The sequence below is a fragment of the Paenisporosarcina macmurdoensis genome, from assembly GCF_042658845.1.
GTDB lineage: Bacteria > Bacillota > Bacilli > Bacillales_A > Planococcaceae > Paenisporosarcina > Paenisporosarcina macmurdoensis.
Genome location: NZ_JBHSRI010000002.1, coordinates 749,731 through 803,377 on the forward strand (window position 1 = coordinate 749,731; position 53,647 = coordinate 803,377).

The window sequence follows — 53,647 nt, forward strand, 5'->3', positions numbered from 1 at the left end:
CGTATATCATTTCGGGAGAACGTGGCAGCGGGGTTATTTGTGTAAACGGTGCAGCAGCTCGTCTCGTTCAAAAAGGCGATGTTGTCATCATTTTATCGTATGCATATGTAATGAACGATGAAGCGAAAGATCATAAACCAACAGTAGCGATCATGAATGAAAATAATTCAATCCGCGAAATTATCAGCTACGAACCAGAAGCAACGGTTATGTAGTTAGCAATATGTTCTAATCCGAGTTCTCTGATACAAAACTTAAATTAAACATCAAAAAGACCGTTAATTCGAATTTGAATTAGCGGTCTTTTTTGACGTTGTTATTTCATGTTTAGAGTTTGTTGGTTTTGAAATTCACTATACTAATTCAACAATTATTTTCGTTAATTCAACCCGTGTAGCTATTAATTTGTTTTTAAGATCCTCGTTGTTCCAAGGTTCTTCTGTGTAAAAACTAGCAAAAGATTGATTCTCATATCTTGGCACAACATGCATATGGTAATGAGACAATTCATCAATTTTTCCACCGTTTTGGCATATCGTGATACCATCTGGATTATATAGCTTTTTAATAGCCTTTGAAAGTAGTTGAGATGCTTTCATTATTGCAATGGCTGTTTGTGGATCAAATTCTTCGACATAACGAAAATGTTTCTTAGGTAATATTAAAGTGTGTCCCTCATTAAAAGGATCGTGGTCTAGAAAACAACAGACAAACTCATCTTCATAAACCACATGAACGAATAAATCTTGATTCGCCAATGCACATCCTAAACATTCCTTATTCTCTTGTGTAGTATCAACATTCACATCGTTCACCTCTACTTTTCTTAACATCTAGAACTATTTAAATAGCTCTGTTAAATTAAACTGTTGTTTATCGTTCATTTGCGCTGGCCGCACGTTCCGTATTAGCCAACAAGAATGAAAACCAACCATATACTTGTGGGTTGCGGCTTGTTAGGAGCAAATGTACTCGTTTGTTTTTTATGCAATAGTTAATATCCTTCTTTAACATTGCATGTTTTAAAATAGGACTTTAAATAATATTAACAATTTTTAACAATAATTAAAATGTTTTTTTCTTTTCGTTTTTAGAAGATAAAATAACACCTCCTTCGCTGTTCCTAAGTGCGAATTGAGGTGTTATTTTGTTTTTTATTTGAATTACCAGTTTCAGTTTTCATATTTATAATTGATTAAAAATTTCGTTAAAGATTAATTGGATATTTATGTTAAAATAAAAAGGCGATTGTGAACTTAAATTAAGAGAAGAAAAGATGAATAATGGGTTCGATATTTTTATAAGTGTTTTAAAGAAGTTAGTTGGTTTGGTATAAGATCAAATATGGAAAAGGAGATTGAGTAATGACACCCAAACATATTGTTTCAGCAGCAACGATTGTACTAAATAATCAAAAAGAAATTTTGTTAATTAAAGGACCAAGAAGAGGATGGGAAATGCCTGGTGGGCAGGTGGAAGAAGGCGAATCCTTGGAAGAAGCTGCAATCAGGGAAACAAAAGAAGAATCGGGAATAGATATTGAAATAACAAAATTTTGTGGAGTATTTCAAAATGTAAGTGGTTCAATTTGTAATACATTATTTTTAGGTACACCGATTGGAGGAGAACTTACAACTAGTACTGAAAGTCTAGAAGTAGGTTATTTCCCTATTGATGAAGCATTGGAATTGGTCACGTGGAAAAATTTTAGGCAAAGAATTGAATATTGTATAGATGACAAACTTCAGCCTTTTTATATTGCATTTTAATTAGACTCCTTTAGCTAAAGGATATTTTCAATAGGGTTTAAGCAATTTAGGAGGATAAATGTGAGAGATAGAGGTTCAGTTGTACTAATAGAAAATAACAAAGTTGGGCTGATTAAAAGAATTCGGGACGGTACTGTTTACTATGTTTTTCCCGGAGGTGGTATTGAAGTAGGTGAAAATCCTGAAATAGCGGCTAAAAGAGAAGCATTCGAAGAATTAGGTGTAAAGGTCAACGTTGTTGAGTGTTTTCAAAAAATTGAGTTTAACGGTACACAATACTTTTTCCTAGCTGAAATTATCGAGGGAACATTTGGAACTGGACAAGGAGAAGAATACACCGGTGAAAAACGGGGTAGAGGTTCATATTTGCCGATATGGGTTGATATTGAAAAACTATCATTCCTTGATGTTAAACCGAAAGAAGTGGTTTTAAAAGTACAAAACCTCATCAACTAGCGAGATGCTTTAGTTGAAGATCAGTGTTGTGCCTATGATAACGCTATTATTTAACATATGGAATAGATGTTGGTCAGGTTAGTTACATACAAATGATACAATCTGTAAAAAAAGAGTATAGAGGTGAATTTATGGGAATCCTTATAGTTGCAATCTTATTAGTGTATTTGTTTGATTTCACAAAATTTAGAAAGCAAAATCAAACAATAATTGATCAGAATGAAAAGGTTATTTCTCTGCTGGAAGACATAAAAAATAAATAACTTTAATTCAAGTGAAAGGCAGGTTGATTTAACAGTATATAAGAATCCAGTTCAAAGTATTGATATACTCATATTTAATGAGGTGATATGTATGAAACTTACTATAAATATATGGTCTTTTATACTTACATTATCTTGTATTCCTATATTTTTCATTGCAATATCATCTGCAAACCTTATTAGCGATTTTACCCAAGTCCTTGGTACTCATCCATTAAATATTGTCTTAGGTATTACATTGACAGCATTCGTTCTTGGACTCATCGGATTAAAGGATGTAAGGGAATGGAAAGCAATGGCTAGAAGTATATTTACGATTATTTTTACAATGGGTTTTTCGGTGCTATTAATTTTCATACTATTCTTTGGTAGTTTGCTTACATAACCTTATTGAACTTATGGAGTGATCGTAGTAAGGGGTCAGGATAGTTCAAGAAGGAGTAGATATAGTTAGGGGAGTGACATTAATTGCAATTTTTCATTGGAATTGTGCCTTTGGATGAATACAAAAAGAAATTAATAGATTTTCAGCATAAATGGAAAACTAATCGGATTACAGATGTTGTCGAACCACATATAACGCTAAAGGCACAAGGTGGATTAACCCCAGATGAGATGTGGATTAGTAAAGTTAAAGAAGTATGTACTAATTTTAATTCCTTTCAACTAACACTTGGTAAACCAATGTTTTTTGGTGAAGATATTCTTTATTTAAGTGCTACTTCAAATGAACTATGTAAACTACATAAAAGTATTGTTCGAGAAATTTCTCTTTCCAATGATTTAATTAAAAAGTATTTTGAACTTGACGACTTTGTACCGCATATGACTTTTGGAAAAACAAATTATGGATTATCACAAAAAGAACTTAGAGAAATGGGGGAATTAGCAGAAAAAGAACTTAGTCCATTTCCCACTTTTGAAGTTAGATTTGTAAGGGTGTATCAAGAAATTGAACCAAATGTATATAGAAAGTATGTCGATATTCCTTTAAATAGCTGTAGTGAACTGGTGTGATGAAAGACATCGTCGAATTGTGTTTGATTAACGAAGCAGATTTTGTGCTTAAAGTATCAGGGGTGCTCTACTTGAAGATCGTTAAGCTGCTTTTCTTTCGTAATTAGATTTATCTTAGAATCATAGATAGGAGATTTATATGGGGTTATTTTTCGAAAAAAGTAAAAGCACAAAACCGTTTAATATTATAAAAAATGTGATTGGGATAATAACGCTGCTTCTTGTCTTAATAGCATTAATATCCAGTGTAATGACCAGTTTTGATTTCATCTATATTAGATTTTTATGCATCTTAGCAGGACTTAGCTCAATTACAACTGGAATTGAACATTATGTAAATAGAGAGAGTAAGTGGCTCTATCTGTCTGATATTGGCTTTGGCGTTTTTTGGTTAATACTCGCGTTTATATTGTAGAAAAAAGTCTTTTTTAGTTAGTAAAAGCTCAAGACGAACTGAATATTTATTCATGGATAAAAAAATGAAAGTGGTCGAAGGTTTACGGTGGATAATTTAGGTTCTTGTTCAACTCCCATGAAAATTCAAATCCTAGCGGCATATATTTTCATAAACTGTGGTGAAGTGCTGATTTTGTGCTGCATGGGTGGCTAACGGGTCATTAGTTGAATAAGGAATTCCCTCGAACTTACTTGAAAAATTAGTATTCAGTTGTTGGATATTGGTGTAATTTGGAACAATATAAGAGGAAGGGGTTGATAGTATGCTCTATTATTTAGTCTTGCAATGGGTTGGTTTTATCATCTTTACCTTCAATTACCTTCAATTTGACGGTTATCTACACGAACAATTCGATTTAAAACGTTTATTACTATTTTATGGATTTTGGACTTCAGTTTTCAGTTTGATTGTTTTTTCGGTTTGGCCAAATAAAAAAACAGTCTACCAGTCATTACAGAAGACAATGCCAAACCTCTTTTACTCTTTCATTTTAGGGACAATCATTTTGATATTACCAGCCGAATTGTATTTTTTCATATTCGTGGGATTAGCGATTTGGATGATTCACATGGCTAATGCTGAACACGCTGAACATACTGATAAGAAAAGAATCGCTTTTATTCTGGTTAACATCATGTGTTTTTATCTCGTCATAACGGGTATAACGCTCACTTATATAAGTGATATCCCCACTTATGTTATTACGTTCTTCGTTCTTGTGTTTTATTTGTTTTCAACTTATAAAATGTATCCGAACAACACGATAGCAAAGTACAACATAAGTGCGGTTGTCTTGTCTTTTTTAATCCAATTATTGCCTTATACATACCATGAGATATTTAACCAATTCCTAGGAATAGACCCCGCAGATACGATGGACGCATTCAGCATACTCCTAATTATACCGACGCTGATTTTAACATATGGTTACTTTAGAAAGACACCTGTTGACAATACAGTCATTCTAACAAAGAAAGATTCAGTTTTACTATGGTTGCTAACTTTTGGTATACCAATCATCGGTTTCATCATCTTTTTCGTCATGGAAGGGCTTTCAGGGTTAGGCTCTTGACAACACATTTATGGCCTCTCATCGGCTATATTTGAATACAAACGAACTTTAATCCTGCCATTATACAATGAACCTAGTTGAATACTATCCAATCGTGAGGTTATGTCAACCTAGGGTGTATGCGAGAATGTATGACAGTTGAGCAATTGAATAGAGGTTTTGTGTACGGATCAGGTAAGTTGAAAGAATCAATAATTGAAACATTAATTGATTTGGAACGTAAACCTATTATGTATATTGGTTAAGGAGTTGAGGAAATGACTCAAATTGATGAAAATTTCAAATGTGAAAAATGTGGTCATACTAAAAGTAAGACTGGAAAAATTGGAACCACAGGATACGATAAGGTAAAAAAGATTGGCAGCATTATGTCATTGGGAACTGGAATGTTTATTTCGTGTTGTGCGTCTTGTGGTGATGTATATTCTCTAAAAATAGAGAATCCAGATAAGCTCTAAACCCCTTATTTGTTCTTCAAGTTATTAGTGCAATTGTTCAATAAGTGCCATCGGCTATTGTGATAACGTTTAATATAAAAACGGCTGCCTTTACCTTGTGTTTATTTATTTTGATTCCTTCAGTAGGTGATTGGAGTGAAAGGCGGCGACTCCAGCGGGAAAAGCGTGTCCAGGTGAGACCCCACAGGAGCTTGCGACGAGGAGGCTCACGGACCGCCCGCGGAAAGCGTCCGCGTGTAACGAAAATCACTCAGTCGTTTTAACAGTGCGATAAAAGAAAAGCCACTCAAACTCGATAAACTGAGTTTGAGTGGCTTTTTCTTTGAACTTCTATTTCCTCAACCGAGTGTCATGTCAAACCTGTTATCCAGGTTTCACAATACTACTTTATGTTTGATCCATGAGTTTACCTGTTCATTCTTAACGACTAACTTCATCCTTAATTTAAACGCAATGTTTCAATCATTTCTTTTCCATCTATCATTTTTGTAGAGAACGCGATGTTGTCATTTTCTTTAATGATATCAAAATCTCCTGAGGCATCTTCAGCAACTTCGTAGGTTTTTACTTCACCTTCATAATCAATGATGACCTTGTTTTGGTCATCTCCTTCAAATCCTTTAAAGACTCCATTTACTTGTGTCGTTAGTTCAATTCCTGCTGCGTCACCATCTTTCACTTCATTATCGACGCTAACTTCGGGTTCAGCATTGCAAGCAGTTAGTGAAAATACTAAAAAACCAATGGCGGTATATCGAATCCATGATTTCATTTCAGAAAACCTCCTTTTTTGGTTAGACGTATTTGTATCCTCTCAGTTACACGTGTTCAGCTGATTTGTGATACAATTTTTTTATTAGAAGTCTAAATTGTGAGTTGATATTTATGCAAAATGTAAATTATGCAATCGTTGATATTGAAACAACTGGTCATTCCCCTGCAAAAGGAGATCGAATGATTCAATTTGCTGTTGTTTTCGTTCGTGATTGGAAAATACAAACAACTTATTCAACCTTTATTCAGCCAGGAAAGAAAATTCCTTTTTTCATACAGGACTTAACGAATATCTCTGATGAAGATGTCAAAGATGCTCCCATTTTTGAAGCAGTGGCTGGTGATATTTTTGACATGCTGCAGGACTGTGTATTCGTTGCGCATAATACGAATTTTGATTTGTCTTTTGTTCAAGCAGAATTTAAGCGAATCGGCTTTCCTTTGTGGAAGGGTAAGAAAATGGACACAGTTGAGTTATCTCGTCTGCTATTCCCGACCTCCTTTAGTTATAAACTTCAGGATATTACTTTAGAACGCGGTATCCAGCTAGCAAACGCTCATCGTGCAGACGATGATGCCTACGCTACAGCAGAGTTGTTTATTGAGTGTATGAAAGAAATTGAAAAACTCCCAATTCAAACAATCGAACATATTCATAAACGGTCATTCCAATTAAAACATGACATTTCATCGTTGTTCTTTGAAGCACTTCAGAAGAAAAGAGTCATGTCAAAAGTAGAAGATTTGGATATTTATAAAGGAATTGCTTTGCTTAAAAAACAACTCCAACCAGATCCTGTCGAGTCATTTACGTACTATCCAGAAACAAAAAATCAAAAACGATTGATGTTCTCGGAAGGTTTACAAGACTTTAAAGAACGACAAGGTCAATTTCAAATGATGGATGCCATTTGGCAAACTTTTCAAGGGAAAAATGAAATAGCGATAGAAGCATCAACAGGCATAGGAAAGACACTTAGTTATTTAATTCCTAGTTATTTTCATGCAAAACAACAGGGCAAGAAGGTATTAATTAGTACATATACGTCACACTTAATGGAGCAGTTGCATGAGGTGGAAGTTCCTAAATTAGAAGCAATCGTCAACAGCAAAGTAAATGTGGCGATCTTAAAAGGTGCACGACATTATCTTGATTTACATCGTTTTGAAGAATTGCTGCGAGCGGAAGATGAGTCTTACGATGATACATTCGCTATTTGTCAAATACTGGTGTGGCTCGCAAGGACACAAACAGGTGATGTGGGAGAATTAAATGTTTCAAGTGGTGGTCAATTTTTCTTAGACAAAGTAAGAAAAAATGCATTCTCTATAAAGTCATCTGAAATAAACGTTCATGATTTTCATTCGTATGCGTTAGCTCAAAGTCAAAAGGCCGATATATTAATTACCAATCATGCGATGTTGTTCACAGATAAACATCGATTAGAGCCTTTGTTAACCAATCAAATCACTTCATTCGTTATCGATGAAGCCCATCAGTTTGTGCAAGCGGCAAATGCTCGTGATGAACGGATTTTTTCATATACACAGTGGAAGTATGTATTTGGGCAACTCGGTACACGTGACCAAGACCAATTAACGTCTTCCTTTGCACGTGTATTAGGACGTCAAGGTGTGGAAGTAACTAGCACCTTTGAAGAACTCGATCGGATGTATACACATTGTAGTGACAAGTTTGATGAGGCAGTCCTATCGCTTGTACAAAATGTCAGTCGTAAGAAGACAGCTAAATCTCACTCTAAACAAACCATTCTACTCGAAGAATTAGATTTAGATTTTGATGTATTAAACGAGGTCTACCATTATTTACAAAGATGGCTCACCATAGCTGAAAACTTGCTAGATCGAATTTCAACGAGTCAATTAGAATCTAGTCATAGTGAGAAATTAATCGTAGCAGAGTGGCAATACTGGCTAAATGAAATGAAAATAAAAACAGGAGAATGGGTTGATATTTTTCTATCTTCCCTTTCAGAGCATTCTGTATGGATTGAGCTTGATCGCAGAAGTGTTCCTGGCAGTTTACATGTCTATAAAAAACCTATTGATTCGACACGTGCTGTCAATGAAATATTTGATGAATGGCGTGGAAAAGCAGGTATCATCTGGACGTCCGGCACTTTATCTGTACCAGGAAATAGCCGATTTATTGTCAATCAATTAGGACTTCCTGAAGAGGTTCAAATCAAGACGTATTCGGCATCAAGAGATTTTTACCAAGGCGCAAATTTATTTATTGTAGATGACATGCCGGATATTCAACATGTTTCACAATCTGATTTTATTGAAGCGGTTGCTGACGCGGTCATTCAAACTGTGTTAGTAACGGAAGGTCGATGTTTTGTGTTGTTTACATCACAAGAGATGTTGAGAAGAACAGTAGATTTAATTCAAGATACCAATTTACTTGAAGGTTATATGTTATTTGCACAAGGCATGACATCAGGTAGTCGAATGAAGCTGTTAAAATCCTTCCAACGATTCCGTAAATCTGTGTTGTTTGGAACGAATAGTTTTTGGGAAGGTGTCGATGTACCGGGAGATGCACTATCTGCAGTTATCATGGTGCGATTGCCATTCTCTTCACCTGAAGAACCTGTTTTTAAAACCCAGGCAGAGCGTTTAACGAAACAAGGCATCAACTCCTTTACATCATTCGCGTTGCCTGAAGCTATTCTTAGATTCCGTCAAGGATTTGGGCGTTTAATTCGATCGTCTACGGACAGAGGTGTTTTTATTGTGCTTGACCGCCGAATCGAATCGAAGTCTTACGGAAAAGAATTTATTCGTGCATTACCTGATATCCCGATGAAGAAAGTCTCCTTAGAAGATATGGTCTTAGACCTGGAACATTGGTATAATGAGAATGTATGAGTAAACAGAGAAGGGGTTTCGAATGGAAAGCAAAATTGAAATATTATCAACGGTTACGGTTGACTATCAATCAGACTTGTATAAAATTGTGGACGCCTTGAATCGTACTTTAAAACATCGAGATTTAATGTTCGGACTTGCACTAGAGAAAGATAATCAAGAGAAAGCCGTTTTCACAATTTATAAAACGTAAGGTGCATACATGAAACGATGGATTATTTTTATAAGTGTTTTTATTCTTTCGCTAAGCCTGGTTATTAGCTTGTTTGTTATTTGGAAAGCAGGGCAACCTTTTTCAGATGAACGAGATAAAGCTGAACTACTCGTGTTAAAGGAAGAAAAATTAAAAGAAGTATCAGTTTCAGAAGTCTATAATGGATCAAATACATATGTTACCGTCAGTGGTAATGATGTAGACGGGAAAGGGAAAGTTGTATTTGTCCCAATTACCGGTAAAGATTTAGCCATTGAAGAAGTGATGCTGAAAGATGGAATTTCAAAAAAACAGGCGATAGATGCCGTACAAACCGAATTTAAAGTAAAAGAAGTGTTACATACTAAACTCGGTTGGGAACAAGACAATGCGGTTTGGGAAATCACTTTTTTGAATGAAAATGATAAATTAAATTACGTTTACTTATTGTTCGAAGACGGAAAATGGTGGAAACGTATTTTGAATTTGTAAAAGGGGACGACTGTTTATGAAACCGCAATTAGCTAATCGTGTTCACACATTAACACCATCAACAACACTGGCCATTACGGCAAAAGCGAAAGAGTTAAAACAACAAGGCATTGATGTGATTGGTCTAGGTGCAGGAGAACCAGATTATAATACGCCTCAAAACATATTAGATGCAGCTCTTAAGTCAATGAATGAAGGCCATACAAAATATACACCTGCTGGTGGTTTACCTGCCTTAAAAAAGGCGATTATTGACAAGTTACAACGAGATCAAGGATTGACTTATGAACCATCTGAAATTTTAGTAGGAATAGGTGCAAAACATGTACTCTATACGTTGTTCCAAGTTTTATTAAATGAACAAGATGAAGTCATCATCCCAATTCCATATTGGGTGAGTTATCCTGAACAAGTTAAATTAGCTGGTGGTGTTCCTGTATATATTGAAGGAACAGCGGATCAACAATACAAAGTGTCAACACAACAGATTCAAGCTGCAATAACTGAAAAAACACGTGCCATTATCTTAAATTCTCCTAGTAATCCATCTGGTATGATTTATTCGGAAGAAGAATTAACAGAAATCGCGAAAGTGTGCAAAGATGCAAATATATGGATTATCTCAGATGAGATTTATGAAAAATTGATTTATGGGGACGCAAAACATGTATCAATTGCTGAAACGTCGGATGATGCCAAAGAACGTACAATAGTCATAAACGGGGTGTCAAAATCTCATTCAATGACTGGATGGCGTATCGGTTATGCGGCTGGAAACAAAGAAGTAATTAAAGCAATGACGGATTTAGCAAGCCACTCTACATCTAATCCTGTGACCACTTCTCAATATGCTGCAATAGAAGCGTATAATGGACCACAAGATACGGTTGAAGAGATGCGAGCAGCATTTGAATCGCGTTTAGAAATCATTTATCCAAAAGTGCAAGCTATCCCTGGCTTTAACGTATTAAAACCACAGGGTGCATTTTATTTACTACCGGAAGTCTCAGAAGCTGCACGCATGACTGGATACGCATCTGTGGATGCATTTGTAGATGCATTACTGACTGAAGCAAATGTTGCAGTAATTCCAGGTTCTGGGTTTGGTGCACCATCGACAATTCGCTTATCATATGCAACATCGCTTGATTTACTTGAAGCGGCTGTAGCTCGTATAGACACATTTGTACAATCAAAATGGCAAGAAGATTTGCTGTAATCTCTGGAGGAACTTATGAAAAAAATTATGATACACGATATGCCAAAACACTTAGGTGAAACTGTTAAATTAGGCGCTTGGTTAGCTAACAAGCGTTCTAGCGGAAAGATTGCTTTTTTACAACTACGCGATGGAACAGGATTTGTGCAAGGAGTAGTTGTTAAAGCGGAAGTACCTGAAGAATTGTTTGCAATAGCAAAATCAATGACTCAAGAAACTTCAATGTATATCATTGGTGAAGTTACGAAAGACGAACGTTCTTCGTTCGGTTACGAACTTCAAGTTAAAGAAATCGAAGTTATTCACGAAGCAGTTGATTTCCCAATTACGCCAAAAGAACATGGTACAGAATTTTTAATGGACAATCGCCATTTATGGTTACGTTCACGCAAACAACATGCCATTATGAAAATCCGTAATGAAGTAATTCGTGCAACATATGAATTTTTCAATGATAATGGGTTTGCAAAAGTAGATCCACCAATTTTGACTGGCTCTGCTCCTGAAGGAACGTCAGAATTATTCCAAACTAAATATTTTGATGAAGATGCTTATCTATCTCAATCAGGTCAACTTTATATGGAAGCTGCTGCAATGGCGCTTGGGAAAGTATTTTCATTTGGCCCAACATTCCGTGCAGAAAAATCTAAAACACGTCGACACTTAATTGAATTTTGGATGATCGAACCCGAGATGGCTTTTGTAGAATTTGAAGAAAACTTGGAAGTCCAAGAACAATTCGTATCGTATGTTGTTCAGTCGGTATTAAAGAACTGTAAATTAGAATTAGAGCGTTTAGAGCGTGATGTGACGAAACTTGAACATATTCAAGCACCTTTCCCACGTATTTCTTATGATGATGCCATTATTTTCTTAAATGAAAATGGATTTGATGACATTAAGTGGGGAGATGACTTCGGTTCTCCACATGAAACGGCTATCGCTGAACATTATGAGAAGCCTGTATTTATCACACATTATCCAATTGGTATTAAACCGTTCTACATGCAACCACATCCAGACCGTGAAGATGTAGTTTTGTGTGCGGATTTAATCGCACCAGAAGGATACGGCGAAATTATTGGTGGCTCAGAACGTGTTCATGATTACGATTTATTAAAACAACGTTTAGATGAACATGGTCTAGATCAAAAAGCATACGCTTGGTACTTAGAACTTCGTAAACAAGGTTCTGTACCTCACTCAGGATTTGGATTAGGTCTAGAGCGAACTGTAGCATGGATTAGTGGTGCAGAACACGTTCGTGAAGCAATTCCATTCCCACGTTTATTAAACCGATTGTATCCATAAATAGCACTGTAATAATATAAGTACAAAGGAGAGTTCAGGTATGCAACAGCAAAATCCGGATCGGCTCCGTATGTGGACAGAGCAGGGAAATGTAACTATTTCCCAGCTCTTTTTTCAACATTATAAAAAGTGTGATATACAAGATGACGAAGCCTTTCTCATTCTTCATATGTTAGCGTTTATCGACAAAGGGAATCATTTTCCGACGCCTGACGATTTAGTGGGGCGTTCCCATTTTACACACGAACAAGTTAGCCGACATATGCAAAGATTATTTCAAAAAGGATACCTATCCATACAGCAAAGATATGATGAAAAAGGTGTGCTATTTGAAGCTTTTTCATTCCATTCATTATGGAATCGGATAATAGATCTTTTGCTGACGGAACAAACGACAGAAAAAGAAATGACTCAAAAAGAGCAAGAAGGCGATATTTTTCGTCTATTTGAGCAGGAATTTGGACGTTTGTTGTCACCGATGGAAAGTGAGACCATTGGAATGTGGATTGATCAAGATCAACAATCTCCTGAGCTCATCCGTGCAGCATTAAAAGAAGCCGTACTAGCTCAAAAGATGAGTTTACGTTATATCGACCGCATCTTGTTCGAATGGAAGAAGAAAAATGTTAAGACGATGAAAGATGTCGAAAAACAAGCTAGTCAATTTAGAACGGTACCAGAACGAACAGCGTCACCAACACCAACACAGAAGACCAATAAAGTGCCTTTCTACAATTGGTTAGAAGAGCGAGAGTAGGGAAGTGAGTAAATGTTAACAAAAGGGCAATGGGAGTATTGTTTATCAGAAATGGATAGGATGTTTCCGGATGCTCATTGTGAGCTTGTTCACAGCAATCCATTTGAGCTGACGATTGCAACATTACTTTCCGCACAATGTACAGATGTTCTCGTAAATAAAGTAACGCCTGGTTTATTTGCCAAATATCAAACACCTCAAGATTATTTGAACGTTTCAATAGAAGAGCTTCAAAATGATATTAGGTCCATTGGATTATTTCGCAACAAAGCTAAAAATATTCAAGCGTTAAGTCGACTCGTAATCGAGCAATTTAATGGAGAAATACCAGCAAACCGCGATTTGTTAACAACACTTCCAGGAGTGGGTAGGAAGACGGCTAATGTCGTCGTATCCGTGGCTTTTGATATTCCAGCTCTAGCGGTAGATACACATGTAGAACGCGTGTCAAAACGCTTAGGTCTTTGCCGATGGAAAGATTCCGTGTTACAAGTTGAAGAGACAATCATGAAAAAGACACCGATGGACAAGTGGTCGCGAACACATCATCAACTCATTTTCTTCGGTCGTTATCATTGCAAGGCACAAAACCCACAATGCCCAGTTTGTCCTCTATTGCCGTTATGTCGAGAAGGTAAGAAACGTGTGAACAAAGGGTTGGTTAAAATTGATTCGATTTGACAAGTTCTCACAAAAAGATCACCTAAATGGCATCTTACAGCAATGGTTTGCCGTGAAAGATCGTATTCAAAATGCTTATGAGCAGAAGGATCAAAATGTTCATAAGCACATGCTAGTAGCTATTGAGCTTTATCAAAAACTACTGGTAGAAGCTTCTGAAACGGTTGTTTTTGATTCGGTTGAGTTGAAAAATTATGAAGTTCTTCCGCTAAACGGAGAAGAACGCTTTGAGTTTATCGTTACTCAACCTAGTCATTATGCAGCATATCGGCAACTAAATGAATTGTTTGAAGAAACCACAAAGAAAATGGCACGACTTCGAATTCAGTATAAATAAAAAGAAGCAAATCCTTTTAAGGATTTGCTTCTTTTTTATTTATGGAGATTACTCTCCTATTACATCACTGATTACTTTTTCGGTAGAAGCGGCTCTCGCTTCATCAGTAGTAGTGTTTGTTGCTTCGTCAGACCCATCTTCACCTTCAACAGGAGGTACCGGCTCTTCAACAGGAGGTTCTACAGGCTCAACAGGAGGTTCTACAGGTTCCTCAACAGGCGGCGTTGGCTCTTCTTCAGGTGGTGTTGTTCCTTCACCTTCACCATCGTCATTGCCGTTTCCGTTTCCATTACCATTACCGTTCCCATTACCGTTCCCTTCGCCTTCATCTTTATCTTTGTCTTTATCTTCATCTTCATCTTCTGGAGGTGGTTCTTCCTCCACAGGTTCTTCGACTTCAACAGCTTCGATTTCAAGGGTAGTGCTGGCAGGAGAGCTAATTACTTCATCCGCTATTGCCACTACGGTAAATGTATACGTACTTCCTGGTGTGATACCAGTTACTATTAATCCTTTTTGATCTGTTGTTTGAAGGACAGTAGGACTACCTCCATCAATAGCGTATGATACTTCAAATGCGACATCCATTTCTTTTCCGCCAGCTTTAGGAGCTTTGTGCTTCCAAGTCAGTGTTGCAGTTTGATCACCTTCACTATATTCAGCCTTTAATTTTGTTGGAGCGTCTACTTCAGTTTGTTCATATTCTTCTGATACTTGCTTAGGCTCAGAACCACGAACAAATAATTCTGTTTGTTTTAAATTGCTTGGTGTAAATTCACTAGCAAGTCGAAGAGGGGAAGTACCGACTTCAACAGTTGCTTCGATTACAGAATTTGGACGTTTGAAACGTGCTGTTTCTTTGCCTTCTGATATGTTGGTCATAACATTTTTAAAGATACGTTGAGCAAATGTACGTTCTTCTTGGTTATCTGCGTTAATTGGATTGTTAAGATCTTTGTAGCCAGTCCATACTGCGACAGAATAATTTGTCGTGTACCCAGCAAACCAAATGTCAGGTACTGATCCATCTTTTAAATCCCATTTTTTATAGTCATCAGCACTATAATTTGTCGTACCAGTTTTTCCAGCTACATCTAATCCAGGGATGATGGCAGCTTTACCACTAGCGCCACGTCGATCACTTACTACGTCACGTAGCATATCGGTCACCATGAATGCAGTAGAATCTTTCATAGCAGGAGTAGATTTGGGTTTATAGGTTTTTTTCGTCTTTCCATCACGGAATACGATTTCTTGAATCGTATAAGGCTCTGAATACATACCGTCATTACCAAATGCGGCATAAGAAGCTGCTAAATCAATTGTGTTGATACCCGTTGTAGCTCCGATTGCAGCAGACTCATTTTCAAAATATTTTCCATTTATCCCTAATTTATTAGCAAAACTTGTGCGATCGTCTAAATTTACTTCTTTAAACGCTTTGACTGCCGGAATATTTCGGGAGCGATATAAAGCTTCACGCATCGTCATAGCACCTAAATATTCGTTATCGAAGTTTCTAATTTGTTGGTCTCTACCTGTATATTTCATTTCTTCATCGACTAAAGTATGACCGGTAGACCAATCTAGATATTCGATAGCAGGACCATAATCAAGCAGTGGTTTAACCGTCGAGCCAATTCCTCGGTCAGAGCGATCTTGTGCATAGTTGGTTGGAAGGTCATTACCATAGTCTCTGCCTCCGCCAATAGCAACAATTGCACCTGTTTGCGTATCCAATACTGTCAAACCAGCTTGCATGTTTTCAGTAGGGAAGTTCTCACTCTTTAATGTGTCTTCTACAGACGCTTGTGCTTGAGGATCTAGAGTTGTGTAAATTTCAAGTCCATCAGCAATAGAATAACCCTTTGCTTCAAGCTCATTTTTCATAACATCGTAGAAGGCAGGATATTTAAGCGAATTCGAAACTTTTCGTTTCTCTTCTGCTAATAATCCGTCAGCTACAGGAACTGCTTGTGCTTCTTCTTTTTCAGCTGTCGTGATTTTTCCATGTTGTTCCATAAGGCGCAACACGATATTTCTTCTTTTTTCAGCAGCTTCAGGGTGTTTGAAAGGATTATAGTTATTAGGACTTTGTGGAATTCCTGCTAACACAGCCATTTCGTGCAACTCTAGGTCTTTTAATTCTTTACCATAAAAATGAGTTGATGCCGTTCCAAATCCATACGTAGTACCAGACATCAATATTTTATTGAAATACATTTCGAAAATCTCTTCTTTTTCGTATTTCTGTTCTAACTGGTATGCCAGATAAGCTTCTTGCGCTTTTCTTTTTAATGTTTTTTCGTTTTGTAAAAATGAATTTTTTATTACTTGTTGCGTTAATGTACTAGCACCTTGTGAACCAAATCCACTTGTAATATTGGCAAGAACGGCACCGCCTAAACGATAAAAATCTATTCCGTTATGCTTGTAGAATCGTACATCTTCTGTTGCTAAAATCGCATTTTCCATTTCTTTTGGAATGTCTTCGTAATTAATGTATTCGCGATTTTCGGGTCCTAAGGTCATGATTAAATCTTTATTTGTATCAAACACTTTAGAGGGCAATGGATCTTTTAATGATTCTTCATCAAGTTTTGGTGCAGAGCTTGCATAAAACGCGAACAATCCTCCACCAAATAATAATCCTGCTAAACCTATAAGAAGACAGGCAACCACAATTCGTTTTAGCCATCCTGTTTTAGAAGTCTTTTTGGATTTCTTTTGTCTTTCAAGTTCTTTTCTTCGTTGTCCACGAGAATTCACTTTTTCGCTCACGAACGTCTCCTCACTTTCACTGCTTTGCAGATTCCTCTGAAAGCATCTTTGTAACTCCTCGCAAATAGTCGATCGGAGGATATGCTCCAGGAACTATTTCAAAGGCGTTTTGTTCAAAAAATTCGAACGGAATTGATTTACGACCACCTTTACACATTTCATCCCAAGCATCTTGCAGGGGGGAATATGGCAAAACGAAATATCGATTGATCAATGAAAACCGAACAATTAAAAAGGTAAGTCCTTTTTGTTGGGTGACTAATCGCATGTGGTCTATTTGATGGGCATGTATGTTTTTTAAAGGAAAAGAAGTTTTGTTTTTAGTTTCTTTTGCTTCAAAATCTACATGTAGCCCTTGCCAAACCCCATTAAAATCTGTCGTTGAAGCAGTTCGATAGTAAGCTTCTTTTATGACAGCTGCGCTTCGAGACGGATACTCTACTTTGACTACTTGAATCGGTACTGGTTTTTTGTGGATGACGGCCGTACCTTGCTGCATGTAGTAGTCATTCGTTTCATTAATCTCATCCTCTAACGTCTTTCCCCTATTACTGAAGGAATAATCCTTTTTAGGACGTTTTTCAGTAGTATTTTTTGTAGGGGTGTATATTTTGCCATTCGGGTAGTTAATCACCATGCTCGTCACCTCGAATATCAGTGTATCATAACCTTCCCTAATACTAGACGTGAAAGTTCTGTGAAGGGTTTCATTGGAAGATGTCGAATTAGCATACGTTTTAGCTTAATGCTTCTAGTTTTGTCGTTAGCAAAGGATATCCGCTCACAGTGTAGAACTTCACTACTATTGGAGGGATGAACGGTGAAAAGAATTGAAGAATTGATTGAACAACTGTCGTTACTAGAACATATTTTAGAAGCGCGTTTTATACAGGAAAGATCGACTCAAACACAAACCGTTATTGATAGAGGCCACCAAGTGGGAAGAGCAATAAAAGAGACAGAACAAATGATAGAATGGAATATCTGTTCCCGTAAAAGTGGTTAAAACCACTTTTTTTTGTTACTATTAATTGTAAAGCTATGTTAGATATAGCTGTTAATATTCCGCAAAACAGCTACGCTTTCTTAGGACGTGCGCCAAGACTCCTCAGGTCTACAGGGTATTGGTTACGAAGTGTTGCCACACGACGTGGTGTTCTTAGCCTTCGTTCCTTTCCTACGAGTAACCTCAGGAGCAATCTTTTTTGCTCCATATCACTTCAAAGCGAGCTATGTTATTTAATACTGTTCATTTATGTGATTGTAGTGGAAGGCGGCGACTCCAGCGGGAAAAGCGTGTCCAGGTGAGACCCCGCAGAAGCGCAGCTCACGAGGAGGCTCACGGACCGCCCGCGGAAAGCGTCCGCCTGTAACGAAAATCAACAGTAGAGTGTAACAGAGCCATTAGTAATAAAGGAGCTGAGACCATGACATTAATTGAGCAAACAAAATTGGTTTTAGAAGAAAGTAACAAATGTTTAAGTCGTCACCAAGAAATGCGTGACACGGACTCAACTCCAGATTTTTTTTCGCAAGTCAAACCTCACGCCGACCACTGGCACGCTTTCTTAATAGAGTGGAGAGAACAGTCGAGAAAATGGCTAGATGATAATCGTCCAAAACATATGAGAATCCAACAAATTGACGCGGCAATCGAAGCGTTCAACCAATATGTCGTCCAATCATTTTATAAAGACACAGGAAAAAAGAGATTTGCTCAGTCCATCCAATCAACGTGTTACACGTTGCAAACATATTTAAATGCCTTAGAGCAAGAAGGTGCCAAGCTTGAGACCGAAACAAACAATCAATGACATTCTGATTGAATGGAAACAAGATCCTGTTATGCGTGAACGAATTGTTCATTGGCACACTATAGATGAAAAAGAAGCTACTTTATCCGACTTTCCAACTGATTTGCATCCTTCCATTCAACAAGCTTTGAAAGAAAGAGGGATTAACCAATTATATAGTCATCAGCGACAAGCTTATGATACGGCAAGAAGCGGACAGTCATTTACAGCGATTACGCCAACAGCATCAGGCAAATCGCTATGTTATCATTTACCTGTTTTGCAGTCAATAGTTGAAGATTCTTCTTCACGTGCACTTTATTTATTTCCAACGAAAGCTCTCGCACAAGATCAAAAATCTGATTTAAATTTATTGATTGAACAAATGAATCAAGATATTTTATCTTACACATATGATGGAGACACTTCGCCAGCCATTCGCACGAAAGTACGTAAAGCAGGGCATATTGTGTTAACGAATCCAGACATGCTACATTCTGGGATTTTACCTCATCATACGAAGTGGGTTTCTTTATTTGAGAACTTGAAATATATCGTCGTAGATGAACTTCATACATATAAAGGTGTTTTTGGTAGTCATGTTGCACATGTGTTACGTCGCTTGAAACGCATTTGTCATTATTATGGAAGTAATCCCGTTTTTATATGCACTTCGGCAACTATTGCTAACCCAAAAGAATTGGCAGAATCGCTTACAAATGAGACGCATCAGCTCATTGACCAAAATGGAGCACCATCAGGTAAAAAGAATTTTATTTTTTATAATCCACCAATTGTTCACCCTACGTTTGGTGTAAGACGAAGTGCCATTTTAGAGGTGCGGGACTTATCCAAACGTCTGTACAATGAAGGTATTCAAACCATCGTCTTTGCGAAAAGTAGAGTAAGAGTTGAGATGCTTGTTACGTACTTGAAAGAGCTGACGAAAAAGAAAATTCATGATGAATCGATTAGAGGCTATCGCGGTGGCTATTTACCATCTGAGAGAAGACTAATTGAAAAAGGGTTGCGTGATGGAACCATTCGGACAGTCGTTAGTACCAATGCTCTAGAACTGGGCGTTGATATTGGCCAATTGCAAGCCTGTATTATGACTGGATATCCAGGTAATATCGCCAGTGCGTGGCAACAAGCTGGGCGAGCAGGACGTCGACAAGACGAAGCACTCATTGTCTATGTTGCACAATCTACCGCACTGGATCAGTATATCGTTAATAACCCAGCGTTTTTACTTGGACAGTCCCCTGAAGAAGCACGTATTTATCCGGATAATTTAATTATTTTAATGGACCATTTAAAATGTGCTTCATTTGAATTGCCTTTTAAAACGACTGAACAATATGGAGAGTTTGAGATTCAAGAACTTTTAGCTTATTTAGAAGCAGAAGGCATATTAGTGAGAACTTCAGACAAATGGCACTGGATGAGTGATCGTTTTCCGGCACATGAAATCAGTTTACGCTCGGCATCGCAAGAAAATGTCATTATTATTGATCAAACCATTCCAGCTGCAACTAAAGTAATCGGGGAAATGGATCGCTATAGTGCGATGACCTTACTCCATGAAGAAGCCATTTATCTCCATCAAGGCATTCAGTTCCAAGTCGAGAAATTAGACTGGGAAGAAAAGAAAGCATTTGTTAGAGAAGTAGACGTCGATTATTTTACAGACGCTAATTTAGCTGTTGAACTAAAAGTAATGAGCGAAGACCAAACGAAAACGTTTGAAAATGGTTCTGTGTTTTATGGAGATGTTTCTATTTTAGCGATGGCCACCATGTTTAAGAAAATCCGATTCGATACACATGACAATATTGGTTCTGGTCCAATTCAATTACCTCCTGAAGAATTACATACGTCTTCTAGTTGGTTAAGCTTTGATAGACCAAATGGCTGGACGGATGCCATGTTAACCGATGCAATGACGGGTACAGCAACGTCGATTGCTTCGTTTATTCCATTATTTGTTCAATGTGATCGTCGTGATATTCATGTGGTGCCTCAAGTGAAATCTATTCATGCAGAACAACCAACGTTTTTTGTGTATGATAGTTATCCTGGTGGAATAGGTATTAGTGAACGTGTTTTTGAAGTGTGGCCAGAATTACTTGCTTACGTGGAAAGACATGTTAAAAGTTGTCCATGTGACCAAGGATGCCCCGCGTGCATTGGCCCACAAGAAGCGACGATTGGTTTGAAAGATGAAGTGTTAAAGCTTCTGGTGTATTTGCAAATCGAAACAAAAGGTGAGTCATATGTCATTTGAAAAAAATCTCTTACAAATGAAAAAGTTGATTAAGAAAAAGCCAGCGACAAAACAATCGCTGGCTCCTTTTGTCGTTCCTCAAAAACCACATTATACGAAAGCTTGGGAAAATGAAGGGTTAACGGTAATTGAAAATAAGTTTGGAATTGTTTTCGAAAAAAGAATCGTCTATAGTCCTGAATTTAAGCACGGGGATTTTAAACTAAATGAAATCTTTGAGGCTTTCACTTTATGGAATTCCTTTCAAGGCGAACATCCAATTTCGACGGACGGCAAAAAAATCGTCTTTTTTGATACGGAAACAACAGGGTTAAAAGGAACAGGAACTTATATATTTTTAATCGGACAACTCATTTGGAATGAAGACCATTTTGAAATGACTCAACATGTCTTAGCAGACCCGAGTCATGAAGCTGCTTTATTATATGAATGCGGATTGTGGAAACCAGGACAAACGGTCATCACCTATAACGGGAAAAGTTTTGATTGGCCTCAGTTACAGACGCGCTGGACATTAAATCGAGACCATTTACCAAAGTTAGCGGATCCGATTCACATCGATTTACTTCATGGGTCTAGACGAGTTTGGCGAAATGAGCTCGATCAATTCAAACTTGTTCATATCGAAGTAGAAAAACTCGGATTTAGACGAGTTGGAGATATTCCAGGTCACTTAGCACCGATAATTTATCTGGATGCAGTGAAAAGTGGGGTACCCACCACACTCCTAAAAGTGCTTCATCATAACGAATGGGATATCTTATCGTTACTTACGTTGTTTATTCACAGCACCAAGTTGATCTTACAAGAGCAATATAACGACTCTAGTGTATCCTCAACGAATATAGGAAAATGGTTTTCGGATTTAAAAGACTTTGATAAAGGCCAAAGTGTATTTGAACAAATTATTAAAGAGTACAGTAAAAATGATGCCGCTCAAGCATTCTACTTTTTAGGCTATGAATATAAAAGACGTAAACAAATGATATTGGCATATGAAGCCTTTGAGCAATCGCTGATTAATTTACCTGACGTGTGGCAAATAAAAGCGTATGAAGAACTTGCGAAGATAGCAGAGCATGTTCAAAAAGATTTTGATTCCGCTAAAAGTCATGTGGAAAAAGCTGTTTTACTAATAAAACAGTCTCAGTATTTAAAACCTGAACAGAAGGAACGCAAGAATATGGCATTTGAGAAACGCTTAAAACGTATAGTAAATAAACAGACTATTTCCCGGGCAAGCGCAGATTTCGACAGAAACTGAATAGAGTAATGACCGCCAGCAGGGACTTTATGATATAATAAACCCCATGCATGTTACAACGGAAGGACGATGTATATGGACACGAAATTAACTCCTGAAATCATTTTAGAAAAAGATTTTAAAACTGGTATTCGAGGATATAATCAAGATGAAGTAGATCAATTTTTAGATGATGTTATTCAAGATTACAATTCATTTATGCAAACAATTGACACATTACAGTCAGAAAATAGACGGTTAATCGGCGAATTAGAAGATGCTCCAAGACGTCAAGTTGCACCTGCATCAACTGGTACTACTAATTTTGATATACTAAAAAGACTTTCAAATCTTGAGAAACATGTGTTTGGAAGTAAGTTGTACGAATAATTCAACATCTAGTAGTGGATTGATTTTGGGACAAAAAGCTAGTATAATAAAGGAACCAATTAGATAATCCAGGTAATCGCTGCAACGCTTGACGTTGTAGAGGAAAGTCCATGCTCGCACGGTTCTGAGATGACCGTAGTGTTCGTGCTTAGCGAAAAAATAAGCTAAGGCAGTGTTACAGCTGACGGCGGGAACAACACCTAAGTCTTCGGATATGGTCTAGGTTCTCTGAAAGTGCCACAGTGACGGAGCTGACTCGGAAACGTTTCAGGTGGAACGAGGTAAACCCCACGAGCGAGAAACCCAAATTATGGTAGGGGCACTCTCATGCAGGAATTTAACGAATTGAGAGACAGACTTAGTCTGTAGATAGATGATTACTACTCACTTGTACGAGGCGTAAGCCGTTTGAGTACGTGATAACAAAACATGGCTTATTGGGTTTTCTAATGGGTATACTGTGACTAAACAAGCTCTCCACTAACTTCGGAGAGCTTTTCTTAATAAATAAGCAAATTTATGAATGAATGTTAAAAAGGAAGGATGAGATGATGACGACTCATCGATTAGTAGCAACATCGGCAATGGGTTTAGAAGGCATTGTGGCTGATGAAGTAAAAAAATTAGGGTATGAAACGAAAACAGAAAACGGTAAAGTTTATTTTGATGGTGATGAGCGAGCAATTGCACGTGCCAATATGTGGTTACGAGTTGCTGACCGCGTTAAAATTATCGCTGGAGACTTTAGAGCGACCACTTTCGATCAATTATTTGAACAAACTAAAGCGATTCCTTGGGAGAAGTATTTATCCGTGGATGCTGCGTTTCCTGTTCAAGGTAAGTCTGTAAAATCAATCTTATTTAGTGTGCCAGATTGCCAAGCGATTGTTAAAAAGGCAATTGCCGAACGCTTAAAATTAGCGCATAAAAGAATTGGTTTTTTAGATGAATCGGGTGCAACATTTAAGATTGAAGTGAGTATACTTAAAGATGTGGTGAAATTAAGCATTGATACAAGTGGTGTTGGTTTACATAAACGTGGGTACCGCTTAAGTCAAGGTGAGGCTCCATTAAAAGAAACACTTGCTGCAGCACTTGTCTATGTTTCAAAATGGAATCCAAATCGTCCGTTTGTAGACCCATTCTGTGGGTCAGGAACGATCGCTATTGAAGCTGCGATGATTGGTCAAAACTTAGCTCCTGGGTATAACCGAAGTTTTATTAGTGAAGACTGGCCATGGATGCCAAAAAAAATCTGGGAAGAAGTGCGCTTAGAAGCTGAAGAAGCAGCAAACTATGACCAACATTTAGACATCACAGGTTCTGATTTAGATCCTCGAATGATTGAAATTGCAAAAAATAATGCAATTGAAGCTGGTTTTGCTGATTTAATTCAGTTTAAACAGCGTCAATTAAAAGATTTCACAACAACTTCAACCGACGGTGTGATGATTGGAAATCCACCTTATGGGGAACGTATCGGGGAAGTAGAAGTCATCGAAGAGATGATTGATGATATGGGACGCATTATGGATACTCATCCAACGTGGTCTGTGTATATGCTGTCTTCGATGCCAGAGTTCGAAACATTATACGGACGAAGAGCTACGAAGAAACGCAAACTATTTAACGGATTTATTGAAACTAATTATTATCAATATTGGGGTAGAAAATTACCTCGTGAATAGAACTTGAAACGGATAGGTCCACCTATCCGTTTTCTTATCGTTTGAAGGGAGAACACTATGAAACAAACTTTACCATTTGCACTTTCTAAAGACCGATCATTTTTCGAATCACTTGGTGATTGGATGGGTGATGTTTTATATGATGAATTGCCTGAAAAAGGATTTGAATGTCGCGATGAGCAAATTTTCATGGCCTATCAAATTGAAAAAGCGTTAAAAGATAAAAGCGGTCTTTTTGCAGAAGCTGGTGTAGGAACAGGGAAAACCATCGCTTATTTACTACCAGCTATTTCATATGCACGATATACTGGCAAGCCCGCATTAATTTCATGTGCAGATGAAACATTGATTGATCAGCTCGTAAAAAAAGAGGGCGATATTCAAAAGCTGCAAGATACACTTGGCTGGAATATTGATGTTCGACTTGCAAAATCTCGTGATCAATATTTATGTTTAAAGAGACTTGAGCATGAGCAAAAAACAAATGATGAGGACTTCATTGAGCAAATTGAAGATGGAATTCCTGATTTTGTGTATGGGCACCAATCGTTGCAGGCTGTTTACCCTTACGGCGAACGCAGTGCTTTCCCAGACGTAAGTGACGAAGATTGGCAAAAAGTGAATTATCATCCGATACAACAATGTGCGGTTTGTGATATTCGCAATCGTTGTGGTCAAACGATTCATCGCCAAAATTACCGTGAAGCAGGAGATTTAATCATTTGTTCTCATGACTTTTTAATGGAACATATTTGGACGAAAGAATCGCGTGTGCGTGAAGGGCAAATGCCTTTATTGCCAGATGTTTCGATGATTGTTTTAGATGAAGGACATTTATTAGAGTTTGCAGCACAACGTGCATTGACGTATGAAGTGCAAAGCCAAACACTTGTGTCATTAATTGATCGTGTCGCTACAGATGGAGTGCGTGAAAGAACCTTACGTTTGCTTGAAAAATTACAAGATACGCATGATGATTTCTTTAAAGAACTACTTGTTCACGCCTATGGTGAGGGTGAGCGTCTTCATATTAATAAAACGGATCTTGTATTGCAAATAGGTAAAGAACTTGTCAAATTAGTAGAACAACTTCTAGAAGAGTTTGTTTTTGAATCTGAACTTTATACAATAGATGAATACGATCTTCGTATGGTTGAAGAGTATTTAGAACAATATGTATTTTCAATGCAATTATTTGTGCAAAACGGAGATGCAGTCGACTGGGTAGAAGAAAAAGATGGTCTTGAAACACTAGTTATTATGCCACGTCTTGTAACAGACATCTTAAATGAAAAACTATTTACAAGTAAACTACCAGTCGTTTTCTCTTCTGCTACATTGTCTATTAATAAAGATTTTACGTATATTTCGGATGCACTCGGCATTGATAAATATCATTCATTCAGTGTATCTTCACCATTTGATTACGCAGAAGTTATGAAAATTTATGGGTATTCTGTCGAAACTGCGACTAAATCTCAAAAAGCGAGAGAGCTTCTTGCTCAGTCAGATGAGCCAACTTTAATATTGTTCAAGTCGAAGCAGGATATGGTGAGTTTCGAAAACTCTCTTACTGTTGAAGAACGACTTAACATGGCTTGTGAAGGGGAACGAGAATTATCATCCATTGTTCGTGATTTCCAAGCAGGCGAAATCTCTACATTATGTTCTTACCATTTATGGGAAGGTCTCGATTTACCTGCAGAAGCATTAACACGTGTGATTATTTTTGATTTACCATTCCCACCACATGATCCATTGTTTGATGCAAAACGAAAATTCTCGAATGATCCATTTAATGAAGTCGATTTACCATTCATGTTACTTCGTCTTCAACAAGGGATTGGACGTCTGATTCGTACGTCAGCAGATCATGGTTCTATTCATTTACTGCTATCGGATGAGGAAAAACAATTAAGTGATACATTTACACATGTGCTTCCAGTGGAAGTTATTTGGAGTTAATCAAAAAGGACTGTCCTAAAAGTCATGACATATGACTAAGGGCAGTTCTCTTTTTTTATTTAGAGAGTCAATGTCATAATTTATAAAACCGGATGTAAACATGAAGATTCTAAAAACAGAGATTCTGTTGATTTCCGTTACGGGCGGACGCTTTCCGCGGGCATGGCCTCAGCCTCCTCGACGAGCAAAAAACATCTGCTCCTGCATCGCTACGCTAGCTTCGTCGCAAACAAGTTGTGCAAACCACAACTTGTTGTCTGCGGGGTCTTCAGCTCATGCTATTCCCGCTGGAGTCGCCGACCTTCACTTCAATCAACCATAAGTACCATCATGTTCAGAACAGATAACTATTACTGGTTACAATGATCAAATGTAGGTTAAGAAAAAGACTCGTTTTTCTAAGGGGTTCTATTTTGAAGTACAAAACTTCAAATCGCACTTAAAAAAGAAACACAAACGGCATCACGATTAGAACAAAAAAAGCACTCTTATTCATGAGGAATTCTGGAAATTCAGAGTTTCTTTGATTGGAGTGCTTTTTCTAATTGTAAAGTATTGGATTTTGGATGAAGAAAGTATATATTGAAGATAACGAATAGTTCTGAATTTTTAATAGAGAGGAGGAAAAGAGATGCCGAAATGTCAAAACTGCGAATATGAATGGGCCTGGTGGGATACAGTTAAAATAGGATTTAAAAATAACAAGAAGTGTCTTAATTGCCATAAAAGGCAATATGTAACTCCTGATGTAAAACGGAGTCATTTCCTCTATTACTTCGTTCCTGGAATGGTACTTCTAATCTGCAAACCACTTTTAAATTTAAGCGGTACGGCTTTCCTATCTATGGCATTTTTATTTGTACTTATTATGATTGTTACAATACCCTACACAATCAAGCTAACGAATGAACACGAGCCACTTTGGTGAAATAGATAATATGGAATCAGCACCATGATGCGTTCGGGATCTGGAAATTCAGAGTTTCTTCGGTTGGTAGGTGTTTTTACATTAAAAAACTACCACGGACTTCATAAAAAGTATCTCTTTCATCCAGTTCCATTGGTGTAATGGGAACCTCAATGTCAATGATCTTATCGGTGGATTGAGCAAACCGTTTCATCTTACTCATCGAAGATATCCAATTCACACTTGAAGCAAACATTGTTACGAAACTCCTCACCCATACACACTTAGTGTTTCCTCTAATACCTGACTTTCCGTGAGTCCTGTGTATTCCGTATAATGGCAAATTAGTTTTTGTGTTTTCTCCGACAATTTGATTCTTTGGATTCGACATTCCGATACATCGGCTTGATAAATTTCATCGCTTGTTAGCAATTAGCGAAACAATAAACTATTTTAACACCTTACATTTTTGCGTTTAAAACCAATTGGACCTCTATTTAAATGTTTTTGAATACTTTCGGAGGCAAGAAGGATATTGTTTTTTTTATTGTCCCGCCTAATTTCGACTGGTCCTACTGCTTTTGCGGTTTCAACCGCCTTATCATGGAGGGGCAAATATGAAATACCGACTGTGTAGATAAAATTATTCATAGCGGATTTCGTTCGATCTGGAGAATTGTGAATCGTCTTTTCTACCTGATCAAGCATACTGGCAAGCTTGCTTGTGGTAAATTCAACATCCGGGCGACTACCCAAAAGCCAACAATAACAGCTCCAGCCTGCCGACATTCTAAGTTCTTCACCGCTTGCGATCCATTTATCGGCAACGCCTTGCGCGAAATCGGTTTCTGCCAAGGTAACTGAAACCACAAAATCCGAAAGCATATAAAAATACGCTGCATCCATCCAACGCTCAAAGTCTGACTCTGTCATTGTCGTTGTGTCCGCAATGATGCCGGCAAAATACATAGCATCATAGTTACCCGTTGCGTAAAGTTGCTCGGCTAAAGGCTGATTAATCTTGATTTTCTTTGCGAGCGGCTTCATTTTACCTGTAGCCACGCCAAAAAGCGGCTCATGCGCACCATTACTCATACTACTCTTTTTAAGCCTCTCATTACTAAGCGCTTCCAATTCCTTCATAACCATTTCGACATTCATCGTTTAGGATCACCCTCCTTATTAAGCTACATTTAACGTCTTTTCTTATTAAACTAAACTACTGAATTACTGCACAATCTTATCAATATATTAACATAAATATCCAACATTAATCGTTTTTAGGGCAATCTAAATAATTGATTTGCACCAGTATTTATACTAAATTCCTCCACTAAGTTGCACTGCTATTAATCGTACATTTTCGCTACACCCTAACGATGATAGCTGTAAAGTTTGTTCATAAAAGACAACAATTATAGCCTTTATATTTATCATAGTTTTCTGTCTTTATGTTAAAATGAAGTAGATGTTTGATTAGTATTGGGGGAATTGACATGGAAACGACAGAGAAATTTTTAGATTATGTTAAAAAGATGCAAGCTTATACGGAAGCAATTGGCTTGATGTATTGGGATTTACGTACAGGAGCTCCGAAAAAAGGAGTCGATCAACGTTCACAAGTAATAGGTACGTTGTCATCTGAAGTATTTGGTATGCAAACTTCAGACGAGTTGGCGACAATGCTAGACGAGCTTGGCAGCAATTTAGATTCACTGGATTCAATTACAAGAAAAACAGTTGAAAAAGTTAAAAAAGAATACGATATGAGCAAGAAGATTCCTGCTGACGAGTATAAAGCTTACGTGATTTTGACTTCAAAAGGAGAATCTGTTTGGGAAGAAGCTAAAGAGAAGTCGGATTTCTCATTGTTTTACCCATACTTAAAAGAAATCGTTGAAACGAACAAACGATTTGTTTCTTACTGGGGAGTAAAAGACGACAACCCTTATAACACACTTCTTGATGAATATGAACCAGGAATGACGACTGAAATTCTGGATGAGGTATTCGGTGAATTGAGAAAGAAAATTGTACCTTTAGCGAAGAAAATTGCAGATTCTCCAAATCAACCGAAAACCGATTTCTTATTTAAACATTTTCCGAAAGACAAACAACAACAATTTAGCTACGATATTTTAAAACAGCTCGGCTATGATTTTGATGCGGGTCGTTTAGACGCTACTGTTCATCCATTCGCGACTGGATTAAATCGTGGGGATGTTCGAATTACAACGAAATATGATGAAAATGATTTTCGTACAGCGGTTTTTGGCACGATTCATGAATGTGGTCATGCCTTGTACGAACAAAATATTTCTGCCGATTTAGAGGGTCTGCCCCTATCAACGGGGACATCAATGGGTATCCATGAATCTCAGTCATTATTCTATGAAAACTTCGTAGGACGTAATGAGAATTTTTGGAAACATAATTACGAAACACTCCAAGGGTATGCACCTGAGCAATTCGGAGCTGTTTCTGCAGAAGATTTCTTAGCAGCAATTAATGAATCGAAATCGTCACTTATTCGAATTGAAGCTGATGAATTAACGTATCCACTTCATATTATGATTCGTTATGAAATTGAAAAAGGCTTATTTAATGGGGATATGAAAGTAGAAGATCTTCCACAAATTTGGAATGATAAATACGAAGAATACTTAGGTGTACGACCGTCAAATGATGCTGAAGGAATTTTACAAGACGTTCACTGGGCAGGTGGAGCATTCGGATACTTCCCGTCATACGCTCTTGGATTCTTATATGCGTCTCAACTGAAAGCTGCAATGTTAAAGGATCTTCCAAACTTTGACGAGCTTTGTGCAAATGGAGACCTAGAACCGGTTAAAAATTGGTTAACGGACAAAGTTCACCGTCATGGCAGCATGAAGAAACCATTAGAAATTTTGACAGAAGCAACTGGCGAAGGATTGAATGCGACGCATTTAGTGGAGTATTTAGAAGAGAAGTATGGGCGTATTTATCAATTAGATTAAAAAGTATAATCTGTTAAGTAACGAAGAAGCAAAAACTTCATAAGACCAAGACTTAAATTAAAAACGCTTAGCCAAAAAATTGGTTAAGCGTTTTTTAAATATTATCATCAATATAGATTGGCATGATTCCAGTGAGAAAGGGTAGATATCTATATACTCAAATGAACGGATAAGAGAAGGAGGCCATAACATGGCAGGTTACATTTTTGATCTCGATGGAACGATTTATCTTGGTGACAAACTAATTGAAGGTGCCCTCGAGACATATAATTATTTGATTTCCAATGGACATAAAGTGGTATTCGTAACGAATAAACCCATTGCTTCTCAGGAAGACTATCATCGCAAACTTACGAAATTTGGTTTCGATGTGACCGTCAATCAAATTGTCAACTCAAGTTATGCAACGGCGATTTATTTGACAAAGTATTCAAAACCAACTGATCAAGTGTATGTGGTCGGTGAGCAACCGCTAATGGATGAGCTGAATCAGGCAAATATATCGATGACGAATAACCCGCTCGACGCTGATTATGTTGTTGTCAGCTGGGACCGCCAATTTACTTACGATAAACTGAATAATATGTATCAGGCATGGAAGAGTGGTGCAAAATTTGTGGCGACTAATCCAGACCGGACGTGTCCTGTTGATGGAGGAGAAGTGCCAGACTGTGGATCCATCATGGGTGCTTTCACCGCGGCTACTGGACAGGAAATCACAGAAATCGGTGGCAAGCCTTCTCGACTGATGGCAGATCTCGTCCTTGAAGAAGTACTACAAATGCCCGCGAAGGAATGCTTTATGATTGGGGATCGCTTGGAGACGGACATACTGATGGGTAACAATGCTAACCTGATTACCATTCTAGTATTATCAGGCGTCACGACTGAAGAAATGGCAAATAATTCAACCATTAAATCGACTTACACCTTGCCCAGCGTTAAAGAGTTACCAAGTTTCATTGAAAGCTTAGCTAGCCATTATTAACTTTCCCATACAATATTTTACGACAAATAAGTAGCAAATAAAAAGAGGCAAGTGAAGTGACAAAATCACTTAACTTGTCTCTTTTTCTCTTTTGACATAAACATAATGAGTAACCAATGTATTATTAAAAATGTATTGGTTACTTATTTATATTTCAGCAATTCATCCCAACGTTTGCTTCTTTGGCTAGCTTTAGGGAAAGGCTCTAGAACTCTTTCCGAAGTGTCAATTATCATTTCTTCAATGTAAATTAGTTGTTGTTCCAGTTCTAGTTTTTCAGCTTCATCTTCGGATTGATCTGCTTTCAATTGTAATTTATTTTTTTCATCCTCCATCATGTACAATGTCTGCTTTTTGGATGATACGAATTTCTCTTGGAGATCTTGTGCATTATCCGCGAACACGATATTGTTCATTCCCACATAATAAGGTTTTTTTAAGCCCTTTTCTTCAACATGATAGGAAAGTCCATCAGCGTTGCCAGATTCCATAATTGGATCCAATGTATCAACAGCTGAAACGAGGTAAAAATTCTCGGTTTTCGTTCCTTCAACCACGAAATAGTAAACTAATAAAGTATCATCGACGTCATAAAACTCATCCTTCAACACAACTTTTCCTTCTAAAAAACTGGCAGGGAATTCCTGTTGGATGAAGTAATTCTTCAATGCCTTCGTCGCATCTGAAACACTAATCAAATTCGACTGTACACTTTCAGCTTGTATATCTTCTTTTAAAACTTGTTTAGAATTATTTTTAGGTTCTTCACAACTGACTAACAACAAAGACATAAAGCACAGAAGGAAAAATTCCTTTTTGAACATAAGAACACCCTTTCCTGAAAAATATTATCTTATGGATTGCCATTCAAGTTAAATACATACGCTCCATATTCAGCGTTTTGTTCTTCTATTTGGGGTGGAGAACTATCAAACCTGCAAGGGTTAAAGACAAAATCCTTCGTTGCAAGAAGATCACTATGAATTGGGTCAGAAGAAGTCCAAGAATTTTGACCATCTGAACTAACTTCCGAAAAGTCTTGTATTTTCTCAGTCAATTGATATCTAATCCTCCTTTAATGAGTAAAAGATTCTGTTATTACCTCTATCTAATTTACAGTAATTTCTAAATATGCGCCAACTAAATTTTATATGGCATAACTATTAATTGTAGGTCAAAAAATAAGAACAAAGCCCCCATGAAATCTTCAAATTTCATGGGGGCTTTGTTCATCGAAGTTCACACACAGAGTAGATTGTGAGCCTTTGCAAGACCAAGTTCAAAATTCATGTATTAAGGTGTTTGGTGAAACTACACGTCAACAACTAACCAATAAATTAGTCTTTTCGAGTCTACAATTTTAACTAAAGATAGCTCGTAAAAACAAATGAACGCTTCCCTTGTTGATATGAAAACAATGAGCTTTTTGGAAATATATAGATTGACAACACTTTCATATAAATATATAGTTTTGATTGTGATAATGATAATCATTATCAACGCTGTTTTTGTTTTCAACTATTAAAATACAAATCGAGGAGAAAAGAATATGAAGAAAATGGTATTGGTTTCATTCATCCTGCTCTTGATGATGGTGGTCAGCGCATGCGGTAGTGATACGTCAAATAATCAAAATGGTAATACTTCTCAAAATTCGGATGACTCAACTGAATCAAAAGACACATCGGGGACAGTCACTTATCAATCCGAGAACGGTCCCATTGAGGTTCCCTCAAATCCAAAAAGAATCGTTGCCTTGACGAATGCACCGAATGTACTCGCGCTTGAAGGTATACTGGTAGGGGTAGATCAATGGACCGATGCGAATCCTTTATTCACCGATAAACTAGAGGGAATCGAGGTCGTGTCGGAGGATGAATTGGAAAAAATCATCGAGTTGGAACCAGACTTAATCATAGCTGGATCTGAGATGAAAAATCTTGATAAGTTAAGCAAAATTGCGCCTACAGTTACCTATACTTGGGGCAAGCTGGATTATTTAGCACAGCAACTCGAGATTGGAAAGCTCCTGAACAAAGAAACACAAACGCAAGCGTGGATAGATGATTTCAAGAAACGCGCGGATGCTGCCGGTAAGGATATCAAAGAAAAATACGGCGAAAACGTTACCGTAAGCGTATTCGAAACTGATTCAAAAAGCTATGTGGTTTTCGGTAACAATTGGGCGAGAGGGACGGAAATCCTCTATCAAGCCATGGGGTTGAATATGCCTGAGAAAGTGAAACAGGATGCCATGGGACCGGGTTATTATATTCTGTCACAAGAAGTTATTCCTCAGTATGCAGGAGATTTTGTCGTTCTCAGCAGGACACCAGGTGATAACTCGTACACGGAGACTAAAACTTGGAATGAAATCCCGGCTGTGAAAAGCAAAAATATCATTGAAATCGATACTAAAGCTTCTACATATAGCGATCCAATAACCCTCGAATATTTGCTTGAAATCTTTGAGGAAGGTTTCCTTGAAAAGACATAAAACTTTTTATGGAAATTCACGTCCTTGGTAGAGAGTGGATTTGATTATACACGTCAATTACCTTGAAAATAGACACCGTTTTACTTCTAACGGGTTCCATTTCGTGGTGAATAGAACCCAAATTTTTATTCTGAAAATCATGTAGTAAACATATTAGTACTGCATTTGAACTGCACCCCAATGGTTACACACGACTAACAATTGGGATGCAGATTTTTGTGACTAAATTTAGTAACGATTCAAATTGTTCTTATTGATGTTTTATAGTATCAACAATGATGAAACATGTAATTGCTAAGTAGGTAGGGTAACAAAATCTGAGATGAATATGTGGATTTCAATCAATGAAAATCAGGGTGAAATTGTTGGAATTGAGAAAATGCTAAAACAAGATATGGTAAAATGAAATACACTTATAGAAATGAAAGTTATCTTTTTAATCGCATCTATGAGACTTAGAATCCCAAAATTGAAACGTAAATTAAATTTGGTCAAATGCTCACTCTGCCATAGTGTGAAGTAATTTGGGTTATTCGTTCTTTTTAGGAAAACGTTCTTTTTTGTCGTCTAAAATTGGGATGTAAATAATCTTTCAAAAATGAGCACTTTTCAATGCAGGAAATATACATAAGGGTCGTGAAGAAGTTGAATACGGGATATGAAAATTGGAAAAAGAATATTATTATCTTTTTAGGTAGCCAGACGATATCACTTTTTGGTTCCTCACTGGTTCAATATGCAATTATGTGGCATATAACACTTACTACACAATCTGGAATGATGATGACGCTGTTTATATTATGTGGATTCCTCCCTACGTTTATTTTATCGCCTTTTGGAGGAGTGTGGGCTGATCGATACAATCGAAAGGTACTCATTATCTTATCGGATGGACTGATTGCTGTTTCAACTCTTGTAATGGCAATTGTCTTCTTAATGGGATATGAGGCTATTTGGTTATTGTTTGTTATGTCAGCTGTTAGGGCAATAGGAGCTGGTATTCAAGGTCCAGCCGTAGGGGCTATTTTGCCGCAAATTGTTCCAGAAGATAAACTGACAAAGGTAAGTGGAACAAACGGCAGTATACAGGCTATTATTATGTTCGTGTCTCCTATGGCGAGTGCGGCTTTGCTGACTATGGCTTCATTAGAAATCATTTTCTTTATAGATGTGGTCACTGCAGCGATTGCAATTGTAACTTTGCTCGTATTCTTAAAAATACCGGTTCATGCAAAGGCATCCGAGGTACAGACGTCAAGCTACTTTGATGATTTCAAAGCAGGTTTAACCTATATTAATAATCATGCTTTTTTGAAAAAGTTCTTTTTGTTTTTCGCGTTGTTTTTTGTTTTGATGGCACCGGCTGCATTCTTAACTCCATTACAAGTGGTTCGTAGCTTTGGTGATGGAGTATGGCGATTAACCGCAATTGAAATAGCCTTTTCAATTGGAATGATGGTAGGGGGAGGTATTATTGCTTCGTGGGGAGGCTTTTCAAACAAAGTCCATACGATGACACTTGCCACTATTATCATGGGGATTTGTACGATTGGATTAGGGCTTATCCCATTATTTTGGGCTTATTTACTCTTCATGGCGTTATTCGGAGTGTCAGTGCCAGTCTTCAATACTCCGTCGACGGTCTTAATCCAAGAGCGAGTCGAAGGTGATTACTTAGGTAGAACATTTGGTGTATTTGGGATGATTGCTACATCGATGATGCCGATCGGAATGCTCATTTTCGGGCCCATGGCAGATGTCGTAAAAGTGGAGTGGATACTATTGGGTACGGGAGTACTTATGCTCCTACTTGGCCTGTTATTAGGAAGAAACAAAGTGTTATTAAAAGCAGGTGAGCCTGCAGTTGTTACAGAGGCATCTGATTTAACTTTATAATATATAAAAACGTCTTGAACCGGTTAAATCGCCGTTTCAAGGCATTTTTTTGTTAGGTTTTATTTAACTTGTTTATGATTTCAACCGAATGTAACACTTTAGAATTTCGTGAGCTTAAATTTTTTTTGAAAGTATGTATAAAAGGTAAATGAGATGTTAATAATATAAGGAAATAACCATTTTCTTTAGTATTGAATTAATAGTTATATTAATAGATTTGTCCTTAAACTTATCAAATAGTAAACACCACAATATATAAAATAAAATATGTAATAGGGTTATTTCTAGAGTTGAGATATGAAATAGAAAGGAAGAAGGGAGGAAATAACTCTAATGAAAACGTTTATAAACAAATTTGCGCAATCGATTGGCATAGGTATTATTTTACTATTATTTAATCCTGAGCTACTAGTGCTAGGATCTAGTATTAGAGAGAATGCATACGAGACGATTGTAGTGAGCCTATTAGTCATAATAATCATTTTGATTGTAAGAAAACCCAAATCACGAGCATAATGAATGAAAAAAATAATTAAAATCATAAATCTACATTAAATAGTTCAGATATCTTTCACTAAGGAAACAACAATTATTATCCAGAGTTCGTTTCACAATTTGCTCAATAAAGGTGTGATAGTAATGAAGAAGGCTTTATTTTTGGATCGTGACGGAGTAATTAATGAAGTGTTAACGGATAGGGTTAAATTTGTAAATAAGCCACATGAGCTATACTTCTTACCAGGTGTTCCAGAAGCAATTAAAAAGTTGAATCCTTTCTTTGATTTCATTTTTGTCGTAACCAATCAAGGTGGTGTTGGATTGGGATTTATGAAGGAAACTGAGCTCAATAAAATACATGATCATATGATTTCTGAATTAAAGAAGGAAGGGGCAATTATTCATGACGTGGCTTATTGTCCTCATAAACCAAAATCGGGCTGTGCTTGTCGCAAGCCAAACAGCAAATTAATTACAGATCTCAGTGAGAAGTATGATGTTGATTTATTGAAATCCTACATGGTAGGAGACACCGATACAGATATAATAGCAGGAAAGAAGGCAGGTACAAAGGGAGTATTCCTGGGTAAGAGTGATCCGCTTGCAGATGCTGTTTTCCCTGACTTAATAAGTGCTGTGGATTGGATTATAGAAGATACAACGAAGAAGTAGTGGTGCCTTTGGTATTCTGTTGTTATTGAAACATATATTTGTTTCTTCTTTTATTAACGAGTTAAACACTAGCTGCCTTTACAGGGTGGCTTTTACTTATGGGGCAAGGATTATTTAGGTAAGAAGAGTTTATCCCTAGGAATAGCGAAACAGACTATATTGGCTTAAAATTAAAATTAAAATTAAAATTAAAATTAAAACTAAAAATAGAGAATAGGTCGTGATACAGATGTTAAAAGAAAAACTAAAATCTGAATTCAAGTCTGCTATGCGCAATAAAGAGGTCTTGAAAAAAGGGATTTTGACCATGATCATCTCCAACATCACTACCTCTGAAAAGGACAAAGGAACAGAATTGACAGAGATAGAAGTGTTGGCTATCGTTCAAAGGGAACTCAAGCAAACAAAACAAGCGTTGGAGGAAGCTGAAAAAGCTGAACGCCAGGATAATATTGACTACGGAAAAGAAAAAATCGCCATCATCGAAAGCTACTTGCCACAAATGATGACTGTTGACGAAATTCGTGCGTTGCTCGTTGAAAATGGTATCGGTCCTGGTACGAACATGGGGGAAGCCATGAAGGTCATCAAACCACTTGTAGCTGGTAAAGCAGACAATGCGTTGGTTTCCAAAACAGTCAAAGAAGTTATCGCTTAATTAACAACAAAATGGAAAAATGAAGTGTGATCAAGGACGGGGAGAGGGAGACTCTTGAAAACTCGGGTTAATGAGTGAAGAAAGTACTTCCAATAAAAAAAGGAGAGATATCGTTCGACGATATCTCTCCTTTTTCCTTTGATTTTGACATCTTCATTAAGATGATAATTCGCTTGAGATTTACTGCGAATATGGCTATGGCTCCTTTTATTTGTAGACGAAATAGTCTTAAATATGATGATGCATCATATAATGAAAAAATATAACAACAATAAAACAATGTTTTACAATAATCTTTTATTGTAAAACGATAAACTTGATGGTAAAGTCAGATTAACAAGAAAAGTGAGGTGCTTTTTATGAAACGAGGTTCTACAATCTTTTTAAAATTAGCTGTTTTTCTAATTGGAAGTCCAGTTCTTGCTTGGGGTATATTTGGATTATATTGGTTACCTAATAATCCAGTAAATCCAGATTATGCCCATATCCTATATCCTATTGTAATAGGCATGTATGTATCGGTCATCCCGTTTTTCATTGCATTGTATCAGGCGTTTAAACTTTTAAGCTATATTGACAAGAACCAAGCATTCTCGGAATTGTCTGTTAGAGCTTTAAAGAATATCAAATTCTGCGCAATCACAATTAGTAGTTTGTATGTGGTCATCTTACCATTTGTTTTTCTCGCAGCAGATCTTGACGATGCACCAGGTCTCGTTATTGTCGGAATGGTTCCTGTTTTTGCTTCCTTAGTAATTGCAGTCTTTGCTGCTGTTCTTCAAAAACTTTTACAAGAAGCCATCGATATAAAATCAGAAAATGACTTAATCGTCTGAGGTGAAAACAAATGGCAATTATAATCAATATTGATGTGATGTTGGCTAAAAGGAAAATGAGTGTGACAGAGCTTTCGGAGAGAGTTGGAATAACGATGGCTAATCTCTCTATATTGAAAAACGGCAAGGCAAAAGCGATTCGATTATCAACTTTAGAGGCAATCTGCAAGGCTTTAGAATGTCAGCCTGGAGATGTTTTAGAATACAAAAGTGACGAAGACACTCTGGATTAATAGATTTATCGTTCAGTTCTGCGAATTAATATTTCTGAAACAAAAACCCCTAATGAGAAAGCATTAGGGGTTACAAATGATATACGTGTTAAAAGCTTAAAAAGAAAAACAGCTAGTTAGTGCCTGGTTATACGCTTACCTAGGAAGAGGAAGGATCATCCTAATTCTAATTTCTACTTTATTGTTTTTCTCTTATCCATTTCTTTTTTCACCAATGGGAGAACCTTTTCTTTGACTGCCTTTTGTATTTTTGGATCACTTATTAATTTCTTGAGTTTATTGATCACTTTTATCCCTCCGATTATTGAAATTTGAATCAAACTAATATGGAGTTTTTTAAAAACCTGATATGTCTTTCATGGCTATTGTATATTAAATGCTGGATTAAGTCTTGTTTGTTGACTAGTAACTCGCCTGGCATATCAAGATATGACCGTGTTTTTATTATTGTTGTTTTCCCTTAGTGTAACGTCTTTGGGAACAATAAATAGAGAACAGCAGAGAACTCTTTTTTTTCATCTGTTACGGAATACTTTACTTAGAAGGATTGTAGAGAACGTTATTCAAGGAAAACACCCGTTATTTTAAGTGCAAATTCTAACAAATCTATTTAACGCTATTTGGTAAAAACTCTAAAACCTAAATAAAGAGTAGACGTTTCCCCAGTATTCTTTAGATAGAACATATCCAATTTCATTCACCTATCGTCGCGATGAAACCAATATTTTGAAAACAAATAACACATTGATTAAATATTTGAATGAGTACGCCCATACGCGATTCCTGAATAGACAGCTTTAAATTTAAAAGTAGAAAAGCTTTATTGGAATCCTCAAAGATGATTCCGTGCATTGCTAGTTAAAATGGAATCGGTTCTAGTACGAAAATGGGTGAAACCAAGATAGTCATTAAACCACTTGTAGCTGGTAAAGCAGAAAATGCAATGGTTTCAAAAACACTCAAAGAAGGGGAGAGGGAGGGCACTGAAAAACTTTAGTTAATGAGAGACGTAAGTGCCAACAGGGTAATTAAAAGCCCATGTCTACCTGTGAGGTAGACATGGGCTTGCTTTTGAAGTTATTTGCCAATCATTTCATTCACTTTATCTTGATTGTTGTCGATCCATTCTTGTGCTACTTCTTCAGGTTCTTGTCCTTCTTCGATTTTGACGATCATTTCTTCAACTTCGTCCAAAGAAATATTCCAGTTGCTCAAAAACTCATAAGCTTCTGGTGCATTGTCTTTCAACTCGGAATTCGTAATGACTTCAACCGAAGATGTTTCAAAGAATCCTTTTTCATTCGTCAATACTTTCAAATCGAATTTATTAAACATCGTATGAGGTCTCCAGCCATAAAAAACAACTGGTTTTTCCTGTTCCATTAAGCGTTGTGCTTGTGCCAGCATGCCGCCTTCTGAGGAGCTAACTTGCTTAAAGTCGAATTCATAAGCTTCGATGATTTCATCACTTTCGATTGTCGCTCCAGCACCTGCTTCAATTCCGTAGAATTCGTTATCAAACTCACCTTCACGACCTTTTAAGTCTTCAAGTGAATTGACATCTTCCATGTAAGTTGGAACTGTCCAGCCTGTATCTGCTTCAGGATAGCTAACGGCTGTGCTTTCGATTTTTCCTTCAAACTTATCTAGATATGTTTGGTGCATCGGAACCCATGCATCCATGAATACATCCAAGTCCCCACGTGATAATCCCATGTATACGCTACCTGCATCAGCTGCAGTTTCTTTCACTTCATAGCCCATGTCTTGCAAAATCAAGCTAGCAATTTTTGTTGGTGGAACCGTACTTGTCCATGGTGTTACACCAAAAGTAATCGTCTTCTGTTCAGTACCTGATGACGCTTTGTCATCTTCTTTGTCTGATGAACAGGCAGCAACTACTGTCATCATCAAAACGAATAGTGACATTAATAAAATTTTCTTCATTTTGTTATTTCCCCATTTCCATTTTTTCTATTTATCTTTTACGTGATAACCCTTGTGTAATACGATCCATTACAATCGCTAATACGACAATGCCAAGTCCTCCTGTTAGTCCTAGGCCGACATTGACGGTTGATATACCTTCCAAAACGACTGAACCGAGTCCAGGAGCTCCTATCATAGAAGCAATAACTGCCATCGATAGCGCAAGCATCATCGTTTGATTAATCCCTGCCATGATAGAAGGCATAGCTAAGGGCAACTGAACCTTATACAAAAGCTGCCACTTCGTTGAACCAAATGCTGTAGAGGCTTCAACAACATCTGTTGGCACTTGGATAATCCCGAGAGTGGTCATGCGCACGGCAGGCGGTGTTGCGAAAACAAACGTGGCAATAACAGCCGGTACATTCCCCAAACCAAACAATAAAATCGCCGGGATTAAATAAACAAAACTAGGCAATGTCTGCATGAAATCCAGGATTGGACGGACAAAACTTGCAGTCAGTTTATTTGTAGCGGCAAGGATGCCTAGCGGAACCCCTATAATAATAGAAATAAGTGTAGAGACAATGACAATTGATACAGTCTGAATGGCTTCGACCCATAAATCTACCGAACCCAAGTACAAACTGCCAAGCAGCGCAAAGATGGCCACGCCTTTACCGGCAATTTTCCATGACACTAATACAAGAATTAAGACAAGAAGTTCGGGAGGGAGGGCAATGAGTAAATCTGTCACACCATCGATAAATGTCCGAAGACCCTCACTGATCGAATCGAAGAAATCACCCGTAACAGGCAAAAGCCAATCATCTACAAAGCTGTTCGTCCAAGTTTCTAGTGGCATATCAAAGTAATTCATATAGTCGGCACCTCATCTCTACCAAGGCCTAATCCTGTGAGGATTGAAACGCGGGTTACGATACCCAACAATTTATCATGTTCAATCACTGCTAATGGATATTTTGCTTCTACTGCCACACCAAATAAGTCTTTTAAAGGTGTATCAGGCGCAATTTTATGGATATCTCGAATCAGTAATTCTTCTATAGATAGAGCATTTTTGTATGCTTTAATTGCATCGTCTATCGTAAGAAGTCCTCTGAATATGTTGTCTTTATCCACAACGAAAATACTTGAAATGCCTGCGTCTTCCATCTTGCGAACAGCAGCTAAGGCTCCATTTTTTTCTATCATGATCACAGTCGGCTTTTTCATGACGTTCGAGGCAACGAGCACTTTTGAACGGTCAACGTCTTTGACAAAATTGGAGACATAGTCGTTTGCAGGATTTTCAAGAATTTCATCGGCTGTCCCAACCTGTACAATTTGACCATTTTTCATGATGGCAATTCGATCGCCCAATTTGAGTGCTTCGTCCAAATCATGTGTAATAAACAAAATGGTTTTACCCAGTTTATTTTGCAGATTAAGCAGTTCGTCCTGCATCTCTTTTCGAATCAGAGGATCGAGTGCACTAAATGCTTCGTCCATCAGCAAGATGTCCGAATCATTTGCAAGCGCTCGTGCAAGTCCAACCCTTTGTTGCATTCCACCACTGAGCTCATCTGGATAACTATTTTCATAGCCTTTCAGCCCGACGTCCTCAATTGATTTTTGTGCACGTCTGTTGCGTTCTTCTTTTTTTATACCTTGGATTTCCAACCCATAAGCCACGTTTGCCAGTACGGTGCGATGCTGAAATAAACCGAACTGCTGGAAAACCATTCCGAGCTTTTTCCGTCTCACGTCAATTAGTTCTGCTCTGTTCATTTTGGTGATATCCATGCCATCGATTAGCACTTCTCCATGGGTTGGTTCAATCAAGCGATTCACTAAGCGAATCAAGGTTGATTTTCCACTCCCCGAAAGGCCCATAATGACAAAAAATTCGCCAGCTTTAACGGCAAAAGACACTTGATTGACACCAACTGTCATACCAGTCTGAGACAGTATTTCTTCCTTCTGTTCGCCGTTTTGCAAGCGTTTCATTCCTTGCTGAGGGTGTGAACCGAAGATTTTCGTTAAAACATTTACTTCAATCTTATTCATCTACATTGACCCCTCCTAATCGTACATCTGTATGCATGCCGATTTATTGCCAGCTCTTTTCAAAATGCCAGCTATATATATGTAATTGACAGCTTTCGACCTGCATGTTTGCCGCTCAAATTTCCCGCAGCCGCAAAAGTGATATAATCAAAAAACATTTCATAATTTGAGTCCAATGACTCATTCAATTCAGAAGTATTTTAATTATAATATTGTGCTGATTTATTATTCACTTTCATTACTGTACCACCTGGACGGTTTTATTTCAACAGTATTTCCTAAGTCCATAACAAGAATTCGAGGAATAATTCTATTAAAATCCTTGACGGGACTGGTAGTTTAAACCCATACAAAAAGCCACGCCTTCGCATGTGAAGGTGTGGCTTTCGTCCTGGTTTTAAATAGACTATTCATTTGCCCATAATAGTAGTTTTTGATAAATAATTTTTTTCTTTTCTTCCTCAATATGATGAATGTCAAATAGTTCAGACAGCCAAATTCCATCTGTAGCCAAACGAATGATGGTCGCTTTTATTGGATCAATGCCGTCATTTTCAATTTCTATTTGCCACTTTGAAAAAAGATCTCGAATTGGAGCCAGCAATTCCGTATTAACTGCTTTGGCAGCCAATAAACCAGCATGCATATCCGCGTTTTCATAAGCACTATTGAATGTGACATTCACATATGACTTTGTCCATTTGCCTTTCTCCTCAAGAGACTCCCCGACATGAATGGCCACTTTTTCTTCATAATTCGAAGCTAGATGCTCAACCATTCCTCTGACAAGTGCCTCTTTTGAAGGGAAATGATAAAGAAGACCGCCTTTGCTTATTCCGGCTTTTGCCGCTGTTGCCTCAAGCGTCAAATTAAATATGCCTTGTTCTTTAACAATTTTTGAAGCTGCCAGGAGAATCTCAACTTTTCTGGTAGGTCTGCCCATAGAAATCCCCTTTGCTCTGAACTGAATTTGACTATTACTATACATCTTGCATGGTTTTATTACAATCTAGTCATGTTTGTTGTTATTGAAATCTCATAAAAGGTTATAACTTATTAATTCTAGTCCATAGTCACATTATTTGCTGATTTGAACCAACCCCTTAACAGAACCATCGGCCTCTAGAAGGATAGAACCCGAAGAGCATCATCTAACTTATCTGAATGCAATTACGGGATATTTAAAGTCAATACTCAATAAAGACGAAGATTAAGGTTTACATTATAGATTTTGGGTAAAAGTACATATATATTATTCAAAAATAGGGAGGTTTTCCAATGAACAATTATACAAGATTTGGAATAATGATTTTAACGTCGACCGTTATTATGTTTGGGCTTATGTATTTAAACACGTATCAAGTGGATCATCTATTCTTTAGTGAAACGCGTCTATATATGGCGATTATGATGGGTGCTGCAATGGCGATTATTATGTTAGGATTCATGTTAAGAATGTACACAAACCGAAAAGTAAATATGGCTATATTCGCAGGTAGTGCTTTAGTATTTATTATTGCTATTTCACTGGTGCGAAACCAATCAACTGTAGATGATACTTCATGGATGAAAGCAATGATTCCTCATCATTCTATAGCCATCCTAACTAGTGAACGTGCAAATATTTCCGACCCACGTGTTCGTGATTTAGCGGATAGTATAATCGAGGCTCAGCGAAAAGAAATAAAAGAGATGAAGGCGCTTATTAACGACCTAGAGGAGAAAGAATAATCCATTTCTTTTGAATAATTATGATTGTAAGAAATTAAAAAGCAGGCAAGAATCTGACAAGATTCTTGCCTGCTTTTATTCTATTTATTTCATTTTTAAACGAAAAACCAGAAAGTGAGTCTGGTCCCAAGTCTATTTTTATTCATATCTATAATTAGCTAGGATGTTAAATCGTTCAATAGCTGTTCCTATTTTAATGTATACAATTGGAAAGAATACAAATGATAACAAATGTAGAGTATGGTTAAAAAGGAGAAAAAATAGCTATGGATTTTAATTTAATTTGGCAAACAGTTCTAATTTTTGTGATAGGAATTATTCTTTTAAAAATTGGTGGAAGAAAATCTATCTCTCAAACGACTATTCCACAAGTCGTTATTATGATAGCAATAGGTACATTACTTATCCAACCCGTAACAGGGAGGGGGCTTTGGGCAACTTTTGGGGTAGCATTATTATTAGTACTAAGCCTAACCCTAACGGAATACATCCAATTAAAATTTGATGTAACCGAGTCTCTTATTTCAGGTTAGGCTGTACCAGTCATTGAAAACGGGACCATAAATGACGCGAACTTAAAGAAACTACGGCTAACTGTAGATAAATTAGAGGCGCGTCTAAGACAATCGGGTATTGCTGCAATAAATGATGTTCAATTTGCAACAATAGAAACAAGTGGGCAAATAGGCTATACGTTAAAAAAAGAAAAACAACCTGCAACAAAGGAAGATATTCAAAACCTCATTCAATTAATTCAAAAAGGTTACCTAACTGATCTAACTAACAAAACATCACCCGAAGAAAACATCTTCACTGAAACCGTCAATAAAAATTCTTCTAATACACCTAATCACCTACAATGAAAACAAAGGGAGCAACCATTTTCTTTACTTTAAATTCAGTGTGTTCAAGATAGGCCTTTTCGATTTGAATGGTAGTGTGTTCAATCTTATGCTTTTCTAATATTATATTTATTACCTTTTGTAAGACTTCTTGTTCCTCTTTGTCATCCTCAACCAATAAGTGGCAGCTTAATGAATCAAATCCAGAAGTTATCGTCCATACATGTAAATCATGTACATTCGTTACACCATCAATATTTTCTGGCATATCTATTATTTGAGTTCTATTCATCGTCGGAGGAGTGACTTCCTTATTAACTCTTGGGAATTAAGTGTGTTTTTCTTATTTGAGATTACCCTTCCCAAATATAAGAAAACCTTTAAGCGCAGTTGATTAAACTTGGAAAGAGAAGCACTTTAAATGAATCGCCCTCCATGGCTAAAGTTCCAGTAATGGAGGGCGATTTTTTCTATGGATAGGTTTTGTGAATTTTTTTCATATAAAGTTGTCATTAAACGATTTTAAGTGTAGGTAACAAGATTCTGGGGTTATTTGTATACTGTTCACCTTTAAGTGAGACATCGAGGTTTAACGAATACAAAGAGAAGAAGACGAAAGGTTAGGGCAAAAGAAAAGATTATTCTAAATCTCTCAATATACGTATAGATTATCAATTACACGTCCATTCTAAGAGTATTGAATAGGGGGTGTTTTAAATGTTTAACAAGAGATTAAAACTACCATTCGCTAAAAAAAAGACCATAAAACCAGCGGAAATACAGAAAGAACAAATAGATGTTACAGAGGCTAAAACAGATAAAGAAAGCCATATCCCATCCTCTGGACACTTATTGATACAGAAAGTGAAAGATGCATTGCACAATCCTGCTGACTTAATTGTAAAAATTATTCCTCCTAATCTCACACTAATTTATATAGATGACCTAGTAGATAATCGTCCCTTAAATGATCAAATATTAAGAGGTTTGTTTAATAGTACACATGAATCGCCAGAAAAAATTAAAGAGCTTCTGGCAATACCTAAGGTCGACTTATCTAGTCATCTGGATAAGTCGATTTTGGCCTTGTTAAATGGGACGGTCCTCATACATGTTGAAGGATATTCTAAAGTAGTTCTGGGTAACATCGCTACGAGAAAATCACGATCGTTGTCAGCACCTGAAAATGAATCACAAGTAATCGGTTCACAAGTTGGGTTTAATGAAAGCCTTTCTACAAATGTGTCTCTCGTCCGTAGGTACATTGTAAATCCTGATCTTTGTAAAGAAAACCATGTAATAGGGAATAAAACCAATACAACGATTGCGTTGCTATACATGAAAGGTATTGCCTCAGAGCAGATGGTCAATACGCTTCGTCAGAGGATCACCGATCTTCACATTGATTCTTTGATAGATAGTTCAGTTCTCGTGCAATTAATCGATGACAACTCTTTATCACCATTTCCCCAAATGTTATTGACTGAAAGACCTGACAGGTTTTGCGACGGGTTATTGAATGGGAAATTGGGGATTATTGTAGATGGGAGTACCATGGCAATAATCTGCCCCCAAACGTTCATTGAGTTCTTCCAAAGTAGAGAAGATGAAAACCTTAGGTGGCCAATTGCTTCATTTCTTCGGTTATTAAGGATCGGTGCAGTCTTTTTATCCGTTTATTTAACACCGTTATACGTTGCAGCATTAACTTTTCATTATGAAGTGATACCGCAATCGCTCTTAATTCCGTTAAGTGAATCGAGGGCATTAGTTCCATTTCCGCCGATTATTGAAGCCTTAATATTGGAACTCATTATTGAGCTACTTAGAGAAGCTGGGGCTAGGTTGCCGACAAAAATTGGACAAACCATCGGTATCGTTGGGGGTATTGTAATTGGAACGGCAGCCGTTCAAGCTGGCATTACAAGTAACATTTTAATTATTATAGTCGCTTTAAGTGCACTTGCATCATTCACATCCCCAAGTTATTTGATGGGCAATGTCATCCGGGTAATTCGATTTCCAATAATTATATTGGCAGGGTTTTGGGGTTTCTATGGAATTATGCTGGCGTTTTGTTTTGTACTAATCCATCTACTCCGTCAATCAAGCTTAGGTGCACCTTATACGGCTCCCTTCTACCCTCCTAGACTGATTGATTGGAGGGATAGCATAATCAGACTGCCACTGCCATTGACCAATATGAGACCCAAGTTAACAAGGGCGCAAGATGAAAAAAAATACAATCCTGAACCTGTAAATCCTCAAAAAAAGGTGAACTGAAGGTGATATGAATGAAAAGTTCTTTGCAAATTAGTCAAAAAGATATGATAAACGCATTTTTACTCTTCTTTATCATTCATACCACCCAAGTGGGTGTTGGGATACACGGATTTCAACGTATTGTCTTTCAAGATGCAAAACATGATGCATGGATTTCGGTCCTTGTGGCGGGCCTCTTTACACACATCATCGCAATATTCATGCTTAAGACACTAGAGATGTACAGTTCAAATGATTTATATGGGATACATCTTGATATATTTGGTCAGTGGATCGGTAATTTTTTAAACGGTCTTTATATTTTATACTGCACAGCAGCCTTTTTAGTTATTTTAAAAAACTACAGTGAAGTAGTTCAAACATGGGTCTTCCCGAATTTGCAAACTGGATTTATTTCAGCCACTATACTTTTACTTGTGATTTACACATTCACTGGTGGTTTAAGGGTTATCGTTGGCATCTCTTTTTTTAGTTTTGTCCTTTCGATATGGCTATTTCCGATGTTGGTGTTTCCTCTCGAGTTTTCTCAGGCAAAAAGTCTATTTCCAGTTTTAGAGAGCAACCTCATCGATATTGTTAAAGGTGCGCAGTCCATGACGTTTACAATCGTGGGGTTTGAAATATTGAACGTAATTTATCCGTTTATAAAGGAAAAGAAAAAAGTGAAAAAACATCTTCATTTGGGCTTGTTAGTAACGACCTTGATGTATCTATCAATTATGTTAGTGTCACTCACTTTCTTCAGTGAAGGGCAACTAAATAAAACAATATGGGCAACCTTGTCTTTATTTGGCGTTATCAAATTGCCGTTTATCGAACGATTTGAGTTAATCGCAGTTTGCTATTGGTTGCTAATTATTTTGCCAAATCTTTGTTTGTACTTGTGGGCTGCTTATCGTGGGACAATACGCATGGTAAAAGTTGATGGAACTAAATTTTCCTGGATTTTCGCCAGTATCATTTTCGTTGCTAGTTTATTTGTACAAAACCGAATTCAAATAAGTACATTAAATGATTATTTTTCTCAAGTGGCTTTTTATCTTGTTTTTACTTATCCAATTTTCTTGTATGTGTTTGCTCTGTTGAAAAAAAAATTCTCATCTAAAAAGGAGAAATTACAATGAGAAAGATAAAATTCCAAATACTAATACCCCTTCTTTTGATTAGTTTGGTTGGATGTGCAGAGCAAAAACTTCTTGAAAGAGTAGGACTCGCCATACTTTTAGGGTACGATTTGGGAAACGAAGGTGATTTATCCACTACAGCCGTAATCCGTCAAGTAAATCCAGATTTTGAAAGTAATATTGAAATTATTTCTGCAGAAAATCAAACTAGCAAAGGGACGCGCACAAAAATCAATCGAAAATCATCAAAAAAGATAGTAGCTGGTCAGTTACGGGTAGCCTTGTATGGTAATGAGTTAGCTAAGAAGAAAGGAATTAGTACCTCAATGCAAGCGTTATCGAGAGACTCCAATATAAGTGGTAGCGTTTATATGGCTGTGGTTGAAGGTGAAGCGAAAACCTTACTTAATTATAAGTTTGAAAATATCAGCGATATTGGACAACATATTTTTAAGCTCTTACAACAAAATATTGAAGATGAACAAATCGTTTCAAGTACACTTCATGAAGTGTCCCATGATTATTATTCCATAGGAGAAGATATTGCAATGCCGATAATATCGAGAGAGGAAGAGTTAATTATCATTTCGGGTGTGGCACTTTTTAAAAAGGGGAGAATGGTTGGAGAACTTCCGGCAGAAGATAGTTTTTATATAAAACTGAGCAGAGATCGTTATGACTCCGGAACATTTGAAGTATTGATTAAATATGAGGATTTAGAAGAAGGATTTATGGAAAATCCTCCAGAGGAAATTTCTTTAGTACTTGATACAATTAAATCAAAAAGTGATTTAAAATTAATCAATCAATCAACTCCAGAATTTGATCTAAACATTACAATGGAAGCAAGATTATTAGAATTAGATGAAGAAATTGACCTAGGAGAGCCTAAAAATGTTGCCATACTGGATAAAGCAATCAGTAAAAGTTTGTCTAGGGAAATTTCGAGAGTGATTACTTATTGTCAGGAAGTTAATTCGGATGTATTTGGGCTCGGTAGCCAGTACAGGAGCTCCGTAAGAAATTCGGACCTAACAGAGGGGAAATGGCATGAAATGTACCAAAAAGCCAAAGTAAATGTTAAAGTTGACCTCCAAATAACAAGAAGTGGAACCGCTGATTAACATGAAGAGTCACTCATTATATCGGTCTAGTTGCCAGAATTCATCCTGTCACTGTCAAAATAGCACAAAATGCATGCTAAAAGATAAAGATAAATGATATCTGCGAGTTGGGTAACTAGGTGAAATTTCACATCGAATCAAGAAGTTAATTCAAAATATGGATTAGTAACAGCCAGGAATAGCTTCAGGAGTTTAATAAATACCTTATATGTAAAGTTTGGTGAGGGCCAAACCTTTCATTAACAATAAGTATAGGGACACGATTAAAATATAGACTCTAAGAAAGTCGCCGAAAAGGCAGCAGTTCGGCAAAATTTAGAAAGTATATTTCAAGACATAAAGATCAATTTATTTAACTTTACTGATCAATAGAAAATTTACTAATTCCTGCATAAGGGATAGTGTTATTAATGTTTTATCCAATAATTACTCGCTCTTTTGGATAATAATAATGTGCTTGTTTATTTCTCTGAGATAATAAGAATATAAATGATCAGATTCCTATCCTTCCAATAAACATAAGTGTTCTACATTGAAAACTATTTATCATAGGTAAGGGAGCAACCATTTTCTTTACTTTAAATTCAGTGTGTTCAAGATAGGACTTTTCGATTTGAATGGTGTGTGTTTAATCTTATACTTTTCTAAAATTAAATTTATTACCTTTTGTAAGACTTCTTGCTCCTCTTTGTCATCCTCAACCAATAAGTGGCAGCTTAATGAATCCAATCCAGAAGTTATCGTACATACATGTAAATCATGTAATGTACATTCGTTACACCATCAATATTTTTTAGCATTTCTATTATGTTCTATTTATCGTAGGAGGGGAGCCTTCCATTATGAATACTTTTTGCCAGTAAGCCCCATTCACTTTTTAAAACTAAAATAGACACAAGGATAGATATAATGGGGGCAGCGATATACCAATCAAAAACAAACATCAAGTATCCAGCTAGTATATCTTCAAATTCACCAAAAATTAAACCATCTTCAAATAAGAGATGGTTTAATATAGAATTTACTTATTCTCCTGGCAACAAGACAATCTTTCCTAACTTCCCTGTGTTTTTAAAATAAGTTTGAGCTTCTCTTGCTTTTTCCAAAGGAAAAGTCCGATCGATAACCGGTTTAATTTTACCTTCAGAAATAGCGTTAAGCATTAGTTTAAATTCTCCTCTGGTACCCAAAACAGACCCATAAAGAGTGATATGTTTTAAATACAACGTTCTAAAATCAAGCTCTGCGTTCTGACCACCTGCAGATCCCGATGTACAGAATTTCCCGCCCTTTTTCAGTACTTGAAGGGAGGTTGAGAACAAAGCATCTCCTACAACATCTAATACTGAGTCAATCGGACCGCCATTCACTTCTATTATTTCTTTAGCAAGATTATTTGACCTATAAGACAATACGTGTGTTGCTCCCAGTTCCTTCATTTTGTCTTCCAAATCTAAGTCACCAACAATCGCGATGACTTTAGCTCCGAATACTTTAGAGGCAATTTGTACACTTAAAGATCCAACACCACCGTTTGCCCCAGTCACCATAATAGTCTCCCCAGGTTGAGCTTGAATTTGTTCTACCATGTGCCATGCAGTCAAACCACTGACAGAAAAAACCCCACTTTCTGTATAGTTGGAAAGAGGCATTTCAAAACAAAGGTCAGCAGTCCACACCACGTATTCCGCATATCCACCATCATATTCTGAACCAATGAAGGACATATCTTCTGAAATATGTTCGGATCCCTCATCTCCACTTGATGTGAATGGGAAAAGGACAACATCTTTTCCAATCATCGATTCATCTACAAGTTTCCCTACCTTTACAACTCTCCCTGATATATCAGAACCGGGTGTTCTGGGAAATTGTACTCCTTCTGGACGCCATCCGGACTTCGAACCAGTGCCGTAAGCTCCTTCTCTCATCCAAATTTCCGTATTATTAATAGCACAAGCCTTTACTTTAATGAGAACTTCATTGTCTTTAGGTTCTGGTATAGCTAATTCAACTATTTCTAACTTATCTACATCTCCGTATCCAGTCACTTGAACAGCTTTCATAGAGATACCACCTTTCTATTGTTTGAGTGAGTATAAATTTTTACAACGACAACTTTAGTACATGCACATAATTACTCTAGAAAACATTAGTTATTCACTCGTTATTATGATCATAAAGAGATGACAGGATTGTTAATGCTTCAATATATAAAATGCGTCATGATAAAACTCGTTTTGATTCAATCATAACACTTCTAAATAATGTCTTAACATTTAGTTAACATCCTCTTCATATTCATCTACTACACTAAAGGTGCAAGCTTAAACTCAAGGAGGTCCTATATGAGTTAAACACGTATTAAAAAATCCTGTCTATCGCATCCTTTCATTTTTAGCCACCAGTAGAGTCAATGGAACCATCGCCATATTTCCATTTCATAAACGACAACGGATATCTCTAAATGCTAAATCAAGGAAGAATAAAATATGCGCTAAAAGGAGAGTTATTCACGTGGAAATTCAACGGAGACCTTGGAAAAAATATTCTTTAATTCGATTTATGGACTTCTTAAGTAAGTCTACTCAAAGCGCGAGAGTTTCTCAAATTAATTCATTACACACCTCCACCCAAGAGGTAGGTTCTATGAATAACTTGGACAATATTCGACTAGTAGGTCTTGGAAACATCCAACTGATGAAAAAAATAGGTATCACCATTTCTGTGATAACACTCTATTTGATAACGCTTTAAAAAACCCCGTTGTTCTTACGAATTTAGACCTATATGACTGATATCTTGACAGTGGTTAAAGTTTGCAGGCCAAAGAGAATGTTGGTTGGAATTACTGCTCTTGTGTTAACTATCTTGATATTCTTTGCAACCAAGATAAATGTCAGTTTGCTTCAACCCTACAATAAATGCTATGTCAATTCAAAACATTCGTGTCATCAATATATACGTAATAGATTATTTACAAATCTATTACACATAAGGAGTATTTTATTAACAATACAGCTATAGAATATGTGTTAGTGTGGATAGCTTGTGTGGCTATCATGGTATTCGGCGATGGAGGAGCCAATGCCTATTTTTTTGCTCAATTCTTCCGTTACTTTCAAAATTAAATTTAAGGGGATTTATAATGATTAAGTTATCTGAAAATAATGATAAATCGATACCAATGACCCTAAATATTAATGAAATTGACAGGCGATATAACATCAAACAAAAAATATTTGAAGCATCAAATTTTTCAGTATACATAATTACACTTAAACAAGAAAATACATTCTATGAACTCTTATTAATTAAAGATTTCAATTTAGAAGGACCATCAGCACAAATTTGGCACAAAAAGTTTTGTAAGAACTCTACTATTATTGAGATTGTAAATGAAGTTGCTGAAGCTATTCAATCTGGATTCATTAAAAACCAATAAATAGTTTTTTTAAAAAAATACAGACATTTGAATAATAAAAGAACAGCAAAAGTAATGGCAAGATCCGGACGGAACTGTGTATGTGGTCGGAATTTCTTACAAGCCAAAGTGAGCAAAGATCAAAATCAGCTTGACCACAGTTACATCTGATGGTGAAACCATTGTTCAATTTACAGTTGTAAATGAAGATTATCATGAAGAGTAAGAAATAAAAAAGGTGCTAGATATCATCCGAATCATGGATGGTACAGCACCTTTTTGTTTTTAGATTTACTTGGTAGGTTCTATTAATAGGAAACCATTTTTCCGTTTCAAAAGGTAATGACATGGATGGAGCTGGTTGAAAGCTTGATAATATGCACCCATAAAATTGGTGCGCTATTTGACGTGATGGGAGAGAATGCTTGCCCAAGAGCTTAATTTTTCTAGAGCCAAAATCCTTTATCATCTTCGTGAACTGGAGAAACACAAGATTATTCAGCTCGGAAGAATGGATAGGATACAATTAGTTGGACAACGAAATTAAGGGCAAGTAGAATAATACACAACCAGTGAGGAGAATCTACTATGTCCAAAAAAAGAAGAACATTTTCAACCGAGTTTAAAAAACAAGTGGT

53 protein-coding genes and 1 other RNA gene (1 of these 54 cut by a window edge) are annotated in these 53,647 nt (G+C 36.9%); 40 read left to right on the forward strand and 14 right to left on the reverse strand.

Features of this window, described 5'->3' with window-relative positions; genetic code table 11:
• Window positions 1–215, forward strand: the 3' portion of a protein-coding gene (panD, locus tag ACFPYN_RS03650; RefSeq protein WP_024534833.1) for an aspartate 1-decarboxylase. Its footprint begins 169 nt before the window's first position; the window shows 215 of its 384 coding nt (coding positions 170–384); its start codon lies off the left edge, out of view; its stop codon occupies window positions 213–215.
• A gap of 138 nt (window positions 216–353) precedes the next feature.
• Here the strand turns inward: panD and ACFPYN_RS03655 are convergent, their stop codons facing one another.
• Window positions 354–806, reverse strand: coding sequence for an HIT family protein (locus ACFPYN_RS03655; protein ID WP_377732568.1), 453 nt, complete (start codon window positions 804–806; stop codon window positions 354–356).
• Window positions 807–1,364: 558 nt separating this feature from the next.
• Between ACFPYN_RS03655 and ACFPYN_RS03660 the strand changes: the two genes are divergently transcribed.
• The 6 genes from ACFPYN_RS03660 to ACFPYN_RS03685 all read left to right on the forward strand — a co-directional run bounded on the left by ACFPYN_RS03660 (window position 1,365) and on the right by ACFPYN_RS03685 (window position 5,492).
• Window positions 1,365–1,769 carry an NUDIX hydrolase gene (locus tag ACFPYN_RS03660; RefSeq protein ID WP_377732569.1) on the forward strand — a complete coding sequence of 135 codons (405 nt, stop codon included), beginning with the start codon at window positions 1,365–1,367 and terminating at the stop codon, window positions 1,767–1,769.
• A 60-nt stretch (window positions 1,770–1,829) separates the two neighbouring features.
• Window positions 1,830–2,225, forward strand: a complete 396-nt coding sequence (locus ACFPYN_RS03665; protein WP_377732570.1) for an NUDIX hydrolase — start codon at window positions 1,830–1,832, stop codon at window positions 2,223–2,225.
• A 354-nt stretch (window positions 2,226–2,579) separates the two neighbouring features.
• Window positions 2,580–2,873, forward strand: coding sequence for a hypothetical protein (locus ACFPYN_RS03670; protein ID WP_377732571.1), 294 nt, complete (start codon window positions 2,580–2,582; stop codon window positions 2,871–2,873).
• Between the two features lie 83 nt (window positions 2,874–2,956).
• Window positions 2,957–3,505: a 2'-5' RNA ligase family protein gene (locus ACFPYN_RS03675; RefSeq protein ID WP_377732572.1), complete on the forward strand. Its 549-nt coding sequence runs from the start codon at window positions 2,957–2,959 to the stop codon at window positions 3,503–3,505.
• 719 nt (window positions 3,506–4,224) lie between these two features.
• Window positions 4,225–5,034, forward strand: coding sequence for a hypothetical protein (locus ACFPYN_RS03680; protein WP_377732573.1), 810 nt, complete (start codon window positions 4,225–4,227; stop codon window positions 5,032–5,034).
• Between the two features lie 257 nt (window positions 5,035–5,291).
• A complete protein-coding gene (locus tag ACFPYN_RS03685; protein ID WP_377732574.1) occupies window positions 5,292–5,492 on the forward strand; it encodes a hypothetical protein in 201 nt (66 codons plus the stop codon).
• A gap of 439 nt (window positions 5,493–5,931) precedes the next feature.
• Here ACFPYN_RS03685 and ACFPYN_RS03690 read toward each other — a convergent pair whose 3' ends face one another.
• Complete coding sequence (locus tag ACFPYN_RS03690) at window positions 5,932–6,264, reverse strand: hypothetical protein (protein ID WP_377732575.1); 333 nt, start codon at window positions 6,262–6,264, stop codon at window positions 5,932–5,934.
• Between the two features lie 113 nt (window positions 6,265–6,377).
• On the opposite strand from ACFPYN_RS03690, the gene dinG reads away from it, so the two are divergent.
• Genes dinG through ACFPYN_RS03730 form a run of 8 tightly spaced genes read left to right on the forward strand, consistent with a single transcriptional unit; the run spans window position 6,378 to window position 14,151 of the window.
• Complete coding sequence (gene dinG, locus ACFPYN_RS03695; protein ID WP_377732576.1) at window positions 6,378–9,161, forward strand: ATP-dependent DNA helicase DinG; 2,784 nt, start codon at window positions 6,378–6,380, stop codon at window positions 9,159–9,161.
• A 22-nt stretch (window positions 9,162–9,183) separates the two neighbouring features.
• On the forward strand, window positions 9,184–9,354 hold the full coding sequence (locus ACFPYN_RS03700) for a YpmA family protein (protein ID WP_377732577.1): 171 nt from the start codon (window positions 9,184–9,186) through the stop codon (window positions 9,352–9,354).
• Window positions 9,355–9,363: 9 nt separating this feature from the next.
• Complete coding sequence (locus ACFPYN_RS03705) at window positions 9,364–9,846, forward strand: cell wall elongation regulator TseB-like domain-containing protein (protein ID WP_377732578.1); 483 nt, start codon at window positions 9,364–9,366, stop codon at window positions 9,844–9,846.
• Between the two features lie 16 nt (window positions 9,847–9,862).
• On the forward strand, window positions 9,863–11,065 hold the full coding sequence (locus tag ACFPYN_RS03710) for a pyridoxal phosphate-dependent aminotransferase (RefSeq protein ID WP_377732579.1): 1,203 nt from the start codon (window positions 9,863–9,865) through the stop codon (window positions 11,063–11,065).
• A 15-nt stretch (window positions 11,066–11,080) separates the two neighbouring features.
• The gene (gene asnS, locus ACFPYN_RS03715) at window positions 11,081–12,376 is read left to right on the forward strand and encodes an asparagine--tRNA ligase (RefSeq protein WP_377732580.1); all 1,296 of its coding nucleotides are present in this window, start codon (window positions 11,081–11,083) and stop codon (window positions 12,374–12,376) included.
• 40 nt (window positions 12,377–12,416) lie between these two features.
• Window positions 12,417–13,133, forward strand: a complete 717-nt coding sequence (locus ACFPYN_RS03720; RefSeq protein ID WP_377732581.1) for a DnaD domain-containing protein — start codon at window positions 12,417–12,419, stop codon at window positions 13,131–13,133.
• Window positions 13,134–13,145: 12 nt separating this feature from the next.
• On the forward strand, window positions 13,146–13,814 hold the full coding sequence (nth, locus tag ACFPYN_RS03725; protein WP_377732582.1) for an endonuclease III: 669 nt from the start codon (window positions 13,146–13,148) through the stop codon (window positions 13,812–13,814).
• A complete protein-coding gene (locus ACFPYN_RS03730; protein ID WP_377732583.1) occupies window positions 13,801–14,151 on the forward strand; it encodes a YpoC family protein in 351 nt (116 codons plus the stop codon). The genes nth and ACFPYN_RS03730 overlap by 14 nt, the downstream gene beginning before the upstream one ends.
• A gap of 48 nt (window positions 14,152–14,199) precedes the next feature.
• Here the strand turns inward: ACFPYN_RS03730 and ACFPYN_RS03735 are convergent, their stop codons facing one another.
• Complete coding sequence (locus ACFPYN_RS03735; protein WP_377732584.1) at window positions 14,200–16,932, reverse strand: PBP1A family penicillin-binding protein; 2,733 nt, start codon at window positions 16,930–16,932, stop codon at window positions 14,200–14,202.
• 16 nt (window positions 16,933–16,948) lie between these two features.
• Window positions 16,949–17,569 (reverse strand): Holliday junction resolvase RecU, encoded by a 621-nt coding sequence (gene recU, locus ACFPYN_RS03740; protein ID WP_377732585.1) that lies wholly within the window; start codon window positions 17,567–17,569, stop codon window positions 16,949–16,951.
• A 183-nt stretch (window positions 17,570–17,752) separates the two neighbouring features.
• On the opposite strand from recU, the gene ACFPYN_RS03745 reads away from it, so the two are divergent.
• The 9 genes from ACFPYN_RS03745 (at window position 17,753) to ACFPYN_RS03785 (ending at window position 27,226) form a co-directional block, all read left to right on the forward strand.
• Window positions 17,753–17,938, forward strand: coding sequence for a hypothetical protein (locus tag ACFPYN_RS03745; RefSeq protein WP_377732586.1), 186 nt, complete (start codon window positions 17,753–17,755; stop codon window positions 17,936–17,938).
• 421 nt (window positions 17,939–18,359) lie between these two features.
• Window positions 18,360–18,746, forward strand: coding sequence for a DUF1798 family protein (locus ACFPYN_RS03750; protein ID WP_377732587.1), 387 nt, complete (start codon window positions 18,360–18,362; stop codon window positions 18,744–18,746).
• Window positions 18,747–18,777: 31 nt separating this feature from the next.
• Window positions 18,778–21,012 (forward strand): DEAD/DEAH box helicase, encoded by a 2,235-nt coding sequence (locus ACFPYN_RS03755; RefSeq protein ID WP_377732638.1) that lies wholly within the window; start codon window positions 18,778–18,780, stop codon window positions 21,010–21,012.
• Entirely contained in the window at window positions 21,002–22,276 is a 1,275-nt protein-coding gene (locus tag ACFPYN_RS03760) for a ribonuclease H-like domain-containing protein (RefSeq protein ID WP_377732588.1), read from the forward strand. The genes ACFPYN_RS03755 and ACFPYN_RS03760 overlap by 11 nt, the downstream gene beginning before the upstream one ends.
• Before the next feature lie 75 nt (window positions 22,277–22,351).
• Window positions 22,352–22,645, forward strand: a complete 294-nt coding sequence (gpsB, locus tag ACFPYN_RS03765; RefSeq protein WP_377732589.1) for a cell division regulator GpsB — start codon at window positions 22,352–22,354, stop codon at window positions 22,643–22,645.
• Between the two features lie 64 nt (window positions 22,646–22,709).
• An RNA gene (gene rnpB, locus ACFPYN_RS03770) (RNase P RNA component class B) lies at window positions 22,710–23,087 on the forward strand.
• A gap of 109 nt (window positions 23,088–23,196) precedes the next feature.
• Window positions 23,197–24,333: a THUMP domain-containing class I SAM-dependent RNA methyltransferase gene (locus ACFPYN_RS03775; protein ID WP_377732639.1), complete on the forward strand. Its 1,137-nt coding sequence runs from the start codon at window positions 23,197–23,199 to the stop codon at window positions 24,331–24,333.
• Between the two features lie 57 nt (window positions 24,334–24,390).
• Window positions 24,391–26,298, forward strand: a complete 1,908-nt coding sequence (locus ACFPYN_RS03780) for an ATP-dependent DNA helicase (protein ID WP_377732590.1) — start codon at window positions 24,391–24,393, stop codon at window positions 26,296–26,298.
• Between the two features lie 631 nt (window positions 26,299–26,929).
• Window positions 26,930–27,226, forward strand: a complete 297-nt coding sequence (locus tag ACFPYN_RS03785) for a TIGR04104 family putative zinc finger protein (RefSeq protein ID WP_377732591.1) — start codon at window positions 26,930–26,932, stop codon at window positions 27,224–27,226.
• 76 nt (window positions 27,227–27,302) lie between these two features.
• Here the strand turns inward: ACFPYN_RS03785 and ACFPYN_RS03790 are convergent, their stop codons facing one another.
• Together ACFPYN_RS03790 and ACFPYN_RS03795 are read right to left on the reverse strand one after the other, a co-directional pair.
• A complete protein-coding gene (locus tag ACFPYN_RS03790) occupies window positions 27,303–27,461 on the reverse strand; it encodes a hypothetical protein (RefSeq protein WP_377732592.1) in 159 nt (52 codons plus the stop codon).
• A 197-nt stretch (window positions 27,462–27,658) separates the two neighbouring features.
• Complete coding sequence (locus tag ACFPYN_RS03795; RefSeq protein ID WP_377732593.1) at window positions 27,659–28,366, reverse strand: DNA alkylation repair protein; 708 nt, start codon at window positions 28,364–28,366, stop codon at window positions 27,659–27,661.
• Between the two features lie 335 nt (window positions 28,367–28,701).
• Here ACFPYN_RS03795 and ACFPYN_RS03800 point away from each other — a divergent pair, with 335 nt between their 5' ends.
• Complete coding sequence (locus ACFPYN_RS03800; protein ID WP_377732594.1) at window positions 28,702–30,204, forward strand: carboxypeptidase M32; 1,503 nt, start codon at window positions 28,702–28,704, stop codon at window positions 30,202–30,204.
• A 190-nt stretch (window positions 30,205–30,394) separates the two neighbouring features.
• Complete coding sequence (locus tag ACFPYN_RS03805; protein ID WP_377732595.1) at window positions 30,395–31,192, forward strand: HAD-IIA family hydrolase; 798 nt, start codon at window positions 30,395–30,397, stop codon at window positions 31,190–31,192.
• Window positions 31,193–31,335: 143 nt separating this feature from the next.
• Here ACFPYN_RS03805 and ACFPYN_RS03810 read toward each other — a convergent pair whose 3' ends face one another.
• A complete protein-coding gene (locus ACFPYN_RS03810) occupies window positions 31,336–32,016 on the reverse strand; it encodes a hypothetical protein (RefSeq protein WP_377732596.1) in 681 nt (226 codons plus the stop codon).
• Window positions 32,017–32,045: 29 nt separating this feature from the next.
• Window positions 32,046–32,249, reverse strand: coding sequence for a hypothetical protein (locus ACFPYN_RS03815; RefSeq protein ID WP_377732597.1), 204 nt, complete (start codon window positions 32,247–32,249; stop codon window positions 32,046–32,048).
• Between the two features lie 492 nt (window positions 32,250–32,741).
• On the opposite strand from ACFPYN_RS03815, the gene ACFPYN_RS03820 reads away from it, so the two are divergent.
• The 7 genes from ACFPYN_RS03820 (at window position 32,742) to ACFPYN_RS03850 (ending at window position 38,482) form a co-directional block, all read left to right on the forward strand.
• A complete protein-coding gene (locus ACFPYN_RS03820) occupies window positions 32,742–33,689 on the forward strand; it encodes an ABC transporter substrate-binding protein (protein WP_377732598.1) in 948 nt (315 codons plus the stop codon).
• 612 nt (window positions 33,690–34,301) lie between these two features.
• Window positions 34,302–35,585, forward strand: a complete 1,284-nt coding sequence (locus ACFPYN_RS03825; protein WP_377732599.1) for an MFS transporter — start codon at window positions 34,302–34,304, stop codon at window positions 35,583–35,585.
• A gap of 333 nt (window positions 35,586–35,918) precedes the next feature.
• Window positions 35,919–36,101 carry a hypothetical protein gene (locus tag ACFPYN_RS03830; protein WP_377732600.1) on the forward strand — a complete coding sequence of 61 codons (183 nt, stop codon included), beginning with the start codon at window positions 35,919–35,921 and terminating at the stop codon, window positions 36,099–36,101.
• A 123-nt stretch (window positions 36,102–36,224) separates the two neighbouring features.
• A complete protein-coding gene (locus tag ACFPYN_RS03835) occupies window positions 36,225–36,755 on the forward strand; it encodes a D-glycero-alpha-D-manno-heptose-1,7-bisphosphate 7-phosphatase (protein ID WP_377732601.1) in 531 nt (176 codons plus the stop codon).
• 229 nt (window positions 36,756–36,984) lie between these two features.
• On the forward strand, window positions 36,985–37,413 hold the full coding sequence (locus ACFPYN_RS03840) for a GatB/YqeY domain-containing protein (protein ID WP_377732602.1): 429 nt from the start codon (window positions 36,985–36,987) through the stop codon (window positions 37,411–37,413).
• 359 nt (window positions 37,414–37,772) lie between these two features.
• Window positions 37,773–38,249, forward strand: a complete 477-nt coding sequence (locus tag ACFPYN_RS03845) for a DUF2975 domain-containing protein (protein WP_377732603.1) — start codon at window positions 37,773–37,775, stop codon at window positions 38,247–38,249.
• 11 nt (window positions 38,250–38,260) lie between these two features.
• A complete protein-coding gene (locus tag ACFPYN_RS03850; RefSeq protein WP_377732604.1) occupies window positions 38,261–38,482 on the forward strand; it encodes a helix-turn-helix domain-containing protein in 222 nt (73 codons plus the stop codon).
• 1,077 nt (window positions 38,483–39,559) lie between these two features.
• Here ACFPYN_RS03850 and ACFPYN_RS03855 read toward each other — a convergent pair.
• The 4 genes from ACFPYN_RS03855 to ACFPYN_RS03870 form a co-directional block, all read right to left on the reverse strand.
• A complete protein-coding gene (locus tag ACFPYN_RS03855) occupies window positions 39,560–40,429 on the reverse strand; it encodes a glycine betaine ABC transporter substrate-binding protein (protein ID WP_377732605.1) in 870 nt (289 codons plus the stop codon).
• 31 nt (window positions 40,430–40,460) lie between these two features.
• The gene (locus ACFPYN_RS03860; RefSeq protein ID WP_377732606.1) at window positions 40,461–41,291 is read right to left on the reverse strand and encodes an ABC transporter permease; all 831 of its coding nucleotides are present in this window, start codon (window positions 41,289–41,291) and stop codon (window positions 40,461–40,463) included.
• Entirely contained in the window at window positions 41,288–42,481 is a 1,194-nt protein-coding gene (locus ACFPYN_RS03865) for a quaternary amine ABC transporter ATP-binding protein (protein ID WP_377732608.1), read from the reverse strand. The genes ACFPYN_RS03860 and ACFPYN_RS03865 overlap by 4 nt, the downstream gene beginning before the upstream one ends.
• 406 nt (window positions 42,482–42,887) lie before the next feature.
• Window positions 42,888–43,424 (reverse strand): TetR/AcrR family transcriptional regulator, encoded by a 537-nt coding sequence (locus ACFPYN_RS03870; protein ID WP_377732609.1) that lies wholly within the window; start codon window positions 43,422–43,424, stop codon window positions 42,888–42,890.
• A gap of 335 nt (window positions 43,425–43,759) precedes the next feature.
• Between ACFPYN_RS03870 and ACFPYN_RS03875 the strand changes: the two genes are divergently transcribed.
• From ACFPYN_RS03875 to ACFPYN_RS03885, 3 genes are all read left to right on the forward strand, one after another.
• On the forward strand, window positions 43,760–44,212 hold the full coding sequence (locus tag ACFPYN_RS03875) for a DUF305 domain-containing protein (RefSeq protein ID WP_377732610.1): 453 nt from the start codon (window positions 43,760–43,762) through the stop codon (window positions 44,210–44,212).
• A gap of 266 nt (window positions 44,213–44,478) precedes the next feature.
• On the forward strand, window positions 44,479–44,745 hold the full coding sequence (locus ACFPYN_RS03880; RefSeq protein WP_377732611.1) for a hypothetical protein: 267 nt from the start codon (window positions 44,479–44,481) through the stop codon (window positions 44,743–44,745).
• A 12-nt stretch (window positions 44,746–44,757) separates the two neighbouring features.
• Entirely contained in the window at window positions 44,758–45,075 is a 318-nt protein-coding gene (locus ACFPYN_RS03885; RefSeq protein ID WP_377732641.1) for a YetF domain-containing protein, read from the forward strand.
• Here the strand turns inward: ACFPYN_RS03885 and ACFPYN_RS03890 are convergent.
• A complete protein-coding gene (locus ACFPYN_RS03890) occupies window positions 45,059–45,346 on the reverse strand; it encodes a cation transporter dimerization domain-containing protein (RefSeq protein ID WP_377732612.1) in 288 nt (95 codons plus the stop codon). The genes ACFPYN_RS03885 and ACFPYN_RS03890 overlap by 17 nt on opposite strands.
• A gap of 425 nt (window positions 45,347–45,771) precedes the next feature.
• On the opposite strand from ACFPYN_RS03890, the gene ACFPYN_RS03895 reads away from it, so the two are divergent.
• Genes ACFPYN_RS03895 through ACFPYN_RS03905 form a run of 3 tightly spaced genes read left to right on the forward strand, consistent with a single transcriptional unit; the run spans window position 45,772 to window position 49,585 of the window.
• Window positions 45,772–47,337, forward strand: a complete 1,566-nt coding sequence (locus tag ACFPYN_RS03895; RefSeq protein WP_377732613.1) for a spore germination protein — start codon at window positions 45,772–45,774, stop codon at window positions 47,335–47,337.
• Between the two features lie 11 nt (window positions 47,338–47,348).
• Window positions 47,349–48,461: a GerAB/ArcD/ProY family transporter gene (locus tag ACFPYN_RS03900; protein WP_377732615.1), complete on the forward strand. Its 1,113-nt coding sequence runs from the start codon at window positions 47,349–47,351 to the stop codon at window positions 48,459–48,461.
• Window positions 48,458–49,585 carry a Ger(x)C family spore germination protein gene (locus tag ACFPYN_RS03905; protein ID WP_377732616.1) on the forward strand — a complete coding sequence of 376 codons (1,128 nt, stop codon included), beginning with the start codon at window positions 48,458–48,460 and terminating at the stop codon, window positions 49,583–49,585. Before ACFPYN_RS03900 ends, ACFPYN_RS03905 begins: the two co-directional genes overlap by 4 nt.
• A 1,025-nt stretch (window positions 49,586–50,610) precedes the next feature.
• On the opposite strand, the gene ACFPYN_RS03910 is transcribed toward ACFPYN_RS03905, so the two are convergent.
• On the reverse strand, window positions 50,611–51,651 hold the full coding sequence (locus tag ACFPYN_RS03910; protein ID WP_377732617.1) for a zinc-binding dehydrogenase: 1,041 nt from the start codon (window positions 51,649–51,651) through the stop codon (window positions 50,611–50,613).
• 1,082 nt (window positions 51,652–52,733) lie between these two features.
• Between ACFPYN_RS03910 and ACFPYN_RS03915 the strand changes: the two genes are divergently transcribed.
• The gene (locus ACFPYN_RS03915) at window positions 52,734–53,030 is read left to right on the forward strand and encodes a hypothetical protein (RefSeq protein WP_377732618.1); all 297 of its coding nucleotides are present in this window, start codon (window positions 52,734–52,736) and stop codon (window positions 53,028–53,030) included.
• Window positions 53,031–53,647: the final 617 nt, after the last annotated feature.

Excerpts from the sequence above, each read along its gene's own strand:
- ACFPYN_RS03660 (WP_377732569.1), top strand. The coding sequence starts at position 1,365 with ATGACACCCAAACATATTGTTTCAGCAGCAACGATTGTACTAAATAAT.
- ACFPYN_RS03670 (WP_377732571.1), top strand. The coding sequence starts at position 2,580 with ATGAAACTTACTATAAATATATGGTCTTTTATACTTACATTATCTTGT.
- ACFPYN_RS03680 (WP_377732573.1), top strand. The coding sequence starts at position 4,225 with ATGCTCTATTATTTAGTCTTGCAATGGGTTGGTTTTATCATCTTTACC.
- ACFPYN_RS03685 (WP_377732574.1), top strand. The coding sequence starts at position 5,292 with ATGACTCAAATTGATGAAAATTTCAAATGTGAAAAATGTGGTCATACT.
- ACFPYN_RS03690 (WP_377732575.1), bottom strand. The coding sequence starts at position 6,264 with ATGAAATCATGGATTCGATATACCGCCATTGGTTTTTTAGTATTTTCA.
- dinG (WP_377732576.1), top strand. The coding sequence starts at position 6,378 with ATGCAAAATGTAAATTATGCAATCGTTGATATTGAAACAACTGGTCAT.
- ACFPYN_RS03700 (WP_377732577.1), top strand. The coding sequence starts at position 9,184 with ATGGAAAGCAAAATTGAAATATTATCAACGGTTACGGTTGACTATCAA.
- ACFPYN_RS03705 (WP_377732578.1), top strand. The coding sequence starts at position 9,364 with ATGAAACGATGGATTATTTTTATAAGTGTTTTTATTCTTTCGCTAAGC.
- ACFPYN_RS03710 (WP_377732579.1), top strand. The coding sequence starts at position 9,863 with ATGAAACCGCAATTAGCTAATCGTGTTCACACATTAACACCATCAACA.
- asnS (WP_377732580.1), top strand. The coding sequence starts at position 11,081 with ATGAAAAAAATTATGATACACGATATGCCAAAACACTTAGGTGAAACT.
- ACFPYN_RS03720 (WP_377732581.1), top strand. The coding sequence starts at position 12,417 with ATGCAACAGCAAAATCCGGATCGGCTCCGTATGTGGACAGAGCAGGGA.
- nth (WP_377732582.1), top strand. The coding sequence starts at position 13,146 with ATGTTAACAAAAGGGCAATGGGAGTATTGTTTATCAGAAATGGATAGG.
- recU (WP_377732585.1), bottom strand. The coding sequence starts at position 17,569 with ATGGTGATTAACTACCCGAATGGCAAAATATACACCCCTACAAAAAAT.
- ACFPYN_RS03750 (WP_377732587.1), top strand. The coding sequence starts at position 18,360 with ATGACATTAATTGAGCAAACAAAATTGGTTTTAGAAGAAAGTAACAAA.
- ACFPYN_RS03755 (WP_377732638.1), top strand. The coding sequence starts at position 18,778 with ATGCGTGAACGAATTGTTCATTGGCACACTATAGATGAAAAAGAAGCT.
- ACFPYN_RS03760 (WP_377732588.1), top strand. The coding sequence starts at position 21,002 with ATGTCATTTGAAAAAAATCTCTTACAAATGAAAAAGTTGATTAAGAAA.
- gpsB (WP_377732589.1), top strand. The coding sequence starts at position 22,352 with ATGGACACGAAATTAACTCCTGAAATCATTTTAGAAAAAGATTTTAAA.
- ACFPYN_RS03775 (WP_377732639.1), top strand. The coding sequence starts at position 23,197 with ATGACGACTCATCGATTAGTAGCAACATCGGCAATGGGTTTAGAAGGC.
- ACFPYN_RS03780 (WP_377732590.1), top strand. The coding sequence starts at position 24,391 with ATGAAACAAACTTTACCATTTGCACTTTCTAAAGACCGATCATTTTTC.
- ACFPYN_RS03785 (WP_377732591.1), top strand. The coding sequence starts at position 26,930 with ATGCCGAAATGTCAAAACTGCGAATATGAATGGGCCTGGTGGGATACA.
- ACFPYN_RS03790 (WP_377732592.1), bottom strand. The coding sequence starts at position 27,461 with ATGTTTGCTTCAAGTGTGAATTGGATATCTTCGATGAGTAAGATGAAA.
- ACFPYN_RS03795 (WP_377732593.1), bottom strand. The coding sequence starts at position 28,366 with ATGAATGTCGAAATGGTTATGAAGGAATTGGAAGCGCTTAGTAATGAG.
- ACFPYN_RS03800 (WP_377732594.1), top strand. The coding sequence starts at position 28,702 with ATGGAAACGACAGAGAAATTTTTAGATTATGTTAAAAAGATGCAAGCT.
- ACFPYN_RS03805 (WP_377732595.1), top strand. The coding sequence starts at position 30,395 with ATGGCAGGTTACATTTTTGATCTCGATGGAACGATTTATCTTGGTGAC.
- ACFPYN_RS03810 (WP_377732596.1), bottom strand. The coding sequence starts at position 32,016 with ATGTTCAAAAAGGAATTTTTCCTTCTGTGCTTTATGTCTTTGTTGTTA.
- ACFPYN_RS03820 (WP_377732598.1), top strand. The coding sequence starts at position 32,742 with ATGAAGAAAATGGTATTGGTTTCATTCATCCTGCTCTTGATGATGGTG.
- ACFPYN_RS03825 (WP_377732599.1), top strand. The coding sequence starts at position 34,302 with ATGCAGGAAATATACATAAGGGTCGTGAAGAAGTTGAATACGGGATAT.
- ACFPYN_RS03830 (WP_377732600.1), top strand. The coding sequence starts at position 35,919 with ATGAAAACGTTTATAAACAAATTTGCGCAATCGATTGGCATAGGTATT.
- ACFPYN_RS03835 (WP_377732601.1), top strand. The coding sequence starts at position 36,225 with ATGAAGAAGGCTTTATTTTTGGATCGTGACGGAGTAATTAATGAAGTG.
- ACFPYN_RS03840 (WP_377732602.1), top strand. The coding sequence starts at position 36,985 with ATGTTAAAAGAAAAACTAAAATCTGAATTCAAGTCTGCTATGCGCAAT.
- ACFPYN_RS03845 (WP_377732603.1), top strand. The coding sequence starts at position 37,773 with ATGAAACGAGGTTCTACAATCTTTTTAAAATTAGCTGTTTTTCTAATT.
- ACFPYN_RS03850 (WP_377732604.1), top strand. The coding sequence starts at position 38,261 with ATGGCAATTATAATCAATATTGATGTGATGTTGGCTAAAAGGAAAATG.
- ACFPYN_RS03855 (WP_377732605.1), bottom strand. The coding sequence starts at position 40,429 with ATGAAGAAAATTTTATTAATGTCACTATTCGTTTTGATGATGACAGTA.
- ACFPYN_RS03860 (WP_377732606.1), bottom strand. The coding sequence starts at position 41,291 with ATGAATTACTTTGATATGCCACTAGAAACTTGGACGAACAGCTTTGTA.
- ACFPYN_RS03865 (WP_377732608.1), bottom strand. The coding sequence starts at position 42,481 with ATGAATAAGATTGAAGTAAATGTTTTAACGAAAATCTTCGGTTCACAC.
- ACFPYN_RS03870 (WP_377732609.1), bottom strand. The coding sequence starts at position 43,424 with ATGGGCAGACCTACCAGAAAAGTTGAGATTCTCCTGGCAGCTTCAAAA.
- ACFPYN_RS03875 (WP_377732610.1), top strand. The coding sequence starts at position 43,760 with ATGAACAATTATACAAGATTTGGAATAATGATTTTAACGTCGACCGTT.
- ACFPYN_RS03880 (WP_377732611.1), top strand. The coding sequence starts at position 44,479 with ATGGATTTTAATTTAATTTGGCAAACAGTTCTAATTTTTGTGATAGGA.
- ACFPYN_RS03890 (WP_377732612.1), bottom strand. The coding sequence starts at position 45,346 with ATGAATAGAACTCAAATAATAGATATGCCAGAAAATATTGATGGTGTA.
- ACFPYN_RS03895 (WP_377732613.1), top strand. The coding sequence starts at position 45,772 with ATGTTTAACAAGAGATTAAAACTACCATTCGCTAAAAAAAAGACCATA.
- ACFPYN_RS03900 (WP_377732615.1), top strand. The coding sequence starts at position 47,349 with ATGAAAAGTTCTTTGCAAATTAGTCAAAAAGATATGATAAACGCATTT.
- ACFPYN_RS03905 (WP_377732616.1), top strand. The coding sequence starts at position 48,458 with ATGAGAAAGATAAAATTCCAAATACTAATACCCCTTCTTTTGATTAGT.
- ACFPYN_RS03910 (WP_377732617.1), bottom strand. The coding sequence starts at position 51,651 with ATGAAAGCTGTTCAAGTGACTGGATACGGAGATGTAGATAAGTTAGAA.
- ACFPYN_RS03915 (WP_377732618.1), top strand. The coding sequence starts at position 52,734 with ATGATTAAGTTATCTGAAAATAATGATAAATCGATACCAATGACCCTA.